54 protein-coding genes, 1 tRNA gene, 3 rRNA genes and 2 pseudogenes (2 of these 60 only partly in view) are annotated in these 57,671 nt (G+C 46.0%); 9 read left to right on the top strand and 51 right to left on the bottom strand.

Annotation, left to right across the window (positions count from 1 at the left end; all coding sequences use genetic code 11):
- Positions 1-576, top strand: the 3' portion of a protein-coding gene (gene yidA / locus M8332_RS01350; protein ID WP_252780398.1) for a sugar-phosphatase. It extends 243 nt beyond the left edge of the window; the window shows 576 of its 819 coding nt (coding positions 244-819); its start codon lies off the left edge, out of view; it ends in the stop codon at positions 574-576.
- A 47-nt stretch (positions 577-623) separates the two neighbouring features.
- On the opposite strand, the gene M8332_RS01345 is transcribed toward yidA, so the two are convergent.
- From M8332_RS01345 to purR, 3 genes are all read right to left on the bottom strand, one after another.
- Positions 624-1,619, bottom strand: coding sequence for a ribose-phosphate diphosphokinase (locus M8332_RS01345; protein WP_252780396.1), 996 nt, complete (start codon positions 1,617-1,619; stop codon positions 624-626).
- 67 nt (positions 1,620-1,686) lie between these two features.
- Positions 1,687-3,066 carry a bifunctional UDP-N-acetylglucosamine diphosphorylase/glucosamine-1-phosphate N-acetyltransferase GlmU gene (glmU, locus tag M8332_RS01340; RefSeq protein ID WP_252780394.1) on the bottom strand — a complete coding sequence of 460 codons (1,380 nt, stop codon included), beginning with the start codon at positions 3,064-3,066 and terminating at the stop codon, positions 1,687-1,689.
- Positions 3,067-3,078: 12 nt separating this feature from the next.
- Positions 3,079-3,909 carry a pur operon repressor gene (gene purR / locus M8332_RS01335; RefSeq protein WP_252780393.1) on the bottom strand — a complete coding sequence of 277 codons (831 nt, stop codon included), beginning with the start codon at positions 3,907-3,909 and terminating at the stop codon, positions 3,079-3,081.
- Positions 3,910-4,073: 164 nt separating this feature from the next.
- Here purR and M8332_RS01330 point away from each other — a divergent pair, with 164 nt between their 5' ends.
- Positions 4,074-4,325 (top strand): DUF3923 family protein, encoded by a 252-nt coding sequence (locus M8332_RS01330; RefSeq protein ID WP_252780392.1) that lies wholly within the window; start codon positions 4,074-4,076, stop codon positions 4,323-4,325.
- 47 nt (positions 4,326-4,372) lie between these two features.
- Here the strand turns inward: M8332_RS01330 and M8332_RS01325 are convergent, their stop codons facing one another.
- The 13 genes from M8332_RS01325 to trpS all read right to left on the bottom strand — a co-directional run bounded on the left by M8332_RS01325 (position 4,373) and on the right by trpS (position 16,417).
- Complete coding sequence (locus tag M8332_RS01325; protein ID WP_252780390.1) at positions 4,373-5,167, bottom strand: metal ABC transporter permease; 795 nt, start codon at positions 5,165-5,167, stop codon at positions 4,373-4,375.
- Positions 5,160-5,858 (bottom strand): metal ABC transporter ATP-binding protein, encoded by a 699-nt coding sequence (locus M8332_RS01320; protein ID WP_252780389.1) that lies wholly within the window; start codon positions 5,856-5,858, stop codon positions 5,160-5,162. Before M8332_RS01320 ends, M8332_RS01325 begins: the two co-directional genes overlap by 8 nt.
- 101 nt (positions 5,859-5,959) lie before the next feature.
- On the bottom strand, positions 5,960-6,190 hold the full coding sequence (locus M8332_RS01315) for a Veg family protein (protein WP_252749765.1): 231 nt from the start codon (positions 6,188-6,190) through the stop codon (positions 5,960-5,962).
- 60 nt (positions 6,191-6,250) lie between these two features.
- Positions 6,251-7,138 (bottom strand): 16S rRNA (adenine(1518)-N(6)/adenine(1519)-N(6))-dimethyltransferase RsmA, encoded by an 888-nt coding sequence (rsmA, locus tag M8332_RS01310; protein WP_252780387.1) that lies wholly within the window; start codon positions 7,136-7,138, stop codon positions 6,251-6,253.
- On the bottom strand, positions 7,113-7,697 hold the full coding sequence (gene rnmV / locus M8332_RS01305; RefSeq protein ID WP_252780385.1) for a ribonuclease M5: 585 nt from the start codon (positions 7,695-7,697) through the stop codon (positions 7,113-7,115). The genes rsmA and rnmV overlap by 26 nt, the downstream gene beginning before the upstream one ends.
- Positions 7,698-8,471 carry a TatD family hydrolase gene (locus M8332_RS01300; RefSeq protein WP_252780384.1) on the bottom strand — a complete coding sequence of 258 codons (774 nt, stop codon included), beginning with the start codon at positions 8,469-8,471 and terminating at the stop codon, positions 7,698-7,700.
- Between the two features lie 72 nt (positions 8,472-8,543).
- Positions 8,544-10,580, bottom strand: a complete 2,037-nt coding sequence (gene metG / locus M8332_RS01295) for a methionine--tRNA ligase (RefSeq protein ID WP_252780382.1) — start codon at positions 10,578-10,580, stop codon at positions 8,544-8,546.
- A 48-nt stretch (positions 10,581-10,628) separates the two neighbouring features.
- Positions 10,629-11,465, bottom strand: coding sequence for a DUF72 domain-containing protein (locus tag M8332_RS01290; protein WP_252780381.1), 837 nt, complete (start codon positions 11,463-11,465; stop codon positions 10,629-10,631).
- A complete protein-coding gene (locus tag M8332_RS01285) occupies positions 11,458-12,186 on the bottom strand; it encodes an NAD-dependent protein deacylase (RefSeq protein WP_289847023.1) in 729 nt (242 codons plus the stop codon). The genes M8332_RS01290 and M8332_RS01285 overlap by 8 nt, the downstream gene beginning before the upstream one ends.
- A gap of 17 nt (positions 12,187-12,203) precedes the next feature.
- Positions 12,204-13,166 (bottom strand): IpaB/EvcA family protein, encoded by a 963-nt coding sequence (locus M8332_RS01280; RefSeq protein WP_252780379.1) that lies wholly within the window; start codon positions 13,164-13,166, stop codon positions 12,204-12,206.
- Positions 13,156-14,424 carry a hydroxymethylglutaryl-CoA reductase, degradative gene (locus M8332_RS01275; RefSeq protein WP_252780378.1) on the bottom strand — a complete coding sequence of 423 codons (1,269 nt, stop codon included), beginning with the start codon at positions 14,422-14,424 and terminating at the stop codon, positions 13,156-13,158. Before M8332_RS01275 ends, M8332_RS01280 begins: the two co-directional genes overlap by 11 nt.
- Before the next feature lie 19 nt (positions 14,425-14,443).
- Positions 14,444-15,373, bottom strand: coding sequence for a Ppx/GppA family phosphatase (locus M8332_RS01270; protein WP_252780376.1), 930 nt, complete (start codon positions 15,371-15,373; stop codon positions 14,444-14,446).
- 27 nt (positions 15,374-15,400) lie between these two features.
- On the bottom strand, positions 15,401-16,417 hold the full coding sequence (trpS, locus tag M8332_RS01265) for a tryptophan--tRNA ligase (protein WP_252780375.1): 1,017 nt from the start codon (positions 16,415-16,417) through the stop codon (positions 15,401-15,403).
- Between the two features lie 293 nt (positions 16,418-16,710).
- Between trpS and helD the strand changes: the two genes are divergently transcribed.
- Positions 16,711-19,002, top strand: a complete 2,292-nt coding sequence (gene helD / locus M8332_RS01260) for an RNA polymerase recycling motor HelD (RefSeq protein ID WP_252780373.1) — start codon at positions 16,711-16,713, stop codon at positions 19,000-19,002.
- Between the two features lie 19 nt (positions 19,003-19,021).
- On the opposite strand, the gene M8332_RS01255 is transcribed toward helD, so the two are convergent.
- The 5 genes and pseudogenes from M8332_RS01255 to M8332_RS01235 all read right to left on the bottom strand — a co-directional run bounded on the left by M8332_RS01255 (position 19,022) and on the right by M8332_RS01235 (position 22,205).
- Positions 19,022-19,798 (bottom strand): ABC-2 family transporter protein, encoded by a 777-nt coding sequence (locus M8332_RS01255; protein ID WP_252780372.1) that lies wholly within the window; start codon positions 19,796-19,798, stop codon positions 19,022-19,024.
- Complete coding sequence (locus M8332_RS01250; protein WP_252780370.1) at positions 19,795-20,568, bottom strand: ABC-2 family transporter protein; 774 nt, start codon at positions 20,566-20,568, stop codon at positions 19,795-19,797. Before M8332_RS01250 ends, M8332_RS01255 begins: the two co-directional genes overlap by 4 nt.
- Positions 20,565-21,539 (bottom strand): annotated as a pseudogene (locus M8332_RS01245) (ABC transporter ATP-binding protein). The gene M8332_RS01250 and the pseudogene M8332_RS01245 overlap by 4 nt, the downstream one beginning before the upstream one ends.
- Positions 21,540-21,696: 157 nt before the next feature.
- Entirely contained in the window at positions 21,697-22,104 is a 408-nt protein-coding gene (gene mscL / locus M8332_RS01240; protein ID WP_252780368.1) for a large-conductance mechanosensitive channel protein MscL, read from the bottom strand.
- A 28-nt stretch (positions 22,105-22,132) separates the two neighbouring features.
- A tRNA-Thr gene (locus tag M8332_RS01235) sits at positions 22,133-22,205 on the bottom strand.
- 99 nt (positions 22,206-22,304) lie between these two features.
- Here M8332_RS01235 and M8332_RS01230 point away from each other — a divergent pair.
- Positions 22,305-22,445: a hypothetical protein gene (locus M8332_RS01230; RefSeq protein ID WP_252780367.1), complete on the top strand. Its 141-nt coding sequence runs from the start codon at positions 22,305-22,307 to the stop codon at positions 22,443-22,445.
- Positions 22,446-22,535: 90 nt separating this feature from the next.
- Here M8332_RS01230 and rrf read toward each other — a convergent pair.
- The 8 genes from rrf to M8332_RS01190 all read right to left on the bottom strand — a co-directional run bounded on the left by rrf (position 22,536) and on the right by M8332_RS01190 (position 32,881).
- Positions 22,536-22,652 (bottom strand): 5S ribosomal RNA (gene rrf / locus M8332_RS01225).
- A gap of 69 nt (positions 22,653-22,721) precedes the next feature.
- Positions 22,722-25,637 (bottom strand): 23S ribosomal RNA (locus M8332_RS01220).
- A gap of 213 nt (positions 25,638-25,850) precedes the next feature.
- Positions 25,851-27,426: ribosomal RNA gene (locus M8332_RS01215) — 16S ribosomal RNA — on the bottom strand.
- Together the 16S, 23S and 5S rRNA genes form the textbook arrangement of a ribosomal RNA operon.
- A gap of 278 nt (positions 27,427-27,704) precedes the next feature.
- Positions 27,705-28,475, bottom strand: a complete 771-nt coding sequence (locus M8332_RS01210) for a DUF4811 domain-containing protein (protein WP_252780366.1) — start codon at positions 28,473-28,475, stop codon at positions 27,705-27,707.
- Positions 28,472-29,938: an MDR family MFS transporter gene (locus tag M8332_RS01205; protein WP_252780365.1), complete on the bottom strand. Its 1,467-nt coding sequence runs from the start codon at positions 29,936-29,938 to the stop codon at positions 28,472-28,474. Before M8332_RS01205 ends, M8332_RS01210 begins: the two co-directional genes overlap by 4 nt.
- Before the next feature lie 146 nt (positions 29,939-30,084).
- On the bottom strand, positions 30,085-30,777 hold the full coding sequence (locus M8332_RS01200; protein WP_252749750.1) for a 2,3-diphosphoglycerate-dependent phosphoglycerate mutase: 693 nt from the start codon (positions 30,775-30,777) through the stop codon (positions 30,085-30,087).
- A gap of 43 nt (positions 30,778-30,820) precedes the next feature.
- The gene (locus M8332_RS01195) at positions 30,821-31,891 is read right to left on the bottom strand and encodes an AI-2E family transporter (RefSeq protein ID WP_252780364.1); all 1,071 of its coding nucleotides are present in this window, start codon (positions 31,889-31,891) and stop codon (positions 30,821-30,823) included.
- Between the two features lie 24 nt (positions 31,892-31,915).
- Positions 31,916-32,881 (bottom strand): hypothetical protein, encoded by a 966-nt coding sequence (locus M8332_RS01190; RefSeq protein WP_252780363.1) that lies wholly within the window; start codon positions 32,879-32,881, stop codon positions 31,916-31,918.
- Positions 32,882-33,028: 147 nt separating this feature from the next.
- Here M8332_RS01190 and M8332_RS01185 point away from each other — a divergent pair, with 147 nt between their 5' ends.
- Complete coding sequence (locus M8332_RS01185; protein ID WP_252780362.1) at positions 33,029-34,216, top strand: SAM-dependent methyltransferase; 1,188 nt, start codon at positions 33,029-33,031, stop codon at positions 34,214-34,216.
- A 67-nt stretch (positions 34,217-34,283) separates the two neighbouring features.
- Here the strand turns inward: M8332_RS01185 and M8332_RS01180 are convergent, their stop codons facing one another.
- From M8332_RS01180 to M8332_RS01125, 12 genes and pseudogenes are all read right to left on the bottom strand, one after another.
- A complete protein-coding gene (locus tag M8332_RS01180; protein ID WP_252780361.1) occupies positions 34,284-34,616 on the bottom strand; it encodes an AzlD domain-containing protein in 333 nt (110 codons plus the stop codon).
- A 17-nt stretch (positions 34,617-34,633) separates the two neighbouring features.
- On the bottom strand, positions 34,634-35,398 hold the full coding sequence (locus M8332_RS01175) for an AzlC family ABC transporter permease (protein WP_435370795.1): 765 nt from the start codon (positions 35,396-35,398) through the stop codon (positions 34,634-34,636).
- A gap of 151 nt (positions 35,399-35,549) precedes the next feature.
- Entirely contained in the window at positions 35,550-36,707 is a 1,158-nt protein-coding gene (locus tag M8332_RS01170; RefSeq protein ID WP_252780360.1) for a sensor histidine kinase, read from the bottom strand.
- Between the two features lie 4 nt (positions 36,708-36,711).
- Positions 36,712-37,398, bottom strand: a complete 687-nt coding sequence (locus M8332_RS01165; protein WP_252780359.1) for a response regulator transcription factor — start codon at positions 37,396-37,398, stop codon at positions 36,712-36,714.
- Between the two features lie 129 nt (positions 37,399-37,527).
- Positions 37,528-38,259, bottom strand: coding sequence for a DUF1129 family protein (locus M8332_RS01160; protein WP_252780358.1), 732 nt, complete (start codon positions 38,257-38,259; stop codon positions 37,528-37,530).
- An 8-nt stretch (positions 38,260-38,267) separates the two neighbouring features.
- Positions 38,268-39,365, bottom strand: coding sequence for a redox-regulated ATPase YchF (gene ychF, locus M8332_RS01155; RefSeq protein WP_252780357.1), 1,098 nt, complete (start codon positions 39,363-39,365; stop codon positions 38,268-38,270).
- A gap of 16 nt (positions 39,366-39,381) precedes the next feature.
- Positions 39,382-39,570, bottom strand: coding sequence for a DUF951 domain-containing protein (locus tag M8332_RS01150; RefSeq protein ID WP_252749741.1), 189 nt, complete (start codon positions 39,568-39,570; stop codon positions 39,382-39,384).
- An 11-nt stretch (positions 39,571-39,581) separates the two neighbouring features.
- A complete protein-coding gene (locus M8332_RS01145) occupies positions 39,582-40,469 on the bottom strand; it encodes a ParB/RepB/Spo0J family partition protein (RefSeq protein ID WP_252780355.1) in 888 nt (295 codons plus the stop codon).
- Positions 40,459-41,226, bottom strand: a complete 768-nt coding sequence (locus tag M8332_RS01140; RefSeq protein ID WP_252780354.1) for a ParA family protein — start codon at positions 41,224-41,226, stop codon at positions 40,459-40,461. The genes M8332_RS01145 and M8332_RS01140 overlap by 11 nt, the downstream gene beginning before the upstream one ends.
- Before the next feature lie 19 nt (positions 41,227-41,245).
- A complete protein-coding gene (gene rsmG / locus M8332_RS01135) occupies positions 41,246-41,968 on the bottom strand; it encodes a 16S rRNA (guanine(527)-N(7))-methyltransferase RsmG (protein ID WP_252780353.1) in 723 nt (240 codons plus the stop codon).
- Positions 41,969-42,887: 919 nt separating this feature from the next.
- Positions 42,888-43,556 carry a Fic family protein gene (locus M8332_RS01130; RefSeq protein ID WP_353937855.1) on the bottom strand — a complete coding sequence of 223 codons (669 nt, stop codon included), beginning with the start codon at positions 43,554-43,556 and terminating at the stop codon, positions 42,888-42,890.
- Positions 43,557-43,640: 84 nt separating this feature from the next.
- Positions 43,641-44,235 (bottom strand): annotated as a pseudogene (locus M8332_RS01125) (recombinase family protein).
- Positions 44,236-44,967: 732 nt separating this feature from the next.
- Here M8332_RS01125 and M8332_RS01120 point away from each other — a divergent pair.
- Entirely contained in the window at positions 44,968-45,465 is a 498-nt protein-coding gene (locus M8332_RS01120) for a hypothetical protein (protein WP_252780351.1), read from the top strand.
- Between the two features lie 51 nt (positions 45,466-45,516).
- Here the strand turns inward: M8332_RS01120 and M8332_RS01115 are convergent, their stop codons facing one another.
- On the bottom strand, positions 45,517-47,637 hold the full coding sequence (locus M8332_RS01115) for a glycoside hydrolase domain-containing protein (protein WP_252780350.1): 2,121 nt from the start codon (positions 47,635-47,637) through the stop codon (positions 45,517-45,519).
- Positions 47,638-47,736: 99 nt separating this feature from the next.
- Here M8332_RS01115 and M8332_RS01110 point away from each other — a divergent pair, with 99 nt between their 5' ends.
- Positions 47,737-48,204 carry a helix-turn-helix domain-containing protein gene (locus M8332_RS01110; protein WP_252780349.1) on the top strand — a complete coding sequence of 156 codons (468 nt, stop codon included), beginning with the start codon at positions 47,737-47,739 and terminating at the stop codon, positions 48,202-48,204.
- Positions 48,185-48,493, top strand: coding sequence for an ImmA/IrrE family metallo-endopeptidase (locus tag M8332_RS01105; RefSeq protein ID WP_252780348.1), 309 nt, complete (start codon positions 48,185-48,187; stop codon positions 48,491-48,493). Before M8332_RS01110 ends, M8332_RS01105 begins: the two co-directional genes overlap by 20 nt.
- Before the next feature lie 298 nt (positions 48,494-48,791).
- Here the strand turns inward: M8332_RS01105 and M8332_RS01100 are convergent, their stop codons facing one another.
- From M8332_RS01100 to M8332_RS01080, 5 genes are all read right to left on the bottom strand, one after another.
- Positions 48,792-49,526 (bottom strand): LPXTG cell wall anchor domain-containing protein, encoded by a 735-nt coding sequence (locus M8332_RS01100; RefSeq protein WP_289847037.1) that lies wholly within the window; start codon positions 49,524-49,526, stop codon positions 48,792-48,794.
- A gap of 46 nt (positions 49,527-49,572) precedes the next feature.
- A complete protein-coding gene (gene rihC / locus M8332_RS01095) occupies positions 49,573-50,487 on the bottom strand; it encodes a ribonucleoside hydrolase RihC (protein WP_252780346.1) in 915 nt (304 codons plus the stop codon).
- Complete coding sequence (locus M8332_RS01090) at positions 50,487-50,882, bottom strand: tautomerase family protein (protein WP_252780345.1); 396 nt, start codon at positions 50,880-50,882, stop codon at positions 50,487-50,489. The genes rihC and M8332_RS01090 overlap by 1 nt, the downstream gene beginning before the upstream one ends.
- A gap of 141 nt (positions 50,883-51,023) precedes the next feature.
- A complete protein-coding gene (locus M8332_RS01085; protein ID WP_252780344.1) occupies positions 51,024-52,283 on the bottom strand; it encodes a NupC/NupG family nucleoside CNT transporter in 1,260 nt (419 codons plus the stop codon).
- 29 nt (positions 52,284-52,312) lie between these two features.
- Positions 52,313-53,137 (bottom strand): phosphopentomutase, encoded by an 825-nt coding sequence (locus M8332_RS01080; protein ID WP_252780342.1) that lies wholly within the window; start codon positions 53,135-53,137, stop codon positions 52,313-52,315.
- 116 nt (positions 53,138-53,253) lie between these two features.
- On the opposite strand from M8332_RS01080, the gene M8332_RS01075 reads away from it, so the two are divergent.
- The gene (locus M8332_RS01075; RefSeq protein ID WP_252780341.1) at positions 53,254-53,874 is read left to right on the top strand and encodes an SGNH/GDSL hydrolase family protein; all 621 of its coding nucleotides are present in this window, start codon (positions 53,254-53,256) and stop codon (positions 53,872-53,874) included.
- Between the two features lie 32 nt (positions 53,875-53,906).
- On the opposite strand, the gene M8332_RS01070 is transcribed toward M8332_RS01075, so the two are convergent.
- The 4 genes from M8332_RS01070 to pstB all read right to left on the bottom strand — a co-directional run.
- Positions 53,907-55,124, bottom strand: a complete 1,218-nt coding sequence (locus tag M8332_RS01070) for a PEGA domain-containing protein (protein ID WP_252780340.1) — start codon at positions 55,122-55,124, stop codon at positions 53,907-53,909.
- Positions 55,125-55,252: 128 nt separating this feature from the next.
- Positions 55,253-56,329: a glycoside hydrolase family 73 protein gene (locus M8332_RS01065; protein ID WP_252780338.1), complete on the bottom strand. Its 1,077-nt coding sequence runs from the start codon at positions 56,327-56,329 to the stop codon at positions 55,253-55,255.
- Positions 56,330-56,945: 616 nt separating this feature from the next.
- Complete coding sequence (phoU, locus tag M8332_RS01060) at positions 56,946-57,611, bottom strand: phosphate signaling complex protein PhoU (protein WP_252780337.1); 666 nt, start codon at positions 57,609-57,611, stop codon at positions 56,946-56,948.
- A 20-nt stretch (positions 57,612-57,631) separates the two neighbouring features.
- Positions 57,632-57,671, bottom strand: the final stretch of a protein-coding gene (pstB, locus tag M8332_RS01055) for a phosphate ABC transporter ATP-binding protein PstB (protein WP_252780335.1). 728 nt of this gene lie beyond the right edge of the window; 40 of the gene's 768 nt are visible here — the last part of the coding sequence; its start codon lies off the right edge, out of view — the gene reads right to left on this strand; it ends in the stop codon at positions 57,632-57,634.

Raw genomic sequence — 57,671 nt, 5'->3', positions numbered from 1 at the left:
ATTATCTTTGCCACCAACGTCCACTACCAAGACTACTTGGAAGTAGAAATGATGGCGCGCGAAATGGGCGTTCATTTTCAGATTGAAACGAACGACGGCATTTATACCACTAATCGTGACATCAGCAAGTACAGTGTCTATGAAAGTCAGTTAGTTAACCTGACCCTTCACTATCGCACTCCCGAAGAGATTACCCCGGACTTTCAGATTGCCAAGCTGATGTTTATCGACGAACCCGAACAGATTGACCTTGCTAACCATAACCTGCCCGACTCGCTGAAACAGCGAATGAGCGTGGTGAAGAGTACGCCGGTCTTTTTGGAATTCATGAACGCAAGGGCGGGGAAAGGGCCAGCGGTCAAACAGCTCGCGGAAAAATTAGGCTTGACGGCTGCCAACGTGATGGCCATCGGCGATCAAGAAAACGACCTCAGTATGATTAAGTACGCGCACACGGGCGTGGCGATGGGAAATGCCATCGCCGACGTAAAGGAGCAGGCGCAGTTTGTTACGAAACCCAATAGTCAGGATGGGGTCGCCTACGCGATTAACCAGTTCGTTTTAAATGCCAATTAATTAGCGGTTAAAAAGAGTGGTTTAGCACGATGCTAAACCACTCTTTTTTAATTATGTTTCATTTCATCGGTTTCATAGTTAAACCGGGAATTAAACAAGGGACTAACTGGTCGATTCTGGTCAATCCGCAGGATGGCATCGCCCACCAGCGGAGCTACCGAAATCTGCTTAATCTTAGCAATTTTCTTTGCTTCTGGAAGTTGAATCGAATCCGTTACCACCACTTGCTTGATCGGTGCGGCGGCTAACCGCTCCGTAGCGGGGCCGGACAAGACCGGATGCGTACAGCACACGTACACTTCGCACGCTCCTGCATCAATTAACGCTTGTGCGCCTTGCGTAATCGTACCGCCGGTATCAATCATGTCATCAATCATGATGGCCCGTTTGCCCTGCACGTCACCAATGATGTTCATAATCTTTGCAACGTTCGCTTTGGGCCGGCGTTTATCAATGATTGCAATTGGGGCGCCCAAGAATTCCGCCAAGGCCCGGGCCCGCGAAACTCCCCCGTGATCGGGTGACACGACGACCGCATCCTCAGCCAGGTGTGTTTGAATGAAATAGTCCGCGAGTAACGGCGCTCCCATCAGGTGATCAACCGGAACATCAAAAAAGCCTTGAATCTGGGCCGCATGTAAATCTAAAGCCACCACCCGGGTAATCCCGGCCGTTTGCAACATGTCAGCCACTAATTTAGCTGTAATCGGTTCCCGCGAACGGGCCTTGCGATCCTGGCGGGCATAGCCGTAATACGGAATTACCACGTTAATCGTGGCCGCACTGGCCCGGCGTAAAGCGTCAACCATGATCAGGAGCTCCATTAGGTTATCGTTCACCGGATCAGACGTTGATTGAATGATGTAGACGTCATCCCCACGGACACTTTCATCAATTGTGATTTTAATCTCCCCATCACTAAAATGGGAGACTGATGCCTTTCCAAGCGGGATTCCGATGTGAGCAGCCACCTTTTCGGCGAGCGGCCGATTGGAATCAAGCGCAAAAATTTTCATATTGGATTCAGTTGTTTTGGTGTCCATAAGTAGCCCCCGTTTGTAGTTTATCATCTCAACTAAATTATATTATGCTTCGCTTGTTTCAGCAAACTTAGTCGGCTCCGTTAAACGGTAAGCGTTGGTAATAATCTGGCTTATTCGTTTGCCGGTTCCGGGCAATTGCCATGTCGTACTGGTTAATGTCATCCGTAATCGTTGATCCGGCTGCGATAAAACTGTGATCCGCAATCGTAAGCGGGGCAATTAAGTTTGCATTACTACCAATGAAGACGTCATCCCCCACCGTGGTTTCGTGTTTGTGCTTGCCATCGTAGTTTGCAAAAATCACTCCACAACCAATGTTGATGTTTTTCCCTAACTTAGCGTTCCCAACGTACGTTAGGTGCCCCAACTTCGTGCCGGCGCCAATCTCTGCCTGTTTAACCTCACAAAAGTTTCCGATGTGCACGTGTTCGCCAATGTGCGCCCCCGGCCGGAGATGACTGTTTGGGCCAATGTCTGAGTGGGATTGCATTTCGGCCCCTTCAAGGGTGGACGAGGTAACCGTTACGTCATCATGAATCACGGAATTAACTAGTTTCGAGTGGGCCCCAATCACGCAATCGCGACCAATCTTCGTTCCCTTTTGTAACTGTACTCCCGGTTCAATAATGGTATCAGGGCCAATCTCAATGTCTGCATCAATGTAGGTAGCAGCTGGGTCAATAATCGTCACCCCGTTACGCATGTGGGTTTCGTTAATGCGTTGTTGCATGACCTTGGTGGCGGCGGCCTGAGCAACCCGGTTGTTAACCCCCATTGATTCGGAAAAATCAGCCATCTTGTAGGCAGCAATCGTAGCGCCCTGCTGTTTAAGCACTTCAATTGCATCCGTCAGGTAGTATTCCCCTTGCGCATTATCATTATTCGTGCGGTGTAGCGCTTCAAATAACTTTTGGTTGTCAAAGACGTACACCCCGGTGTTAATTTCACGAATTGCCTTTTCTTCCACGTCCGCGTCTTTTTCTTCCACGATCTTTTCAACGATGCCCAAGTCATTGCGCACAATCCGACCATAGCCAGTTGGATCCGGTGCCATTGAGGTTAAAATCGTGGCCGTCGCCTTTTTATCTTCGTGATAAGCAAACAGGTTCTTCAAAGTCGTGGCTGTAAAGAGTGGCGTATCCCCGCTAATTACGAGGGTGGTTCCCTCAGCGTTTTTTAGTAACGGTTCCGCCCGTAACACGGCGTCCCCCGTCCCTAGTTGTTGATCTTGAACGACGTATTCCGTTCGCTTGCCTAGTTCTGCTTCCACGGCTTCGGCCCCAAAGCCGACAACCGTCACAATCTGATCCATGTTTAATTGGCTTACTTGGGTTAAGACGTGATCCACCATCGACTTCCCGCAGATTTGGTGTAACACCTTGTATAATTTTGATTTCATTCTAGTTCCCTTACCAGCTGCTAGAATGATCGTATTTCTCGTCGCCATGCGTTTGTACTCCTACTTACTTCCAAAAATTTTTTCGTCATAATTACCCTTGGTAATGCGCATCTCACCGTTAGCCTCATTTTCCATTTTAACCAACGACGTATAGTTTCCGACCGTTTGGGTCCCACTCTTGGAGGCTCCTTCGGCAAAGAAGGTACTCCCCACTAAATTACAGTCAAATTCTTCGATTAGGGAAGTAAGCCCGTTAATCGTGCCCCCACCGTGAATGAAGTCGTCTACGATCAACACGTTCGCGCCCTCATCTAAACTCCGTTTGGAAATCGTCATCCGTTTGATTTTCTTACTGGAGCCCGAAACGTAGTTAACGCTGACGGTGGAGCCTTCCGTAATATTCGTATCGTGTCTCGCAATTACTAAGGGCACGTTTAAATAAGCCGAGGCGGCTTGCGCAATCGGAATTCCCCGGGTAGCAACGGTTAAAACCGCGTCCACGCGCTGGTTCAGATACTGCGTAGCAATCATCCGGCCTAGGTACCGCAACTTTTCGGGATCGCCCAGAATATCTGACATATAGACGTAGCCACCGGGCAGTAACCGGTGGGAATTATTCAAAATGGCAATCACGTCATCCATAAAGTGGTCGGCGGCTTCCTTTAAAATGTAAGGAATGTACTTGGCCCCACCGGCTGCGCCTGGAACGGTTTCCACTAATCCAATCCCCCGGGCTTGAAACGTCCGTTTTAAAATGGTCAGGTCTTCACTAATGGAGGACTTGGCTGAGTCATAACGCTGTGCAAAAAACGTTAACGGAATTAACGCGTGCGGGCGATTTAACAAGTAATCAGTCATGTCTACCAATCGTTCACTTCGCTTAATTTTCATAATTTCACCTCATTGTAGTTTGGCCATACTGAAATTTTAGCATAATTGTTCGGTTTTTACGTTAAAATCCCGAAATTCTTAAAATAAAATCACTTAAACATCAAAATTGCTAACGTTCGTTAAAAATTCGCACTGGAATTAAGTTTGGGTCTGGTCAAAGCACCATGTTACGATATAACAAACGGTCACAAGGTGGTGAAGTTACAATGAAACTCTGGAAAGCGACCCTCGTTTTGGAAATTCTCAGCTTCTTGGTGTTAGCAACGGCTCTGTTCATGCGCCACAAAGCCGGGGCAGGCGTGGTCCAAACCCTTTCTACGCGCCTCATTGCGCTGGCCGTCCTCATTATTTTTTATTTAATCATCTTCGGACTTCAAGCCTGCTGGTACGCCTGGTTACACAAAAAAAACCACTAAACAACACAAAAGAGCTCCATTAGCTGTAATCGCTAATGGAGCTCTTTTTACCGTTCCCGTAGATAATTATATCCAAGCGCCGTAAAGTAAAGTCCACACTCGATGGTGGCAATGAAAAAGCTAACCGGCAGGTTCGTAACGTAGCCGAGGTATAAACCACCCCAAACTCCGATTAACCCGCACAAAATCGCCACACCGATCATACCACTTACCGAGTGGGCAAAGTACTTTGCGCTGGCGGCTGGTAATGTTAACAGGATAAAGATCAATAACGACCCTACAATCTGGGCGGCCACCGAAACACTAAGCGCTAACAGCAGTAAAAAGACAACTGAAATCAATCCACTCTTCACGTGCTGGGCCTTGGCCCCGACCGGATCAAACGAATCAAACTTTAAACTCCGATAGATTAAAAACAAAATGATTAAGACGATGGCGGCTAAGACCACCATTTGGTACACGTCCCCTTGACTAATGCCCACGACGCTCCCAAATAAAATGTTGGTAGCATAGCTGGCACTCTTATTGGACAGAGCTAAAAACAAAACCCCTAGTCCAATAAACAACCCAGAAATCGCACTAATCGAATCCTCTCGCCGGGCCGCCTTCGTACTCATCCTTCCGACCAGCACGGAACTAACCATGGTAAAGAGCAACATTCCGTTTAACGGCGTTAGCCCCACAAACATCCCAAAGGCCGCGCCCGCAAAGCCAATTTCTGACAGGGTATGGGTCAAAAACGACATGTTCCGGGCAACCACAAAGACCCCAATAAAGCCACAAACAATTGCAATCATCGTACTAGCAAGGTAAGCATTCCGCATGAAATCAAAACTAAACATGGTGTTCTCCTCCTTGGTATTCACTGACCTGCAGTTGGTCAATTGGGCCAAATTGGTAGCCATCGGGTCGCAACAAGAGGTAGTCATCTGAAAACTGCTTGGCTAACGGCACATCATGGGTCACGGAGATCACCGTAATTCCCGTGGTCTGATTCAGGTGCCGGACGAGGCGGAGAAGTTGTTCCTTCGCAATCGGATCCAAACTGGCCGTGGATTCATCCAAAATTAACAGGTCTGGCTTAATTACGAGCGCCTGTGCTAGATACGTTCGTTGCTTTTCGCCCCCCGAAGTCCGACCGAGGGGCTCAGTTTTAAGGTCCAGCAACTTGGTTGCTTGCAACACCGCCGTTAACCGGGCTCGTTCCGCACGAGTTAGCCACGGCCAGTGGTGTTGCGTAAAGTTCAAAGCGACAAAATTTTGGACCGCTAACGGATATTCATCATCAATGTTACGAAACTGGGGCACATAGCCAATCTTCACGGCCTTGCGATTCGGATAGAACGTCACACTCCCGTGGGTCGGTTTTAACTGCCCAAGGATAATCCGGAGGAGCGTCGTCTTCCCCACCCCATTTTCACCAACAATGCTTAAAAACCGTCCCCGTCGGAGTTGAAACGTTAGGTTATTTAAAACGCGTTTTTCGGTAAATTGTTCTTGCAAATCTTTCGTTGCCAAAATTAGGTCGTCCATACATCCTCCATGGCCAAATCAGTGCACTCAACGTCATTTCATTATAAGCTACCTAAAAATGAAAATAAAAAAAAGACCCTTGCAGTCCTTTAGTTGGTTATTTACATAAATGTCACTTGAATATCCTTCGTTAAGATCTTGGTGTAGGTAAATGAAGCGTGTGCAGGTTGCTCACTTGAATCAAGATCAACAATAAATACGGCAGGAAAGACCTCTACGAGGACGCCATCGTATTCGTTCGTACGTTTTCGCCCAGCTTGTTCAACAACTTTAATGTCACTGCCAAGGTGGTCTTGAATCCAACTTCTGATATCCGGCAAATTCATTTGCATTACAAATCACCTCACAGAGGTAATTTTAGCACAAAAACGCCGAAATGTAAAGATTCTAGCCTACTGGAGCAGTCCGACTTTGTGAAATTCATTGGTCAGAGTGATGAATTGCTCCACACTTAACGCTTGAGGCCGCACGCTTGGGGCAATCCCCATTGTTGCTAGAACCTGCTGCATGGTCGTCTTCGTCGCTGGTTGCTTGTCAAAGATGGACTGTAGGTTATTCCAAAGGGTCTTGCGACGGTGCATGAAGCAGCCGTGCACAAACGAGAAGAAGGCCGTCTGACTGTACGCCACTTCCGGACGCTCATCCTGTGGGGTTAATTTAACCACCGCTGAATCCACCTTAGGCGCTGGAATAAAGGAGTGCTTATTCACCTCTAGGGCAATTTCCACTCGATAAAGGTAATGTGTCATCACGCTGAGGGCCCCATAGTCGTGGGAGTGGGGTTGCGCCACCAGTCGGTTTGCGACCTCCTTTTGCATCATCAAAACGATCGTTTCAAAGTGCACCGCACCCTTTAAAAAGTTCATTAAAATTGGTTTGGTAATGTAGTACGGGAGATTAGCAACGGCTTTTAACCGGTGCTGGCGGTCTAACTCATGCTGTAAGATTGCTGGCACGTTCGCCTGTAAAAAGTCCTGGTTAATGATTGTCACGTTCTGATAATCAGCGAGGGTCTCGGCCAACACCGGAATCAGATTTTGGTCAATCTCAAACGCAAGGACCTGGTGTGCTCGTTGGGCAAGCTGTTCGGTCAGTGCTCCGATTCCCGGTCCAATTTCGACCACGTCGTCCTGATCCGTCACGTCCGCAGCGCTGACAATCCCTTCTAAAACTTGGAGATCATCCAAAAAGTTTTGCCCCAGGCTTTTTTTGGCACTCAAGTGATACTGATTTAAAATCCCGAGCGTCCGATTTCTAGTTCCGATGGCTGGTTGCTGCATGTGTTGTTCCTCCTTCTAGGTGGTTCAGCGCTTCGTGAAATTGCTCCTTGGTAATCCCAAACATCCGCAACCGCCGCTGGAGCTGCTTGGCATTCACGTACCCCAAGTGCAGGTACTCCCCGAGTTCTAAGCGCCGTTGTTTGGCAGCGTGATTGCCCATTAAATTTGCAGCCATTAGTTCCTCCCGAGTAATCACCTCGGGGTTACGATCACTTTCCGTGTATACCTGCGCCAACGCCTGACGAATCGCCGCTGGGGAAGCGTGCTCAACTCCTAACGAACCATGCGCTTTCTCCGGAGTGGCGGCCCGCTTATCTAAAAACGCATGCTTTGCTTCCGGGATTTCGTCGGCGATGATCCGCCGAATCTTTTCACCCGAAAAATCCGGATCGGTAAATACAATCACACCCCGAGTTTGCGCCAACCGATCAATTAAGGCGAGGGTTTCGTCACTGAGGGCCGAACCCCGGGTTTCAATCGTATCGGCATCCACGGCCTGTTGAATCCGTTCGGTATCTGATTTTCCCTCGACAATCAACACTTCTTTAATTCGTTTCATTTAACCTTCCAATCCAAAAATCCGGTTCGTGTTGGCATAGGTTGCCTGTGCAATTTGATCCGGGTCCACGTCTTTGTACCGAGCCACTGCTTCTAACGTATAGAGAGTATTGCCTGGTTCGTTTTCATGACCCCGCAGTGGTTCGGGCGCTAAGTACGGCGCATCCGTTTCAACTAACAACCGGTCCAGCGGCGTCTGTCGCACCGCTTCGTGAACCTCTTTCGTCTTCTTAAAACTTGCCACTCCACTGTATGACAACATCATTCCCAGGTCTAAAAAGCGTTGCATCCACTCCACATCCCCATTAAAGCTGTGGATGATGCCGCCAATCCTTTCGACGTGTTCTTCGCGCAAAATTTGATAGGTATCCGCAAAGGCCTCCCGGTTGTGAACCGAGATTGGCAGTCCCAGATCCTGCGCCAATCGAATTTGCTGGCGAAAGACGGCCTGCTGGGTCTTACGATCCACCCGGGTCTGGTGGTAGTCTAAGCCAATTTCTCCCAGCGCAACGACCTGTTCATCCTGCAGTTGCGCGCGCAACGTCGCCCCTGCGGCTTCATCGTAGCCATCCGCATCCTCTGGGTGCCAACCGACAATCGCCACTAGGCCTGGATACTGATGGGCCAATTCCAGCGCCCGCTGGTTTAAGGCCGCATTCGAGCCCACGTTTGCCATTCGGACAACTCCTAGTCGCTGCGCATGCTCAATTAGAGCAGCTTCCCGCCCCGCGAAGGCCGGATCATTTAAATGGGTATGAGAATCAAAAATTTGCATTGCCAACCTCCTGTGCATCATGATTTGATGAAACGCAAAAAAGTTTCACGCATTCGTGAAACTAATCGCAATTTATGCCAATGGACTTCCATTTGGCAGGGAGTCATCAACCGTTACCAGTTGGACGTTGCCATCTGCTTTTTCCACGGACAACAGCATGCCCTGGCTCAATTCTCCCCGCAGTTTAATTGGTTTTAAGTTGGCCACGATAATGACCTTTTTCCCAACGAGGGACGTAAAATCGGGATACCATTTCGCAATTCCCGACACAATCTGGCGGTCACCGTCGTCACCGGCAGCGAGTTGAAATTGGAGTAGCTTGTCTGCCTTGGGAACCTTGGTAACCGCTTTGATCTCTGCCACCCGCAGTTCGACCGCATCAAACTGGTCGATGGAAATCTGTTCCTTAATCTGCTTGAGCGTAGTTACGCCAGCCGGTTCGTCGGCCGGGCGTTGTTTCATCGCGGACCGACCCTTGGTCTTCTCACTGGCCGTCATCTGGTCCTTGATGTAGGCAATTTCTGCATCTCGATCTACCCGCGGAAAAATTGGTTCCCCACTCGCAATGACCTTTTGACCCTGTGGCAGGGCACTTAATTGGGCGGTCTGTAAGTCAAACACCCCGTCATTTTCTAAGCCCAGTTGGTTTTGAATCAGGTTCGCTGCATTGGGCATTGCTGGACTAATCAGTAACGAAATCAAGCGTAAACTAGCCGCTAAGTGCGCCATCACGTTGGCTAATTGGGCTTTAGCAGCGTCATCATCGTCTTTGGCTAGCACCCATGGTTCTGTTTGGTCAATGTACTTGTTGGTTTGACTGATTAACTTCCAAACCGCGGATAGCGCATCGGAAAGGTGCACCGTCTGCATTAACTCGTGATATTCAGTAGTAACGGCCTGAGCGGTGTCCTGCAGTTCTTGACTCGGTGCATCGTCCGTCGCGTGATACTCCGGTGTCACCCCGTCTTCATACTTGTTAATCATAGCCACGGTCCGATTTAAGAGGTTCCCGAGGTCGTTTGCAAGGTCATAGTTAACCCGGTCCACGAAGTCTTCTGGAGTAAAGACGCCGTCGCCCGCAAACGGCACGGCCTTCAGTAGGTAGTAGCGGGTCGCATCCAGCCCGTACCGGTCAATCAAGTCCTCCGGATAAATGGCGTTCCCCTTCGACTTCGACATCTTGCCGTCTTTCATCGTAATCCAGCCGTGACCATAAATTTCTTTGGGCAGGGGTAAGCCTAATGCGTGCAGAATAATCGGCCAGTAGATGCAGTGGAACCGGACGATTTCTTTTCCAATCATTTGCAGGTTGGCGGGCCAGAACTTCTTAAATAGAGCATCCTGATCGCTCCCATAACCCAACGCCGTGATGTAGTTGGTCAACGCATCAATCCACACGTACACCACGTGCTTCGGATTAGCCGTTACTGGGATTCCCCAGGAAAAGGTCGTTCTGGAAACGGCCAGGTCTTCAAGTCCCGGTTCCAAGAAGTTTTTCACCATTTCGTGCCTCCGCGAGCTGGGTTGAATGAAGTCGGGATGATCCTGGTAGTACTGCATTAACCAGTCAGCGTACTTACTCATCTTAAAGAAGTACGATTCTTCGTTAACGAGTTGCACTTCGTTGCCAGTCGGTGCCTTCCCACCAATCACGTTACCATCTGCATCCCGATAAACCTCGGCGAGTTGTGATTCCGTAAAGTACTCTTCGTCAGAGACTGAGTACCAACCGGTGTATTGGCCGAGGTAAATGTCACCTTGATCAAGCAGGCGTCGGAAAATCCGTTGCACCGCTTGCACGTGCCGGTCGTCGGTGGTGCGGATAAAATCGTCGTTTGCAACGTCAAGATTCATCCAGAGGTCCTTAATCTGTTGGGCCATCTTATCAACGTACGCCTGCGGTTCTAACCCGAGTTTCTCCGCCTTCTGTTCAATTTTTAGCCCGTGTTCATCGGTGCCCGTGAGGTAAAACACGTCTTCTCCCAAAGACCGGTGGTACCGAGCTACCATGTCGGCCGCTACCGTCGTGTAAGAGTTCCCGATGTGCAGCCGTCCCGACGGATAGTAAATCGGCGTCGTTACGTAAAATGTCCCTTGTTGGTCAGCCATGAAACTTCTCCTTTATCGTGTCGTTTACACTTATTATACATATCCTCGTTAAAATAAATCTAGTTGTTGCGCCGGTAATTCCGTCCCCGGCTGGTGGAGCATGCGCTGTAAGCTTAGGGCATTGGGCGCGGCGGCGTGACCCGTATTGTTATTAAAAATTACTACGACGGTCTGCGCCTGCTCCGCTAACGTCGTCGCCGTCGCGGCAAAGTGTGCTAGTTCAGTGTCTGAATAGTGATACCGGTAGCGTTCCCGGGTTCCTTTCGCCCATTCCATGGCATTTTGTCCGTGCAAGCGCAAAAACGCCAGCTTCGGATTAGTAACCACCGGTTGAAAGGGAATCCCGTTGGCCGTCGCGTGGGGTTCATCCACCACCACTTCACTCATCTGCAAGCTCTGTAAAAAGGCGGCGGTGTCGCGACTCAGTTCTGCCCCGTCCAGCCACGAGCGGTTGCGAAATTCCACTGCGAGGGGCAGCTTACCCATGTGCTGGCGCACTGCATGCAAATATTGTAAACTCTCTGGATTACACCGAAAGGACGGCGGAAATTGAAAGAGAATCGTTGCCAATTTATGGGCCGCAAGCAGTGGTTGCACCGCCACGCGCAGTTCATTAAAACGGGCCTTCCGAGCCTCCGCCGTAACCGGTCCCAACTGGGGCATGGGCGTTTTCGTCATCATGTAGTTTGCTTTCACCACAAATTGAAAGTTCGCTGGCGTCTCTCGCACCCATTTTTCCACCCACTCCACCTTTGGGATACTGTAAAAGGTACTATCGACCTCTACAATCGGAAAATTGGCCACGTAGTCGGGTAAGGTCGCTTGTTTTTTACCATTACTCAAATCCGGGTGATCGGTCCAGGTCGTTAAGCCGACTTTAATCATGACGAGCACCCACCTGTAAGCGGTCAAAGACTTCCGTAGCATCCAGTTGATACTGTGCTGTAACGCCCGAAAGCTCCAAGCGTTCCTGGTTAATAACCACAACGGGAACGTGGGGCTGGCGATAATCTAACAACCCGGCAAAGGGATACACGCGCATCGAAGTTCCGACAATCAAAATTAGGTCAGCAGTGTGGACCGCGTTGACGCTCGCCTGCGCCACCGCCGGGTCAATGCCTTCGCCGTACAAAACGACATCGGGGCGTAAAATCCCCCCGTCGGGTTCGTGGTACATGCTGTGGGCGTAGGTGGAATAATCAACCCCGGCCCCACATTTTTGACAGTAAATCCGGTAGAGGTTCCCGTGAAATTCGTGCAGGTGCCGCGCACCTGCTTGTTCGTACAAATTATCGATGTTTTGGGTTACAATTGCCGCCCGGTCTGCCCGCGTGAAGGCGGCTTGCTTGGTCTGAATGACGTTTGGTTGCGCCGCTGGATAGTACAGATTCTTCATTACAAACTGGTAAAATACCGCTGGTTCATTAACCAGACAGTCATGACTAAGATAGTACTCCGTGGGACGCTTGGTTTGCCCGGTGGTGTACAAACCCGTTTTCGACCGATAGTCCGGAATCCCAGAGGGGGTTGACACCCCTGCACCAGTTAAAAAGACCATCCGCTGGGCCTGGTCAACCTGAGCTTGTAATGCTGCAAAGTTTGGCACGTTTCCTTCCTCCTCGCCTACCGTTCCAAGTATGGAATGTGGAGTTCGTTAAATAGTTCCTGAACCGTTTTTTGGTAAAGTGCTTGCATGTAATCGGCACTCACTTTTTCGCCGACCGGTCCATCCAGTACCAACGAGTTTTGGTCATCACTAATGGTAAACCCAACGTAAGCGCGCTGGCCGGTTTCTCGGTTGCGCAGTTCTGAATAGTAAAGTTTAAAGACCTGTTTGACCTGTAATCCTAATTGGCGCTTCGAAAAGACCGAGGTCAGCATTGCAAAGTCGTTGAGGTGCAAAGCCGGTAATTTCCAGTCTTCCAATTGGCGATCAAAGGCCCGAAACAGCTTCACCACGTTTCGCCGTAGCGCAAACGGACTGTTCGTTGGTTTGGCCGTCAGCAGCTGGTAAAGCTGGTCAGCGGCCTGCGTTGCCAGCGGAAAATCATGCTCAAACAGGTAGCGATAATGATCAAAGTGCTCTCCCAAAAAGACCCGGGCGTCTAGCACCGTCACTAACCGGGTGATCATCTCCGGATCCGCCTGACCCTGTTCGGGGGCAATGGTCTGCCGAACCCCCTTCACGACTTCTGCTTCGACCGTTTCGTCAATTAAGCCGTGCTTACGTTGTTCTGGGTACACCACGAAGTGACTCACCGTATCAAAGAGATCGGTCCCCACGTAACGGAGTTGTTCGTCGAGCTGGTCGTCACCAGTCGTCAGGGGAAAGTAAACCTGGGGAAAACCGCGCAGGGTCATCAGAATGTGCACTAATTCGTGGCTGGCCAAAAAGTCCGGGTCGGTCACGTCACTTAACTGCACAAACAGATGCTGACCATCTTGCATGGTTTGCACCTGATCGTGCCGTAGGTACCCCGCCTTTAAATCCCCAATGATTTGCACCTGAACGTCCCCGTCAAAAAACCGGGCAACCGTGTTTAACAGGTCCTGAACCGCCGGCTTTAATGCGACGTCATTTGCCATCGGTGTCATCCTCCTTCATGTTGGCCACCAACTGGTGGGCGTGCGCTAAATCTTGTTCGTGCTTGGGTAACCGTTGCAGGGCGCTAACCACCTGATTCACCTGAGCGGGCGTTGCTCCAGCGGTCAAAGCCAGTGACTTCAACTGCAAGCGCATGTGACCCTGTTGAATCCCATCGGTCACTAAGGCCTTTAGGGCGGCTAGGTTTTGTGCTAATCCAACTCCGGCAAGCACGTTCATCATCTCTAAGGCGGACTGAATTCCTAGAATCTGGTAGTTAACCTTACTCATCTCGAGCACGTGGGTCGCCCCGCCCACAATTCCCGTGGGAATGGGAAGCCGAATCCGACCCTCTAGGCCGCCATCCGTCACGCGCCACTTGCTCAAGCCCTTGTAGGTACCCTTGCGAGCTGCAAACGAGTGTGCCGCACTTTCCACGGCCCGCCAGTCGTTGCCAGTCGCCACCACGACGGCATCAATGCCGTTCATGATGCCCTTGTTATGGGTGGCAGCTCGTTTCGGGTAGATGTTAGCCACGTCTGCGGCTTCCGCAATGCGAGTGGCCACGGTTTCTCCTGATAATTCGCCCCGTTGTAAGGCCGCAAACGGGACCATTCCGGTCGCAATGACCACATTATGGTCCCCAAAGTTTGACAAAATGCTCATCAGCACCGGTTGGCCCAGTTCCGCTTCAATTTGTTCGGCCACTGCTTCTAACATCGAGTTCAACGTGTTGGCCCCCATGGCATCGCCCACGTCCACGAAGAGTTCTAACGACACGTGCGCTTCGTCAATGATGTTAAATTCAACATCTTGAACGCCCCCATACTTGGTGATACTGGGATGCGCCCGTAAGGCCGTTTCCATGATGGCAGCTTTCTGGTTGGTAAACCAGTCCTGAATGGCTAACACGTTATCAGCCTTAATAATTACTTCCCCGGTCAGCACCCGGCTCTCCGCGTGCGCGGTAATTCCGCCCCCGCGTTTTAGCATGGCGGCGCCGTTACTAGCTGCGGCAATCACGGAAGGTTCCTCAACGACCATTGGTACTAAATACTCCCGGCCGTTTACCACTAGGTTCGTGGCAATCCCCTCTGGTAACCCATAATCAGTCAGGTAGTTTTCAATTAAATCCCCACTAACTGCATTATAGTGGCGATTGATCACGTCAAGGTCCGCTGGTGATAGCGGGACAACCTCCGTTAAGGTTGCCAACCGGTCAGCATATGATTTGCGGTGAAACCCGTGCAGTTTCTCCATTGCGCGTTCCTCCTCTCCTTTAAGCTTTGGTTCGTTGTTCTAAGTATTCGTTAATTACTCCTTCCCGGACTCCACCATCCGAAAAAATGACCCGTTTGGAATCAATGAAATCCATCACGGCCGTTAGGTTGAGTAACCCCCCAATGATCACATCCGCCCGGTCACTCTCAAGGCCGTTAATCAGTTGGCGCTTTTTCAGGGGTTTGCTCAGGAGTTCGCGCATGGTTTGATCCACCTGTTTCCGCGTTAGTTGGTAGTTTTGAATTTCATCGACCTGCCGAAAGTGCTGGCGGCGCCGGTTAATTCGCGCCAGGGTCCGCGCTGCCCCGCCAATTAGGACAATCGGGTAGTGCGCTGGATGCCCTAGCCACCCAATCTTACTGAACTGTTCAATAATGTGCTGTTGGGCCGCAAATAAGTCTGCCGCTTGCACCTGATTTTGCAGGTGAAATTGTTCCGTAAGTTTAACGGCGCCGGTCGGGATGCTCACGTAGTTGATTGCTTGGCGGTTACGCACGTGGACAATTTCCACACTAGCGCCACCGATGTCCATCAACACAAAGTCACGGGCCTTAATCCGGTTAACGACACCTTGGTAATCAAAATAAGCCTCTTGTTGCCCGGTCAAAACCCGGACGTCGATTCCGAGCTCCGCTTTAATGCTCTGCAAAAAATCGGTTTGGTTTTGTGCCTGACGCACGGCCGCGGTGGCAATGGCGCGGACCACCACGTTCGGTAGTTTTTCGTATTCACTTTGAAACCGACGCAGGGCCGCAATCGTCCGTTTCATTGCCGAAAATTGGAGAATATTGTGTGGCCCCATTCCCTCTGATAGACGGGCAGCACTTTTCATTCGTTTGATTTCTTGGTAATGACCTGCCTCGTCAATGGCGTAAATGGCCATGCGAACCGAATTGGACCCAATATCAATAATTACAAAGTTTTCCATGGGACGCTCCTTTGTCACCTGGACCTGTTAGGCAAAATAGTTAATCCCCATGGCATTGCGAACCTCATCCAGGGTTTGTTCTGCCACTTGGTTAGCTGTCTGACTCCCCGTTTGTAAGATCTTTGCGACCTGAGCTGGATCCTGAGCGTACTGTTCCCGCCGGGTCCGAATTGGCTCTAAAACCGCTTGGAGGACTTCATTTAAGTATTGCTTAATTTTAACATCTCCCAAACCACCGTGGGCATATTGTTCCTTTAATTCAGCGACGTGTTGTTGATCAGGAGCAAAGATATCTAAGTAGGTAAAGACCGGATTCCCCGCAACCTGGCCCGGATCCTCAACGTGAATGTGGTTGGGATCCGTGTACATAGACATCACCTTTTTTTGAATCTCATCGGCGTTGTCCGACAGGTAAATGGCATTATTTAGCGACTTACTCATCTTCGCGTTCCCGTCTAAGCCTGGAATCCGCCCCGCTCCTTTGGGAGGGAAATACCCCTCGGGCTCTACTAAGACATCCGTGTGGTAGGCCCGGTTAAAGCTCCGCACAATTTCTCGAGTTTGTTCCAGCATCGGTTCCTGATCGTCACCAACCGGCACCACCGTTGCCTTAAAGGCCGTAATGTCTGCCGCTTGACTCACCGGATACGTTAAAAAGCCCACGGGAACGCTCTCCTTGAAACTCTTTTGCTGAATTTCATGTTTTACCGTTGGATTCCGTTCCAAGCGCGCCACGCTTACGAGGTTCATGTAAATCATGGTCAGTTCGTTTAAAGCGGGAATTTGGGACTGCACAAAGATTGTTGACTTTTTCGGGTCTAAGCCCACGGCTAGGTAGTCTAAAGCAACCTGAAAGAGGCTCTGGCGAATCTTTTCGGGATCTCTGGCGTTATCAGTCAACGCCTGCATGTCAGCAATCATAATGTAGGGATCATACGCCCCCGTGTTCTGTAGTTTAACCCGGTTCTCTAACGACCCAACGTAATGGCCGATATGGAGCTTTCCCGTCGGGCGATCACCCGTTAAAATAATTGGTTTGGTCATGTTAAGCTTCCTTTCTAAAAAAGCGCCTATTGATTCAAAATCAATAGGACGCCTCAACGTGGTACCACCTATATTGCAACTTAATGCCACTCAGATTATCAAAAATTAGAGTTTCCAGTTCGTTTTGTCTGGTTAGTTTCAGCGAGTCTAACCTCTCTGTTTTAGTGACGCCACTACTCAACTTCATTGTTATTTTAGGTTTTTTTGGCCCCCATGTCAAAGGCACAGAAATTGACACCATCGGGTTTTCCCCTTAGAATGATGAGCGATTGTTAAACGAAGGAGCATCAACCATGAATCCACAAGAAGAACAGGCCGAACGCCGACGGGTTACCCACGTGACGGACCTCCTTCACCACAAAATTAAACAGAGCCAAGCAGAGGTGGAAAAGGCCCGGGCGGAATCCGAACGGGTCCAGAAAAACTACGGCATCAACACGTCCGTTAACTACCTGGAAGCCGATGACCGGATTGAAACGAAGGCCGACTTGCAACAGCAACGAAACCTCGTGAACCGAACGGTCGAAAACGAAGCCATTGTCAAAAAGCAACTGGCCACCTACCAACAGCTGGCCCATTCGCCCTACTTCGGACGCATCGACGTTCAGGATCCGGGTGAACCCAGTTCTGAACCACTCTACATCGGCACGGCTTCTTTCATGGACGACCAGGGTGAGTTTTTGATTCACGACTGGCGGGCACCGATTTCCAGTGTGTACTATAACGGAACCCTGGGGACGGTGTCCTACCAAACCCCAAATGGGGAGCGCACCACCACGTTAACCCACAAGCGCCAGTTTAAAATTAAAGATGGTCAGATTTTGCACATGTTTGATACCAACGAAACCGTGGGTGATGAAATGTTGCAGGAAACGCTGGGAGGCAAAAGTTCCGAGCAACTGCAAAACATCGTGGCCACGATTCAGCGCGAACAAAATGACATCATCAGAGACGTCCGTAGTGATTTGTTGGTCGTTCAAGGGGTTGCCGGCTCGGGAAAAACCTCGGCCCTGCTCCAGCGCATCGCCTTTTTGCTGTACCACAGTCGCGATGACCTCAACGCCAACCAAATCCTGCTCTTTTCTCCCAACCTGTTATTTTCAAACTACATTAAGGAAGTTCTCCCGAGCCTTGGGGAACGTAACATGCGCCAAGTTACCTTACAGATTTTCTTTGCCCAACGACTAGAAGGTTTGCAAGTCCAGACGCGGTTTGAACGTTATGAACACGACCGCCACGTTTCCCCTGTGGCTGCCTTTAAAGCCAGTCAACCGTTTATGGACGCAATTAGTAGCTACCTCAAGCAGCTTTCGACCGACCAACTGCAGGTAGCCCCGTTGTACTTTCAAGGGGAGCTTTTCTTTGAACCAAGTGAAATTCGAACCATCTATGGTCACCTGAATCCCCGACTTCCGCTAGCTGATAAATTTTTGCGGACCAAGAATACCCTCATCAAACGGCTCAAAGCCCGCATTAAGGATGAACTGGGCGCAGAGTGGGTGTTAGATGCACTGGACGAACTATCTGAAGCGCAGTACCAGGCTTATCTCGGTGACACGGATCCCAGTCAATTTGCCGACTTTGAAGCAGAACAAACCTATGTTGCGCAAAAACTGGTCAAGGACCGTCTCCGAGTGGTGTATGATGCCATTTATAACGATCAATTTTGGGATGCCACCGCTCAGTACCTGGACTTTTTGCGACAGGTCGACCTCCCACCGGAAGTTACTGCCACTGACTGGAACCAGACCGTTCAGACCTTTCAAACCAACTTAGAGTATCACCGCCTGCAACTGGTGGATGCGGCTCCCCTGCTCTTTTTACGGGATCAATTTACCGGGGAAAATCACAACCACCGGATTAAATACCTCTTTGTTGATGAGGTCCAGGACTACTCCGTTGCAGAACTGATGTATCTAAAGCTTACTTTCCCACGGGCCAAGTTCAACTTGATTGGGGATAGCGAGCAAGCGCTGTTTAAGGACGTTGAAACGGCGGATGCCTTGTTAAAACGACTCCAAGCAGCCCTTCCCGTGCGTCATCCCCGGTTGATCAACTTAAACCGGTCCTATCGGTCTACCTATCCAATTACGACCCTGGCTAGTTGCATCCTTCCGGCGGGGGACCACATCGAGGCCTTTAACCGAGCGGGTGCCCTGCCAACCTACACGGAGGCTGGCGATGAACAACGCCTGTTAGCGACGGCTCAGCATATCATTACCAGTGAGTTAAGCCAGCATGAAACGGTCGCCATCATTACCAAAACCCAGGCAGAGGCCGAGCACGTCTACCAAGCTCTGCGGCATCAGTTTGACTGTTTGCTAGTCACTGACAAGGCCCGAACGCTCAATCAAGCGGTGGTAATTGTGCCCGTTTACCTGGCCAAGGGATTAGAATTTGACTCTGTCATCGCCTGGGACGTTTCTAACCATAACTTTCCAACCTCCCATGACCTTGGAATTTTATACACCATGATGACAAGAGCCATGCACCACTTAGCGTTATTGAGCGTGGGGCCCATCACGAATTTGATTCCAGACTCAGCTTTTGAACAATCATTACTAACAAAAAGAAGCACTTCATAATGAAGTGCTTCTTTACTAACTAATTTGCAGAAACGTAGTGAGCTGTTCCGCGGTGCCACAAACGACCAGAAATCAAAAGGAGCACCGCCGTCACAATTGCTAGCGCCATTAACATCTCGCTAGCAGTCCTCTGCTTCACGGTCGTAGTCACAATCCCGTTGGAAAGAGCTAGAACCGGGATCACCGTGAGCAAGATCAGTTGTAACCAGCGGGGATAAATCCGCAACGGACGACCAGCGGCTGCAATTAGATCCTCCGGCACGCCATTTAAAGCGGTCAGCTGATCATACCAAAAAGCCAATTCCACCACAATTTGGTTCAATGCAAATACAAACCAGACCCCGACAACGTAAATGGCAAAAACCAACCCCCACGCAGTCGGGGACAAATGGAAGGAAGCTAGGAGTCCTAACGTCACCGGTAGATAGACTAAGAGGTTTACGCCACTGGAAAAGTCTAACTGGCGTAGCGCATAGTACCAGTAGCTTGCGACTGGTCGAAAGAATAAGTAATCCAAATTCCCTGCCACTAAATCAGTTGCTAAGGATTCATGGGCACCAATAAACAAAAATTGATAGGTTGTCGTAATCGATGTCAAACTCATGATTAAAATTTCATATTGCAGAAAGGTTAGACCCCCAATTCGGTTTGCAAAGGAATAGTACACTAGGCCAGCGGCAACTTCAATGGTAGTGAACAGAAACCCAAATAACACCACTAAACTGGACGTCAGCCGGTAGGTTAAAAAAATTTTAAAGCTTTGCTGAACTAAGACCCAATATAACCGTAGACTCATACGCCGGCTCCTTCAAATCGGTGCAGTCCGCTGCGAAATAACCACCGACTCAGACCTAATAAGAACCCTAGCCAGACTAGCGTCATTCCTAGATAGCCGACAATTAACTGTGGCTGCCGGGGGCCTTGCAAAATGGACTGCACTAAATCACTGGAAACGAGGGCTAGTGGCGAACAGCGCAATCCCTGATAGGCCCAGTGTGGCAAGACATCGAGTGGAAATAAAATCCCGCCGGAAAACAAATATAGTGCACTAAGCAGCGGACGCAAGGGCCACATGTGGACTAGCCAAAAGGCTAAGGTGCCCAACAAAAACATGATTTGATGCCACAGCCCGATGCTAACCAGTGCGTACAGACAGAGGATTAGCATGCTGCCTTTATTGCCCGCAGTCAAACTCATGATAAGAACCAATAACAAACCAATCAGCAATAGTTTCACCCCAACAAAATTACTCAAGCTCTCTAAATTTAAGTTGATGGGGCGTAGCAATAACGTACTAATTTTCCCGGTTTTAATCAATCGCGCTAAGCGAAACAGGGGTTCAAAGGTTAACAATATCGCTAATAACCCCGTCAGGATTAAGTACTGCATCATGTGGAGTTGCGAATAACCGTGAATCGTCGTTTTTTCCGTAGCTGCGTACAGGGACCGCCACATCAGCAACGACAATCCCACCTGCAATAACCGAGCTAGCAGCGCGATGAGGAAATTGGAGCGATAGACAAGCGTCGTCTGAAACCCCAAGCTGATGTTACTGACGTACTTCATTGGTTATCATCCCCCTGTCTTTTGAACATGGCGTACACCGCGTCCTCTAATGACGGTTGTTCCACCTGCAACTGTACTAATGACTTAGTCTTAAAGGTAATGGTACTGGCATCCGTTTCTGCATGAACCACGGTGTGATCAGGTGCTGACGTTACCCCGGTTTGATGTGTCGCTACAATCGCATGCTCTGGAACGTTTTTCAAAATGAGTGCGGGTTGTGGCGCTTGCACCGTGCGCATTAAGTTTTCCATGGACCCATCAAACTGAATTTGGCCGTCTAGCAATACCAAAATTCGGTTAGCCACGGCTTCAATGTCGTTAAGTTGATGACTAATTAACAAAATAGTAACATGGTTTTCCTGATTAAGTTGATTTAAAAAGGCATAAAATTCCCGCTGACTGAGAATATCCATCCCTAATGTTGGTTCATCTAAAATCAGTAGTTCCGGGCCGTGCAGCAACGTCGCAATTAACTCTAATTTGGTGCGTTCTCCTAACGATAATTTACGCACTGGAACCTGCAAAACGGCCTGCAGGTGAAACATTTGCACGTACTTTTTCAATCGCGTTTGATAGCTCGTAGAATCGACCCGATAAATCGTTTTTAACAGTTTAAAGGTATCTAACGCCGGTAAATCCCAGTTTAGTTGACTCTTTTGTCACATCATGACGCCGATTCGCTGTAAAAAGTCGTTATCATTGGGGGTCGGTCGCGTTCCTGCAACCCATAACTGGTTCGTATCCGCTTGCAAAATACCGGTGAGTAACTTAATTAATGTCGATTTACCGGCCCCGTTCGGCCCTAGTAATCCCACTTTTTCTCCCTGTTTAATCGAAAAAGTAACGTCAGTCAGAACCCGTTTTGATCGATAGTGACGGTTAAAGAAATCTTTCAGGTTATTTTTAAAGCCTAACTGCTTTTCAAACAAGCGGTATTCGTAGGTAAGGTGCTTGGTTTCAATGTATGTCATCAAAAATTCCTCTCGAAGTAATTTACAGACCAGTGGATTCAGTGTGGTGCTGGTTGTTCTGCAAAATAACTTGTAAGGATTATAAAGCTAAAATTAACTAAAAACAACAATAAAAAAGTGACCGGACTCATTCAAGCTGAATCCGGTCACTTCTTGCTTATTTAGAATTTTTCGTTGCTGTATCGGTCGAACTAGATTGACCTTGTTCCTGTTTCAATAGGGTCACAATCTCTGCCAAATACTGTTCGCTCTTTGGCGTGGACTTCTTTTGCTCTTGCCGTAAGCGCATTTTCCCTAAAATTTTCACAATCATGAAAACCACAAAGGCAATAATAAAGAAGTTAATGACCGCGTTTAAGAATACTCCGTAGCGAAAGGTCGCGCCCCCAATTTTAAACGAGAGGGAGGACAAATCGATGTTTCCAATGAACAAACCAATTAGCGGATTTAAAATATTTTTGACTAACGAACTGACGATTCCCGTAAAAGCCGAGCCGATGATAACCCCGACGGCCATGTCAATCACGTTCCCCTTAGAAATGAAGGCTTTGAATTCCTTTAGCATGGTCATGTACTCCTTTCACCTAATTATAAGCCGCATCCGGGATTCGAACCCGGAGTCTTTTCCTTACCATGGAAGTGCTCTACCTATTGAGCTAAAGCGGCATTCATATTTTAACATATTCAGCACTGAATGCGATTTTAGATTGCAATTAGCGCCATTAATGCTTAAAATGATACCAAACTAATAAAGGAGTGATAACCATGGCTGATTTTGACAAATTAAAACAAAGTGCTTCCGAAGCTTTTAACAAAGTAAAAGACGGCGCTAAAGATGTTGTTGATGACACAAAGAAGGCTTCGAAAGAAGCTATCGATAAAGTAAAAGACAAAATCGATAAATAAATACCATCAATGAGGATTTGTATGTACAGATCCTCTTTTTTTGTTTAAAAAAAGACGCCTTCGAATTACTTCGAAAGCGCCTGTTAGTTGGCGTGGCAACGTCCTATCCTCGCAGGAGGCGATCCCCCAACTACTTTTGGCGTGCTAAAGCTTAACTACTGTGTTCGGCATGGGAACAGGTGTATCCTTTAGGCTATCGCCACCACACGACTGAGTGAACTTCGTTCCCTCAAAACTAGCTAATATTATTTCCTGCTGAGTCACCATTGCACTTCCTTGGTTAAGTCCTCGACTGATTAGTATTAGTCCGCTTCACGTATCACTACGCTTCCACTTCTAACCTATCGACCTGATCATCTTTCAGGAGTCTTACTTCCATATAGGAATGGGAAATCTCATCTTGAGGCGAGTTTCACACTTAGATGCTTTCAGCGTTTATCTCATCCATACATAGCTACTCAGCAATGCGCCGGGCGGCGCAACTGATACACCAGCGGTATGTCCATCCCGGTCCTCTCGTACTAGGGACAGCTCCTCGCAAATTTCCTGCGCCCGCGACGGATAGGGACCGAACTGTCTCACGACGTTCTGAACCCAGCTCGCGTACCGCTTTAATGGGCGAACAGCCCAACCCTTGGGACCAACTACAGCCCCAGGATGCGATGAGCCGACATCGAGGTGCCAAACCTCCCCGTCGATGTGAACTCTTGGGGGAGATAAGCCTGTTATCCCCAGGGTAGCTTTTATCCGTTGAGCGATGGCCCTTCCATACGGTACCACCGGATCACTAAGTCCGACTTTCGTCCCTGCTCGACTAGTCAGTCTCGCAGTCAAGCTTGCTTCTGCCTTTACACTTACAGAATGATTTCCAACCATTCTAAGCAAACCTTTGAGCGCCTCCGTTACTATTTAGGAGGCGACCGCCCCAGTCAAACTGCCAACCAGACACTGTCTCCGAGCACGCTAAGTGCTCAGGGTTAGAGTGTTCACATAGCCAGGGTAGTATCCCACGGGTGCCTCCACCGAGACTAGCGTCCCGGTTTCAATGGCTCCTACCTATCCTGTACAAGCTATGTAAACACCCAATATCAAGCTACAGTAAAGCTCCATGGGGTCTTTCCGTCCTGTCGCGGGTAACCTGCTTCTTCACAGGTATCTTAATTTCACCGAGTCTCTCGTTGAGACAGTACTCAAATCGTTACGCCTTTCGTGCGGGTCGGAACTTACCCGACAAGGAATTTCGCTACCTTAGGACCGTTATAGTTACGGCCGCCGTTTACTGGGGCTTCATTTCGAGGCGTCGCCGAAGCTAACCTTTCCACTTAACCTTCCAGCACCGGGCAGGCGTCAGCCCATATACTTCATCTTACGATTTTGCATAAACCTGTGTTTTTGATAAACAGTCGTTTGAGTCTCTTCACTGCGGCTGACCTGACGGTCAGCACCCCTTCTTCCGAAGTTACGGGGTCATTTTGCCGAGTTCCTTAACGAGAGTTCTCTCGCTCACCTGAGGATACTCTCCTCGACTACCTGTGTCGGTTTGCGGTACGGGTAGTTAATTACTAACTAGAAGCTTTTCTCGGCAGCGTGACATCGGTTCCTTCTCTACTTTAATTTCGATCCTCATCATCGCTTGTCAACCCGGTCAGAAGCATTTCACTCCTCACCTGACTTACGATTTGAACATACCTTTCCAATCGTATGCTAAACCTAGCCTTCTGCGTCCCTCCATCGTTCCAACATAATTAACTAGTACAGGAATCTCAACCTGTTATCCATCGCCTACGCTTCTCAGCCTCGGCTTAGGTCCCGACTAACCCTGGGAGGACGAGCCTTCCCCAGGAAACCTTAGTCATTCGGTGGATCAGATTCTCACTGATCTTTCGCTACTCATACCGGCATTCTCACTTCTAAGCGCTCCAACAGTCCTTCCGGTCTGCCTTCATCGCCCTTAGAACGCTCTCCTATCACGCAACGTAGTTGCGTCCGCAGTCTCGGTAAGATGCTTAGCCCCGGTAAATTTTCGGCGCAGAATCACTCGACTAGTGAGCTATTACGCACTCTTTAAATGGTGGCTGCTTCTGAGCCAACATCCTAGTTGTCTAAGCAACTCCACTTCCTTTTCCACTTAGCATCTATTTAGGGACCTTAACTGGCGGTCTGGGCTGTCCCCCTTTCGACGATGGATCTTATCACTCATCGTCTGACTCCCGGACATAAATCAATGGTATTCGGAGTTTATCTGAACTCAGTAATCCAAGACGGACCCCTCGCTCAAACAGTGGCTCTACCTCCATGATTCTAATTCCGAGGCTAGCCCTAAAGCTATTTCGGAGAGAACCAGCTATCTCCAAGTTCGTTTGGAATTTCACCGCTATCCACACCTCATCCCAGCACTTTTCAACGTACACGGGTTCGGACCTCCGGTGCGTATTACCGCACTTTCATCCTGGACATGGATAGATCACCTGGTTTCGGGTCTACGGCAACATACTAATTCGCCCGCTTAAGACTCGCTTTCGCTACGGCTCCGCTTCTTCGGCTTAACCTTGCATGCAACTGTAACTCGCCGGTTCATTCTACAAGAGGCACGCTATCACCCATAAACGGGCTCTAACTGCTTGTAGGCACATGGTTGCAGGAACTATTTCACTCCCCTTCCGGGGTGCTTTTCACCTTTCCCTCACGGTACTGGTTCACTATCGGTCACTAGGGAGTATTTAGCCTTGGGAGATGGTCCTCCCGGATTCCGACGCCGTTTCACGTGTGGCGCCGTACTCAGGATCCTGAACTGAGGGAATTCAATTTCGCTTACGAGACTATCACTCTCTTTGGTGCAGCTTCCCAACTGCTTCAGCTATCAAATTCTTTTGTAACTCAAATGTTCAGTCCTACAACCCCGAACCACGAAGGTTCGGTTTGGGCTATTCCCAGTTCGCTCGCCGCTACTATGGGAATCGAAATTTCTTTATCTTCCTGTGGGTACTTAGATGTTTCAGTTCCCCACGTCTACCTCTCCGCAGCTATGAATTCACTACGCAGTGATTAGTCATGACACTAATCGAGTTTCCTCATTCGGAAATCTCCGGATCACAGCTTACTTACAGCTCCCCGAAGCATATCGGTGTTAGTTCCGTCCTTCATCGGCTCCTAGTACCAAGGCATTCACCATGCGCCCTTCTTAACTTAACCTATAATCCTACGGATTATAAATCATTGAGTTTAGCGATCAAACACATTAAAAAACTCAAATTACACAATGGTTGTTCTCGGTTGAAATTATATTAACAATATAATTCTTACAGAAAATAATATTATCTAGTTTTCAAAGAACGAAAGTTGAGAGTAATCCTCTCAAAACTAAACAAGACTTTGATCGGTGTAAGGTTCCGTATTATTCCTTAGAAAGGAGGTGATCCAGCCGCAGGTTCTCCTACGGCTACCTTGTTACGACTTCACCCTAATCATCTGTCCCACCTTAGGCGGCGGACTCCTAACGGTTATCCAACCGACTTTGGGTGTTACAAACTCTCATGGTGTGACGGGCGGTGTGTACAAGACCCGGGAACGTATTCACCGTGGCATGCTGATCCACGATTACTAGCGATTCCAACTTCATGCAGGCGAGTTGCAGCCTGCAATCCGAACTGAGAACGGCTTTAAGAGATTAGCTTGACCTCGCGGTTTCGCAACTCGTTGTACCGTCCATTGTAGCACGTGTGTAGCCCAGGTCATAAGGGGCATGATGATTTGACGTCATCCCCACCTTCCTCCGGTTTATCACCGGCAGTCTCTCTAGAGTGCCCAACTGAATGCTGGCAACTAAAGACAAGGGTTGCGCTCGTTGCGGGACTTAACCCAACATCTCACGACACGAGCTGACGACAACCATGCACCACCTGTCATTCTGCCCCCGAAGGGGACACCTAATCTCTTAGGCTAACAGAAGATGTCAAGACCTGGTAAGGTTCTTCGCGTAGCATCGAATTAAACCACATGCTCCACCGCTTGTGCGGGTCCCCGTCAATTCCTTTGAGTTTCAACCTTGCGGTCGTACTCCCCAGGCGGAATGCTTAATGCGTTAGCTCCGGCACTGAGAGGCGGAAACCTCCCAACACCTAGCATTCATCGTTTACGGCATGGACTACCAGGGTATCTAATCCTGTTTGCTACCCATGCTTTCGAGCCTCAGCGTCAGATGCAGACTAGACAGCCGCCTTCGCCACTGGTGTTCCTTCATATATCTACGCATTTCACCGCTACACATGAAGTTCCACTGTCCTCTTCTGCACTCAAGTTTCCCAGTTTCCGATGCACTTCTTCGGTTAAGCCGAAGGCTTTCACATCAGACTTAAAAAACCGCCTGCGCTCGCTTTACGCCCAATAAATCCGGACAACGTTTGCCACCTACGTATTACCGCGGCTGCTGGCACGTAGTTAGCCGTGACTTTCTGGTTAGATACCGTCACGCCGTGAGCAGTTGCTCTCACAGTCGTTCTTCTCTAACAACAGAGTTTTACGAGCCGAAACCCTTCTTCACTCACGCGGCGTTGCTCCATCAGACTTGCGTCCATTGTGGAAGATTCCCTACTGCTGCCTCCCGTAGGAGTATGGGCCGTGTCTCAGTCCCATTGTGGCAGATTACCCTCTCAGGTCTGCTACGTATCATCGCCTTGGTGAGCTATTATCTCACCAACTAGCTAATACGCCGCGGGTCCATCCAAAAGCACTAGCACCAAGGCCAGCTTTCAAACTAAAACCATGTGGTTTTAGTTGTTATACGGTATTAGCATCTGTTTCCAGGTGTTATCCCCTACTTCTGGGCAGGTTACCCACGTGTTACTCACCAGTTCGCCACTCGGTCCGATCTAAAATCCAACCCGTGCAAGCACGGTTTGTCAATTAGGAGACCGCGTTCGACTTGCATGTATTAGGCACGCCGCCAACGTTCGTCCTGAGCCAGGATCAAACTCTCATTTTAAATGAGAACTTTACTAGCTCTCCTTGATTTGTTGCTTTAAGCGAATTGACTTCGCAATTGTTTAATTTTTAAACTCACGTTTAAAAATTCCTTACACTTTTGTAATCAAAATCTTGTTCAGTTTTCAAAGAACTACTTTTGCACTACTCTTGAGTGCATAAATAATCATATCTCGATCTAAGCCCAAAGTCAACCATAATTTTAAATTTTAATAATGAAAAGCACCACCTTCGTTGCCCAAACAAAAAAGCCCTCAATTCCTTGAGAACTTTTGTCAGTTATTTTAAATGCATGGATTGTGCAACTTGTTCAGCCAGTTGGCGTTGGGCCTGTTGTTTTAACTGTTGCTTAAACTCAGTTTGCCACTTCTTCATTAGTTGTTGACGTTGCTGGTCTGAAAGTTGCGGGTGTTTTTGCAACTCAGCCGCTAATTTACCCTGCACATATTGTTGGGCTTGTTGCTGAACTGCCCTTTGCGTCGCGGGATTTTGTTGTTGCTTTTGTAAGCCAGCGGCTGCCTGTTGCATCCGCTGACCAAATTCTTTCGCCTGTTTGGGCGTCATGACAAGGTAATCTTGCGCCACGTAAAAGGTATTGGTCCGTTTAATAAAGGTTTCCTTTTGCGCCAACCCAAATAAAAGCCGGTAAAAATCATTCTTATAGACCCACTCTTGCTTTTGGATTACTAAGCGATTCTCGGTCCCTTGATGATGAATCACGTTGTGCGTCTGCACCGCGGGAGTCGTTGTCGGTTTCTTTTGACTAGCAGTTCGCTTGTAAATCACAACCTGTTCGTTCCCCTGCTTACCTAGCTTTTGGTATAACACCATGTTAAGTTGCCGGTTAACCGAGGTAAACGATTGCGTCGTTGTAACCGTCGCTTTTTTCATTCCCCAGTGGTAGTGAAAATTCCCGATGATACTCAAAACGGTCACAACTACTAAGAATCCAGCTACACAACCCGTCAAGTTGGCAACCTTATGATTCGGAATTAAATTAAAACACAGGAAAAACGCAAGAACCGTTCCAATTAAAATCACAAAAATCATTCTTCGTCTCCCCCTTTCTTCACCGGACCCTTTTTCAACACAAAGGCCACGATGAAGGCAATCACAGAAATCAGAAAGGCAATTCCAAAGGCGGCGGTATACCCCTTCAAGGTTGCCGAAATAGCTAAATCACGAAAATGAATCGGATCATTGACCTTTAAGGTGCCACTAGGCATGTTATTTTTAGTAACGTTCGATAAAATCGAAACCATGACCGCCGTCGCAATTGAACCACAAATTTGCCGAATCGTGTTGTTAACGGCCGTTCCGTGTCCCATCATTTGAACTGGCAAAGCGTTCATTCCGGAAGTGGTAACCGGCATCATCACCATGGCAATCCCAAACATTCGAACTCCATAAAGGACCGTAATGTAAGCATTGGAAGTGTCTTCGGTTAAAAATATAAACGGAAAAGTGCCTACGGAAAGTAAGAACAGTCCACAAATAGCTAAGCGCCGGGCCCCAAATTTATCAAACAAAATTCCCGTAATGGGGCTCATTAGTCCCATCATCAGGGCTCCTCCTAACAGCGTTAGTCCGGAATGAAAAGCCGTCATTCCCTTAACAATCTGCAAGTAAAGGGGCAGTACCATTTCGACCCCGATCATTGCCATGAAGGCAATGGAGGCCAGGGAAGTTGAGACACTAAATTCAAATGATTTTAAGACCCGTAAATCCAGGAACGGATTCTTCAGGTGTAGTTGCCGCCAAACGAAGATGGCAATAAAAAATGCCCCGATCAATAGCGACCAAATTACCATAGGACTTCCCCAGCCGTCGTTTCCAACGCTGGAGAACCCATACAGGGCGAAACCAAATCCAATGGTTGAGAGAATTAACGAAATGTAATCCAACTTCGATTTGTGCGTTGGTAACACGGGTTTAATGAAGAATAATCCCGCGATTAACACAAACGCTGCAATTGGAATTAATAATTCAAAAATCAGTCGCCAGGAGTAATTGTCAATGATCCAACCGGACAAGGTCGGACCAATCGCCGGAGCCAATCCAATGACAATTCCTCCCATTCCGAGCGCCGCTCCCCGTTCGTTGGCCGGGAAAATGGAGAGGAGAATCGTTTGCATCAACGGCATAATGACTCCCACCCCCACGGCTTGAATGAGTCGAGCAATGAATAACACGCTAAAGGTTGGCGCAAAGGCCGCTAAAATGGTCCCAATTTCAAAAATTAGCATCGCACCTAAATACAACCACTTAGTGTTCATTCTTCCCGTCAGCCACGCACTCACTGGAATTAAAATTCCGTTTACCATCATAAATCCGGTGGTTAACCATTGAACGGTCGAAGTGCTAACGTGAAACGCCTGCATCAACGTTGGAAAGGCCGTTCCCAAAATGGTTTGGTTTAAAACGGCGACAAACGCACCCACCAATAAGATGAGCACAAAGATTGTTCGATTATACGGGCGTCCGTTCGCATCAACGGTTTGTTTTTCGCTCATTGAAATCCCTCCAGTTTTTTAAAGTCTACCAGTTACTATACGAGCATCAATTTTGCTTGTCAAGTAATCTAACAATTAAGCTGGCCACAAAAAAAGATCGCTAAGTCCAATAGCGATCTTTTGCAATTTCAAAAGGCAAGAATGCTTTATTCCCCTAATTTTTGCTTGCTAACCACGTTCAAGTTGGAATCAATGTCATACACAATTGGTTCCCCAGTAGCAATTTCAACATCCATAATATCTGCATCAGAGATGTTTTCAATGTACTTAGTTAAAGCCCGGAGTGAGTTCCCGTGCGCTGCAATAATTACGTTTTTATTATCTAATAACTTCGGCGCAATGTGATCCTGCCAGAAGGGAATGACCCGTTCCAAGGTCGTCTTCAAGTTTTCCCCAGCTGGAATGGACCGTGGATCCAAATCAGCGTAGCGACGATCTTTCGTAGCAGAGCCTTCGTCATCAGCACTCAACAAGGGAGGCAAGACGTCGTAAGACCGGCGCCAGATGTGAACTTGTTCGTCTCCATACTTTTCGGCAGCCTTAGCCTTATTTTTCCCCTGTAAATCACCATAGTGCCGTTCGTTTAAGCGCCAGGTTTTCATTTCGGGGATCCAAAGTTGGTCGCTTTCATCTAAAGCGTAGTGTAAGGTCTTAATGGCCCGCTTCAAAACAGAAGTATATGCTTGGTCAAATTCTAACCCAGCTGCCGCAATCAATTTTCCGGCGTTTTGTGCTTGCTTGACTCCCTCTTCACTTAGGTCAACGTCTACCCAACCAGTAAACTTGTTTGCTAAGTTCCATTCACTTTGTCCGTGTCGAATTAAACATAATTTAGCCATTAGCTTAAACCTCTTTCATTAATTAGTTCGCTTTCATCATACATCACTTTGTTGCGTTTTTTAAGTCCTTTTTCTTTAGCTTGGGCTTCCGCAACCGGGGCCGATCGACCTTTTGCACTCCAAATACATCTAAGAAGAAGGTAAAGACCGGGACCGCGACGATTAAGCCCCAGGTTCCCCAGAAGTGTTCACCAATTAACAAGACCACAAAGGTATAGAAAATTGGCAGTTCGGTCTTTGATGACATAAACTTCGGGTTCAGGACGTAGGCTTCCAACATGTGTACCACCGCGATGATGATAATCACGTAAATCACGTACCGGATGCCACCGACCGTATAGGCCGAAATCGACAGCGGGATTAACGATAAAATAACCCCCGCCACTGGGACCAAACTTAATAGGAAAATCATGATGGCAAAAATCACCAGTTGTGGCATGCCCAAGATGGCCAGACAGCTAGTCGTTAGCACCGTGTTACAGATGGCAATGAAAAACTGGGCTTCCAATACCACCCCAAAGGTTTTAACGAAGATGTTACCAAAGTAGGCCACGTCTTGGAAAAACCAGCCGAAGGTGCTACTTAAAAACTTCTTGGAAAATTCCTTGGTCTGCTTGAGTTCTAGGGTAAAGAAGAAGCTCAACAGTAAGGAGATAAACATCGAAAACCCAATGTTACCTGCACTCGTCACGTAATCTAAGATGACACCCATACTATCCTTCAACTGTTTAGGAACGTTGACTGTCTTGATTAAATTAACGACCGCATCGCGCACTTGCGGATTTTCAATTGTATGGGGGCGCTGGTAAAACTTGTACAGCACCTTCGAATATTCGATCCCCTGCTCCACAATCGTAGGCAGATACAGGACCGCAATCACAACAATCGAACCAACAATTAACAAGTACAACCCAATCACCAGCAGTGGCGTGGGAATTCGCACGCGGTTTCGAACCCACAACACCGCTTTCGTGACTAGCAAGGTAAAAATGAAGGTTAACAAAATGGTGGTGATCATTTCCCGGCAAACGTAAATCAACCCAATTAACAGCATTAAGACGACGGCGCGCCGTAACTGCACGTTTTTTAAAAAATTTTGCCAATGAGTCTCCATCTTAATTTATCTCCATCTGTTTAATTAGTTAAACCGGTTGCTGTACTCGCCGGGGTTCGTGTAAACATTGTACGGATCGTTGTTAGGCGTGTAATTGTTGGGATCAGTTGTTCCAGCATTGTTAGCATTCCCATTGTTATTCGAGTTGTCTCCAGCCGTTGCGTTTGAACTGTTGCTCGTGTTCATATTTTGCCCCGTCGTTGGATCTACAAACCGGTTGGCGTATTCACCGGGGTTTTCATACACGTTAAAGTTGCTGGTGTTCGCAGTTGGGTTCGCTTTCTTCGTTGCGGCAACTGCGGAAGTGGCACTTTGGGCGTTGGCTTTCACTGCTGCCTGAGTTGAACTAACTTCATTAACCGCGTTGGTAACGCTCGTGCTTTGGTTTGGATCGATTGCCGAAGCTTGTTTAGCCTTTGTCGACATCTTCTTCAGTTCTTTGTCGTTCGACTTCTTCAGGTCCATAGCCTTGCGCTTAATGTCACGGTAGTAAGCTTGGTTGATCACCCGAGCTGTCAAAATGCCTTGGAGGGTTTGGTTCGAAGCATCGTACTTCTTATCATTGTGTTGCCGAACCGCTTCTTTGTAAATTTGTTTGAATAAGCCATCATTTTTAATGACTTCGTTCACAGTTTTAACCTTACTGTTCGCCCGTTTTACCATCAAATCCGAACCGTTTTTTTCGTTCTTAACGGCCATATAGGACTTCTTGGCGCTGGTAAATTCCTTATCCTTCATCTGGGTGTTTCCATCGATAAAGTGTTGGGTCTGGTTCAAGAGCGCGTTGGCTTCCTTAGAACCCGGTTTTTTATCGACTGCCATTTGAAAGTCATTCTTGGCTTCCGTATAGCTAGCGTCTTTTAGGGCCGTTTTCCCATTGCTAACGCTACTTGCGTATGCTTGAGTACTGTTCGTGTGCGCTGCGTAATACCAGCCTCCACCAACGGCAATAATCACAACCGCGATAAGCGCCCAAATCCATTTCTTCATTCTAATTACCTCCATAAACTTCCTTTACATTCGAGGTTCATTATATCATAGATATGAATTTGATTTCCGATTGCCACATTGGTTCCGGAAAAAAAGAAAAAAGCATATAATGGGAATGTATTTCACACGGAAAAGCGAGGTTAAACCATGTTAGAAAAAATGTTTTACAACGAATTTTTGAAACGCAGTTTTGCCGAACCAATTGAAGTTACTTTTTGGGACGGTAAAACAAAGAAGTACGGGAATGGGACCCCCAAAGCGCACATTACGATTCATAAGCCAATTCCAATTCGCGAGTTAAAGAAGAATGCATCGATTGCGCTCGGTGAGGCCTACATGAACGGCACGGTGGAAATCGACGGGAACCTAGAGGATCTCATTACCTCAGCTTATGCGGCAGCTGACAGCTTTTTCCGCAATAAAAAGTTTATCAAGTTCCTGCCCCATGCTTCCCACTCCGAAGCGGAAAGTAAAAAAGACGTTCAGGATCACTATGACATTGGTAACGACTTCTACCGACTCTGGCTAGATAAGACGATGACGTACTCCTGTGCCTACTTTGAAAAACCGACTGATTCACTGTACCAAGCCCAGGAAAACAAAATTCACCATATTATTAAAAAGCTGAACCCGCAACCGGGGCACACCCTACTGGACATTGGTTGTGGCTGGGGAACCTTGATGCTGACAGCTGCTAAGGAATACAACCTACGGGTAACTGGAGTAACGTTAAGTCAGGAACAATATGACTACGTAAAAGCCCAAATCAAAAAATACGGCTTGGAAAATCTTGCCGACGTCCGGCTTCAGGATTACCGCGAACTGCCAAAGGATGAACAATTCGATTACATCACTTCCGTGGGGATGTTTGAACACGTTGGAAAGGAAAATCTCGATGAGTACTTCAAAACGGTTAGCACTCACCTTAAAGACAACGGAAGTGCTCTAATCCATGGGATTACGCGGCAACAAGGCGGGGCAGTCAACGGGTGGATTAACAAGTGGATCTTCCCCGGTGGCTACATTCCTGGGTTAACCGAAAACATCCAACACATTGTCGATAACCGGATGCAAATCTATGACTTAGAATCGCTGCGGAGACACTACCAACGGACTTTGGAAGAATGGGATAAGAACTTCAACCGCGTTCGCTCTGAAGTAACCGAAATGTTTGATGAACAATTTGTCCGCATGTGGGATCTCTACCTGCAAGCCTGTGCAGCTTCCTTTAAATCTGGAAACATCGATGTCATGCAATACCTCATCACGAAGGGCCCATCCGGAGCATCGCTCCCAATGACTCGCGATTACATGGCTGACCATCACGACCACTAAGCCAAATCAAAAAGAGCTGAATTACATTCAGCTCTTTTTTGTTTGCTTTCGGTTGTTACTGACTAATCTAGAGTACAAACGTTAACGCAAAGACCAGCCCCAACCCGATAATGACCGAGAGGGCCATCGACCGGGTCCAAAACGCCACCGCGATCACCACAACGCTCGCAATCAACTCTGGTAACGAACCGGCCACGGAAAACGTATAGTTCTTAGTAATAAAGAGGTCTTTCACAACTAACGAGGTAAACAAACAAATGGGCACAAACTCCATCCACTCGTTAAACCACTTGGGAATTTGCCGTTTTCGAAAGAAAAACAAGGGGACAAACCGCGGGACTAATGCCACAAAGAAACATAGTATCACTAACAGAAAGTGTTGCATTCCGTTCCATTCCATAATCTGCGTCCTTCCGCTTACTCTTTGGGGGTTCCGGCTGGGTTCTTAAACATTTTAACCAGCCGACTCTTCTTCTGTTGCTTCGTGAGGTAATTGTCTGCTAAAAAGCCGACGAACGAAGCCACCAGCGTTGCAAATACTAGTCCTAAAGTGGACTTCGTTGTCACCAAGAAGAAGATTGCTAGTACGGCAGCTAAGCCCGCAATGATAATCTTCAAAAAGCTTTTAATCTGCATCACAATCATGAAGAGGAAGAGCGCCGTGAGGGCAAAGTGGACCACGGTCAAATCAATCGTAATCGCCGTCCCCACCAAACTACCGATTAAATTGCTGACGGTCCAAAACAGGAGGGACCAGTGCTCAATTTGTAAGGCATCTCGTTGGGTAAAATGCTTATCGGTCGAAAACTTTAGGTAGTTCACCGCGTAGTTTTCATCATTCATTGACCCGGAAAACAAAAGCAGGAACCATGTACTTTGCCCACGCAGATACTTCGATAAACTGGATCCGAGTAATGCATACCGTAATTCCAGGAAAAAAAGCATCAGCACAATAGTTAATAAGGGGGAATTGATGGTCAACATGGAGGCAATCAAAAATTGGGCTCCTCCAGAAAAAACCAATAACGAAACTAAAATTGTGTTAAACGTATTAAAGCCCGCGGCATGCAATAAAATCCCGCAGGCAATTCCGATTGGAATATAACTCACGTCTAATGGAAACGACGTGCGAAAGTTTTTCCGCCAAGCTGGTTCATTTGGATTTGGTACCACTTTAGTCAATTGAAATCCTCCAATAATGATTTCATGAAATCCTCGGTTTGTTGCACCGTACACTTAATTATATTGGATTTAGAATGAATAAAAAACCATTTTTGCACATTTTTTTCAATTAATTGTGAGAGATTAAGTAGTAAAAAAACCAGTTAACTTCCTAACTGGTTGTTGGGCTGGGTTGAATTGGTAACGTCACCGTAAATGTCGTCCACTGATTGTTAGAAGCAACCGTCACCTGCCCGCCCTGCCGACTGATAATCTCGCGGACAATCGCCAAGCCCAGTCCACTTCCACCCGTTTCCAGGTTTCTCGAACTTTCTTCGCGATAAAACCGGTTAAAGATCTTGCGCAGAACCTTTTTGGGAATGGCTTTACCATCATTTGCGACCTGAAACGTCACCGTCTCCGCTGGATCTTTACGGGCCGTAAGTACGATTTGCGTCCCATCGTTACCATACTTCAAAGCGTTTGTAATCAAGTTATTAAAAACCCGCCCCAGTAATTCGGCGTTCGCCACCATCGTGAGGTCTGGATTCAGGGGGTGCACCTTGATCTGCATCCCCTGTTTGTGCGCCTCTAACGCAAACGAAGTCTCTAACTGGGTCAACAACTGGTTGACGTCAATCTGATTCAGTTCCACCTGCTGGTCGCCTAGGTTGTTGGCCTGCGTGTACTCAAACAACCGGTCAACCAGTTTCTTCATCTGTTGGGCCTTTTCATAGGCAATGTGACAATACTTCCGTAGCTCGGCTTCAGTTTGGTACTGATGAGCTTCAATTAGTCCGAGATATCCGATGATGGACGTGAGCGGAGTCCGTAAATCATGGCTCACACTTGTCACCAGCTCATCCTTTGATTTTTCGATTCGGCGTTCGTCTTCGAGCGACTGAATCACATTTTCTACCAGCGTGTTAACACTATTTACCACCCGTTCGTTATCCCCCGTTAGGTGAAAGGGAATTTGGTGATCAAAGTGTCCGTTGGAAATGTAGTGCAGTTCGTCAATAATCCGACTAATCTGAATCCGGCGGTAAACCCGAATAATCCGCCACCAGACAATTACCGTATCTAAAAACACCATCAAAATCCAAAAGAGCCCTTCCCAACTAAGAAAATGTTGGTGCAGTGGCCCAACGGTGATCGATTGTTTAATGATGAAGATTCCGTCGTTGACCCCTTGGTTCGTACGAATGAAGTTCGTCAAAATGTTGCCGACTGCAACGTTAGCTAATAACAACAACACAATCGTCATGATGGTTTCAAACCACAGTTCGTTCTTTTCCCGATTAGTCAGTTTGAAATTCTCATTTGCCATTGCTTTAACCTTCAACCTTGTAACCCACTCCCCAAACCGTCTTAATTACATCCTGACCATTCGTAGCGGCCTCAATCTTGTCCCGCAGGTGACTCATGTGCACCATCACAGTTTTCGCTGAGATCACGCTTTCCTGCTTCCACACCCGTTCAAAGATTTCATCGGCCGAAAAAACGCGGTTGGGATGACTGGCTAATAGGTATAAAATCCCAAACTCAATCGCCGTTAATTGAATCTTGGTTCCATCTTCCGTAACCACTTCGTGTGAATCACGATTAATCGTCAACATGTCAGCATGAATTGCTTCTGGCTCAGCGTTCTTCATCGCATTTTCACTTCGGCGTAACAACGAGTGGACCCGCGCCATGACTTCTAACGGATTGAAGGGTTTCGTGACATAGTCATCCGCACCGGTGGTCAAACCCTGGATCTTATCGAGGTCTTCCGTTTTCGCAGATAGCACGATGATTGGAATCTGGGAATCCTTGCGAACCTGGTTAATCACTTCCATCCCGTTAATGCCCGGCATCATGATGTCCAAAATGACTAACCCAATGTCTGATTCAGTATGCAGCTTGGAGAGGGCTGCTTCGCCGTCGTAAGCGGCGACCGGCTCAAACCCTTCGTTTTTAATGTAAATTTCTAATAACTGGGCAATTTCTTGATCGTCATCAACTACTAATATTTTCATCTGCTGAACCTCTTTTTCGTTGTTTTTGTTTAGTTTACCAAATCCAACTCCAAAAGAAAGAAATTTGGCTAAAGATAAGAAAAACTTAGCAAACAAAAAACGGTCCTCGCAAGAAAACCGTTTTCATGATTAGCGGCGACCCGCAAAGATCCCGCTCGTGATTTTGAAGCGTGACCGCATGTATAAAATTGCAACAACCCCGATTACACCAATCACAATGTTGACAATCGGGTTCACCACCGGGTTGATGATCCGAGGCAGGAGGTTAGAGCCATAAAAGACCAACATCCAGACCAAAAACATTACCGCCATCATTCCGGCCCGGACCAGCCAATGGTGCTTGTGCTGAACGTCTGGAGCAGAGAGCTGGGTTACAAAGGGCATTCCCAATCCTGCTACGATTGACGAAATCACAATACACGTAATCCCGGCTGCGCCGGCTCGATTAGTGGAAGCCGGCGCCATGAATGCTATTGCCCCATACATAAAATTAAAGAGAATCAGGAACCAGAGGAAGTTATACGTGGCATCCGTCAGGTACCGTTTCTTTGTCATCGGTCCAGCTGGTTCCTTAGGCGGATTCAACGTTACCTTCAGTTTTTCTGTGACCGTCCCATACAGATTTTTAGCAGTGGTGCCCCGTTTTTGGGCTGCTAAAATTTCCTGCAACATGGTCTGAATCAACTCAGCTCGTTGTTCTGCCGGATAGTTAGTATCAGCTAACGCTGCACTAAATTTCACCATGTACTCTTCGTTACGTTTGGTTAGCCCCCGGTTTGCAAATTCCGCGTACCGTTCCTTCTGACTCGATGGTCGTTGTTGTTGGACGTGGGCATTCCGTTTTTCCTTTTCAGTCGCCATAGTTCCTCCTACACGTTAAAGCGGAAGTTTACGATATCGCCATCCTGCATTACGTAGTCTTTTCCTTCAATTCTCAGTTTCCCAGCTTCCTTCACAGCTGCTTCACTTTCGTACTGGTCCAGATCAGCAAAGGACATGACCTCAGCCCGAATGAACCCCCGCTCAAAGTCGGAGTGAATGATCCCAGCGGCTTGGGGGGCTTTAGTGCCACGTAAAAAGGTCCACGCCTTGGTTTCCTTGCCCCCAGCGGTAAAGAAGGTTTCTAAGTCCAGCAGTTGGTAAGCTGCCCGAATCAACTTGTCGAGCCACGGTTCCGTTACCCCGGCGGCGGCTAAAAACTCCGCTTTATCATCGTCATCAAGTTCTGCAATTTCCTCTTCACTTTCAGCAGCGATCCCAATTGCTTCAGCCCCATGCGCAGCAGCGTATTGCTCCACTGCTTGAAAATAGGGATCCTGTTCGGGATGAGCCATCGATGCTTCACTCACGTTCGCTACGTATAGCACCGGTTTCGAAGTTAACAGGAACAAGCCCTTTACAAGCTTGGCCGCTTCTTCATCAAAATCAAGATCCCGCACGGCACCTCCGTTTTCTAACACTGGTTTGAGCTGATTGAGCACGTCCAGCTCTGCCTGGGCTTCTGCACTCCCCTTGGCAGCTCTCGTTACCTTACCAATTCGTTTGTTAACGGCTTCTAGATCCGCCAGGGTTAATTCTAAGTTGATGGTTTCAATGTCTGCAACGGGATCAACCTTGTCAGAAACGTGGGTGATGTTGTCATCATCAAACGCCCGAACCACGTGCACAATTGCGTCCACCTGCCGAATGTTTTCCAAGAATTGGTTTCCGAGGCCTTCCCCCCGGCTCGCTCCCTTAACAATCCCGGCAATATCGGTAAATTCAAAGGTGGTTGGCACCACCTTTTTCGCTGGAATTAGTTCCTGAATCCGATCCAACCGGTGGTCTGGGACTTCCACCATTCCGACGTTCGGATCAATGGTGGCAAACGGGTAGTTCGCCATCTCCGCCCCGGCCTTGGTAATGGCGTTAAATAGGGTCGACTTGCCGACGTTTGGCAACCCCACAATTCCCGCTGTTAATGACATCTCGATTCCTTCTTTCCTACTCTTCAGTGTGTTTGCTTAAAACTTTTTTCATCCGCTTTTCGAACTGTCTGCGTGGCATCATCACGATGTGACCACATCCCTGGCATTCCAGTTTAATGTCAGCCCCAACCCGAATGATTTCCCACCGGTTGGCACCACATGGATGGGCTTTTTTCATTTCAACCACATCATGTAAGTCATACATCCCAATTCCTCCTAATCTAGATGAACATCTAATAGGTCTAAAATCCGGTTTAAGTCGTCGTTTGACAGGTAATCAATTTCAATCTTGCCCCGCCCTGATTTCGGCCGACTTTCACTAATTGCCACCCGGGTCCCGAACTTATCTTGGAGCTGTTCCTCACCCGCGCGCAGGTAGGGCGACTTCCGGTTCCGTTTTGTTGCTTTGGGTTGCTGGGGATTCTTTTGGTTTAACCGTTCAATTTCTTTTTCGAGTTGCCGAACCGTGAGCGTCTTGGCAACGGCCTGCTGCGCTAACTGCACGAGTTCTTGCTTATTTTTCACGGCAAGCAAGGTCCGCGCTTGACCCATCGATAGCTGGCCCTTTTGTAACATTTCCTTTACGGGCAGCGGCAGGTTTAAGAGCCGTAGGTAGTTCGCGATGTACGGACGACTCTTCCCTAACCGTTTTGAAACCTGAGCCTGAGTGATATCTAGATTCGTCATCAGCATCTCGTAGGCCTTAGCTTCATCCAGCGGGTTCAAATCTTCCCGTTGTAAGTTTTCCATGACTGCGATTTCCATCATCTGGGCATCGGTCGCATCCCGAATAATCGCCGGAATGGTCGTCTTACCGGCGGCCTTTGAAGCCCGGAACCGCCGTTCTCCTGCGACAATTTCATAACTCGCCACGTGGGGGTTTGGTTGCCGGACAATGATCGGTTGAAAGACCCCTGAAACCTTAATGGAATTGGTTAAATCCTGCAAGGCCTTCTCATTAAACTTCTTCCGTGGCTGGTAAGGATTCGGTTGCAACTGTTGTAACTCCAGTTGTTGCACCGCTTCATCGTTTACGCTAATGTCGTTGCCATCAAAAAGGGCATCCAACCCCCGGCCGAGGCCCTTGCTGTTTTTACTTATCATTGGCCGCCAATACCTCCTTGGTTAGTTCTAGATAAACCTGTGCACCCTTTGAACTGGGATCATAGTCAATAATCGGCAACCCATGACTAGGCGCTTCCGACAGGCGAACGTTTCTGGGAATGACCGTTGCATATACCTTATCCTTAAAAAATTTTCGGACTTCTGCATTCACCTGTGCACCGAGCTTCGTGCGGGCATCGTACATCGTGAGTAACACGCCCTCAATGTACAAATTCGGATTAAAGTGCTTTTGAACCAGTTGAACGGTATTCAAAAGCTGGCTCAGCCCTTCTAGGGCATAGTATTCGCTTTGCACGGGGATTAAGATTGAATCACTCGCCGTAAAGGCGTTAATGGTAATCAAACCCAGCGATGGTGGACAATCAATCAGTACGAAGTCGTACTGGTCGTCAACTGCGCCAAGGGCATTTTTCAGTCGGGTTTCCCGGGCCATTTGGGGGGTTAATTCAATTTCTGCCCCGGACAACTGAATCGTCGCCGGGACAATATCCAAACCGGGATGTTGACTGTGCATGATGACGGACGTCAACGGTTCCTCATTGACCAAAACATCGTACACGTCGTGTTGGATGGCTTGCTTGCTAATTCCCACCCCACTCGTGGCATTGCCTTGGGCATCGGAATCTATGATCAAAACGCGTTGTCCTTCACTTGCTAAATCTGCTCCCAAATTAACGGCCGTGGTTGTTTTGCCAACCCCACCCTTTTGGTTTGCTAACGCAATAATGTGTGCCATCTGGTAACCTCCTTGTTGGTTATTGAATCGGTTCCTTGTTAGGTGTTCCAGCTTTGCGGGGATACTTGCTCGGAGTCTGCTTTACTTTTTCAATGACAATAATGTGACGTTCTTCGTGGCTCTCCGGCAACGTAAACGAATTGTCTTCAGTGACCTTCCCGCCTAACACGTGGATTGCTTTGGTGGCCGCTGCTAATTCTGCTTCCGCCTTCGCCGCCTTCAGGGCAATTAGTGCGCCCCCGACTTTAACGAGTGGCAGACACAGTTCACTCATCACCTGCAACCGGGCGAGCGCGCGGGCAGTCGCATAATCAAATTGCCCGCGATCAGGCGACCGGCGTCCGCCAAACTCTTCTGCGCGGGCGTGGACCAGCCGCACGTCAGTCAGGCCGAGTCGCTCGACTAACTGCTGTAAAAAGACAATTCGCTTATTTAAAGAATCAACGATGGTTACCCGTAACGCCGGATTCAAAATTTTTAAGGGAATTGAAGGAAACCCCGCTCCCGCACCAACGTCAACTAACGTGGCATCAGTCCGCAACCCCGGCACGTAGAACACGGGGGTCAGTGAATCATAAAAATGTTTCAAATAAACGTCTGCTTCCGCCGTAATCGTCGTTAAATTAACCCGTTGGTTATATGCAACGAGTAACTGGAAGTAGTCGCGAAACTGGTCCAGTTGGTGGTCACTCAATTTAAATCCCTGCTCAGCCACGGCCTGTTGAAACTCTTCTGGCGTCATTAATAACTCCTAACTCCCACGCGGACGGGCACCCTGCTCCCGCCACCATTCAGCACTTGTGTAACTCTTATCATACTATACATTATAACGAAAAATTACCCATTTCGTTACAAAGAATAAAATTTTGCTACAGAAAACCAGGATTTGCTGTGCAGGATTCAGTTCCAAAAATATTCATGAATTTAGACAATGATTATTATGTAAATGTTATTCGTCTGTTTTTTAAAGATAAAAAACTATACATATTAAAATCAATAATTAGTTATTGGACTGCTTGAAATAACGAAAAATATTCTATTGTAAAATTCCACAAAAACAGATATTCAGGTGCATACATCTTTGGGACAAAGAAACTTAAAACATGATCATACAATCTAACAAGTGCTGTAACATGTTGAATAAATCCAGGTAAATTATTCAACTTTTCTTGATCATTTTGTATGTTATCAACTCGATTTTCATTGTCAAAAGCTTCCAATAAACCTATCTAGATATAAGTAACAATGAGGATAACAATAAAAGAAGAGATTATTTGTATTCCCTTATCCTTAGGAATTATAAGTAATATAAAATCTGAAAATTCGGTACCAAACTACACTTAGACCGATTGAAACAAATACGATCCAAAATATAACCAATTAATGTAATAGCAACAAGAATTGTAATTAACAATAACCTAATCAACAATTTTTTAGACTGAGACCACCATGGCCCCTAGGCTTGGGTTCGCATATTTTTTCCTTTAACCAAAGATTTTCCAAACAAAAAAAGCACGTCAATTTTTTAGTTATCATTAAAATAACAACTGAACAAAAATGAGGTACTTAATGAACAAAAACTATCTTTTCTTTCCCTTATTATGGCTTAAATCATCTTGAAGAGATTTAGGTTGCTTAACTAAAGTCTTATTTTCTTTTACTCAAACTCCTTGCACTCCATGATTATAAGTCCATTTTTTTAATTTGTTTATCTTGCCGGTTCGATAATAATTACTGATGAGCGTAGTCCATTTACCCCATTTGGTTAATGGAACATTAATTAAACCGGCTCCCCCATCAATCATGATTTTGTTAGCTGCTAAAACTGCAGACCGCTTATTTCCGTCCCAAAAAATTTGATTTCGCATGTTGTGGTACATAATCGTGAGCGCCCGATCAGTAGTACTTAAGCTAGTATCTTGTAAAGTTTTATTTAAAAAAACCTGTTCTTGCTTTTCATTAACTAGCGGAGGTTCGAATGACTTTCCTAAGCCTAAATCAACATTCCCAGCTCCCGATCGAAAACTACCCGGATCCAGTGAATCTTCAGCGGCCACAATACGATTAATTTCTTTTTCGACCTGTAAATCTAGGGGATGACTTAAATTAGTAATATATTGCCAGCCCCGTTTTAAATTAACAATCGTTAAAATATCTGCAACCGGGACGCCCTGGACACTCATACCATCAATGATCATTTTGGTTTGCGTTAACGTCGTTTTGACTCCTTCAAAACGAGAAATAGTGTGTACTAGCTGGATCAAGGTGTCCTGGGCGTAACGTCTGTTTTCTGCTAGATTAAATTCATATTTATCGGGTAAATTTGCCAAGCTGGCCACCTCGTGTTTCTTAAAGATAACGCGCTGAATATTAATTTGTTAACCCAATAAAATAGTTATGCGGATCTGACTAGGTTAAATGATTCCTTTAGCTTCAAATTTTTTCCGTTTATTGTAGACAGTTTTCCGACTGACTCCTAATTTTCTAGCAATTTGACTGTTCCCTAAACCAGCATTAAACATGTTGATCATACCTTGAGCAATTAATCGACCCTGTGGGTCCTTTGAATTGAGTGAGTATTTATTATCCCTGCCTCGATATGAGCCATTTTGTTTTGCAAGCTCAATTCCTTGTCGCTGCCGTTCTTTGATTTTTTGGCGTTCTGCTTCTGCCTGGTATTTATAAATTTCAATGATGAGGTTATTTAAAAGTGCTTTTAGATTTGGATCCGTTACCCCCTCAAACGATGGTAATGATAATGGCCTGCTTTTCTCTAATCTGATTCATAACGCTCATAATATCCTGGTTATTTCTCCCTAATCGATCCAAAGCCACGACTTCATCGCCAACATGAATTATTTGCAAAAGCTTTTGCAATTCGGGGCGCTCTAAATTCTTTCCGGATCTTTTCTCCTGGTAAATTTGTTCGCAGCCAGCTTCTTTTAAAGCCTTAAGTTATCGGTCCAAATTTTGACTAACTGAGCTTACTCTTGCATAGCCAAATTTCATAGCGGAAGCCCCTTACCCCAAAATTAAAATACACAGTATAATTAACCATTGATTTTATCATACCCAAAACCCACCAAAACGTACATAAAATATAGCGTTGCAAGGTAAAGAAAAAGTGTACTCTAATTTGGGTAATTAGGGTACACCCAAAAGACACATAAATATTTTATCTTATCCATTAAACAATCTGGAATTCTCTTTTTTTCGGCTCAAATAATTTCCCTATCATTAATGTTATACTTTTAAAACTAAGGGATTTAATTATTAAAAATAGGACTATTATGGAATATAGAAACATTTAATTGCAGAAATTCTGAAATTTGATGAAGACATTAGCTGTAATTTATCAAATACAGCTTATCTTCAAAAAGCACCAGTTAATTCAATGGACGGAACATAAGTTATCAATTGGTTTTGTATCACATAAAATTTGTCAATTTGGTAATTCGGGTGAATCAAATTTGGAAAAAAATTAAAAATTAAGTTGCAAAAGGAATTCGATGAAATTTGAACAAACAAAAAATTCCTAATCAACAAAAGAATTATAATTTTTTTATTTGTTAGTAGATAATTTAATATATTTTTTATCTTTGTTTTTGAAGTGTATCTAAAATTTGCAATTATTAGTTCAGTAAATATTATGGAAGTAGATTATAGTGAAAAATGTATATTATATCTTATTTGAAGACTTATTGATTAACCCGTATTAGATTTATAAATGGAGAATAACTAATGAAAAAACATAAAACTATGATTACTTACTATAGATATAAAAAAGTCATCAAATCAAGTTTAATTATTTTAAGCATATTAGAAATAATATTAACTATTATTAACTTGGGATTAATTCTTACAAACAATGTTACAATTAATTTTTTCCTTTTTTTTATTTTGGGATTTGAATTATATTTGCTTATGTTGTTTTTATTGACATCATTGGGGAAAAAAAGAAGAAAACGAAATCTTAGGAAAATGGATCTAATTGTTAAGGACTATATTTATTTAATTTTAATGAAAAGAAAAAAAGTATACTATATTTTATTTATAACATCTATAATTTTATTTATACTTATTGTTTTTCAATATAATGAATTTAAGCCTAAAATATTTACTTATGTTCTTCTTTTTCTTTTATATGGTTTTATATCTAGTGAATTTTGTTTATTTATATTTTTATCGTCTTTTCTTAAAAAAAGAGAATCACATATAAAAAAATTAAAAAATATTTAAACTAAAAACGGTAATGAGGATATTAATTAATATCTTCATTACCATTTTAAATTATGACATAATACCATAAATATCAACACAGATAGAAGCAAAACCGCTAGCTACTGTTGCTAAAGTAAGTGGGGAACTAGCAATAAGAATAGCCCCTCCAATTACTACAAATGCAATAATAACAGCAATAACAATTTTTGACCATTTTGCTTTTACAAAATCTATAGCCTCAGCATATTGTTTTACTACCGGAATATTATATGGCTTAATTTTTAAATCAATTTGTAAATTCCCTTCTGTAGTATAGTCATCATTATTAATTTTAACCTTGTAAATATTAATACTAAAAGATACGGTATAAAATCCGTCATCATCAACAGAATAAGAAATAGTTAATTCTCCATCCATGATATCTTTGGCTACAGAAAATTTTTTTAGACCACCAACAATAACATCTGATACTGGATTAGGTAAATTAAATTTATAAGCGATCCATTTTGAAACATCTGCTGTAGGCATTGACCCATTTGTAATGTTAAAAATATTACTACTATTTAAATTATAAATTTGATTTGTGGCAGTTAATACTACTTTTAAGGAATCAGAAAAATTAACTGTTGTAATCGGAGTATCTATTTCTAATTCAGTATTGTTAGTAATTGTTTGCACAACATCAAGAATAGGCTTGTAATTTGTCTTTTTAACAAATTGATTGGTTCCTGTATTTCTTCCTGATGATGCATCTTGGTCAGTGGCAATCCCAGCAAAATTATACTCAGTAAACTGGTCAATTGCCCAATTTTTTGGCATTTTATAACCCAAGTTACCACTGTATCCAGTTGACATGTCAGAAACAAAAGCATTTACGGCATAACCATGGTCTAAGGCTTTTGCACAAACATTTCGAGTTCCATAAGCACCTACTTTGTAATTATTACCCAAATGGCGTTTAACAGCTGCCAAATAAGGAAGAACGGTCCCAGGAATATCTCCATCCAGAATATCAGTATCCACAGCAAAATAAATGGTAGTTCCTTCAGGGAATCCCAATCTAGCTGCAGCTGAAGTTGCAATATTGGCATCATGACTTCCTTGAGATGAGGTAAAGTACGATTGATCGCCATCATTATCTTGGTAAATGGGGAAAATTTTTAATCCAGCATTGACCAAACCTTCAATTTCACCAGTAGTTAAGTTTTTACGTCGTCTATCTGCACCAGGACCCACCGTTCCAGTTAAATAACGACCAATTAAATTAAACCCATAACTTTTGAGTTTTTTAGCTGTTGAACTGGAGACTTGGAATGAGGTATCACAAGCGTCGGAGTCACGGTTAATATCACCATTGGAGGTTAATAATCCTTTAATTACAGCTAAGTTAGCGGAGCCATTGTAAGGCGGAAGCTTCATGAAATTCCGAAAGTTCAATACGGCATTAGCTACGTTACTTTCGTAAATCCCGTCAAAGGGTCCATCGTAAAATCCGTTTACCATTAAACCATATTGAATCACTTTAACAATCGGTCCACTAGTCCCTTGATAAATCGTTGGCGTTAATCTCACTGTACCAGGACCATAAACTCCATTTGCCTGATTAGTAGACATACCTTCGGCTGCTTGTAGAGCATAAATTAAGGCGGTGTTAGTGTTTCGTTGATAAAGGCCATCGGTAGGAACTAGGCCTAAATCATCACCAAAGTAACTAAGATAGTTATGATTCAGGTATTGTTGCATTTTTCGAATAGCAGTAGTTCCATCACCTAATAATTTAAAGGCACTCATATCAAACAAAGCGGCCATTAAGGACACCGTTAAATTACCATTGGGTAAACCGGCATCTTGGCGTAGTTTGTCCACGGCAATTTGAGTATCCTTAGAAAATTTAGTGTTAAAGGCAGCTGGACTATAACCTTTACACCAAAAAGCACCTTGAATTAATTTAGCGATGTTGCCTTTATAACCTACCCGATATTTAGCTACTTGGCCTGCTAAGGCTGACTTAGTATGGTCCCCAAAGCCACTGGATACAGGATTAATGCCTAATTCGTGCTGTAATCCTTCACGTAAAGCATAAATGGTTTTCCAACCAGTTTGTCCATTTTCATTAACCTTGGTGTAGCCACTTACCTTTCCATACTCTGAATTTAACCATTTTTGTACTTTTAAAACTTGTTGATCCATGTTCATTTCCTCCATTTGTAGAATTTGATTTGAGTAATTAGTACTAATTAAGCTATGTAATCTATAATTACGTCGCTTATTGTAGACGAATGGTCTACAATGGTGACAAATAAAAAGCCAACACGTCTGTTGGAGTTATTTGTTCTTAGTAATCAATTAGATTACAGGGAACATTGTATATACTTATTTTCTAAATTTCAACAAATAAATAGAAAAATATTCTATATAACTGAAAGGAAAGTGCTGAAAATGTCGATTTATCAACGGATTAAGGAATTAGCAAAAAACAAAAATATTTCCATTCGCGAATTAGAACATCAACTGGGGTTTCCTAATGGAACTTTACAGAAGTGGGTTGATAATGCTAATTCACAAAAATTAAAGAAAGTAGCCAATTACTTTAACGTTTCCACTGATTATCTCTTGGGGAACGGGGAACGACCGACCGCTGATTTAGACGATTTAGAAACCATTATGATGTTTGGAGGAAAGCCAGTTCCAGAAGAAGATAAGCAAACTGTTCTGGAAATTTTAAGGAGGCTCAGAGATGCAAGAGATCATAAATAACCTGTTTAACTATGCGTTAAATCATGATATTGGTGTGGTGTACACTGATAAGTTGATGCCAGAAACAAAGTCATTTGCTGACATTCCTACACGATCGATTGTGATTAATGCAAACGAGCCTAATCAGCAACAATTGCCCCTCATTATTGCTCATGAAATTAGTCATGTAGTCCAGTGTGATACGAATGATGCTCAGTTAAACTTCTCTACGGCGCTTAAACCGCATTATGAGCAAAAAGCTAACATTGGGGCCATTGACTTATTAATTCCATTTTATCATAGAAGATAAAGAACTCTATCAAATTAACGTGGACGAGTTTATGCAGCTATTTGCAATTCCCAGTTCTTTACGGGATATTTGTATTACAGAAATGAAAAAGAACATTAACTAAATAAAAGAAACCAGGATTACTAATTATTTTAGTAGGGCTGGTTTCTTTAAATTTTATAAGTAATTGAATAAATTGATTACTATTTTTACTAGCTAGAGGTCCCGTAGGTTAATCGAATAAAGTTAATTAACTAAATTTTAATAATATTCTGGCAGTTTAAATACACTCAAAATTCACAAAAAAGGAGAATGTAAATTAGTTCACTTCTTTTTTACGATGGCCAACCAAACCAAGACTACCTAAAATCCCAGTAATTAATAGCAAAATCCCAATGGATTTATCACTATTATTTTCATTTTGTCCCGTTTGTGGAAGAAGCCCGCTTTTAACTTCTTGTTTCTTATCCATAGTTGAAACTACCTGTTGTACAGTAATTTTGACACTCGGAGCATCCGGTTGTGACAAATTACGTTGAACAGCTTCCTTAACTGCTTTTTTTACACTAGGTTGTACTCGTCCAGGGGTAGTCTGCTTAACAGGAATAGGTGTAGGACAATTTGGTAATACAGGAGTAATCGTAGTAGGACAGTTAGGAGCAGGAGTTACCGGTTTTGGAGTATTCGTAAATACTTTATTTGTTTTAACAATCTGGTCATTGTAACTTTCCTCAGCGATGTTTGTAATATTTTCGCCAGTTGCAATCCGCTTAACTTGAAAATATGCATTCCATTTAATTTCATTTTTTCGGTTAACATCGTCATTGATAATATTTAAAAAATCTTTATTAGCGCTAATGACAACTTTTCCATTATTCCGATCTAAATTAAATGTAAAGTATTTATTAATATCAGTTCCCGCATGGATAACGGTCCCATCACTCAAAGTAATGTCAGAAATAGCATAAACTTGCCATTGGCCAGTAACATGATCTTGACTTGGTACAGAACAAAAATTTAAATAAAAAAGAACCCTTAAATTGTAATTTCCAATTCAAAGGTTCTTTAAAATTCAATTTGAGCTAACACATCACCACAGCCTACTTCATCCCACGCACCTGCGCAATAAACCACTGGTTAAAGGCGGCTGCATCAATGGCCGTGCCGACGAGGGCATTGGTCCGGCCCTGGTGATAAGCCCCACGCACATCCGCAACCGTTTCGCCAATCGCTGGACCGGTGGTCTGAATGTCAATCCAGTACGGCGCTGTGGTCACCGCTTCCGGATGTCGCAGGTAAAAGATCGTATTCACATCGTGCATGGCCACTCCGGCCGTACTCTGATCCCCATCGCTACTGATGATATCATGGAGCATTTCCCCCGCGCGGTTCAGGGTCTTGATTGTTGCCAACGTTGCCGGTGTCAACAAGGCCTGCAGGGTCACATCTAAGCCAATCATTACAATGGGAATGCCCGCTTGATACATGATTTTCGCCGCATCCGGATCGGTAAACACGTTAAATTCGGCAGCGCTGGTCATGTTTCCCTTGCCCAGGGTGCCACCCATCGCCACAATCTTTTTAATTTTCGGTTTAACCGCTGGATACTGGGCCAGTAACAAGCCAATGTTCGTATACGAACCCGTGGGCACGAGGGTAATTGGTTCGGGACTAGCCATGATCGTATCATAGAGCGCCGTGACCGCCGTCTTAGCAATGGGCGCCATCTTCGGGGTCGGAAAATCATAGCCCCGCATCCCAGATTCCCCATGAATCCTGGCGGCATCCTCAAACGGTTTAATCAGTGGTTGGGCCGCTCCCGCGGCGACCGGAATTTGCTCGGCCTTGCCAAAAAATTCCAAGATTTTCAGGGCGTTTTGGGTCGTTTTATCCACCGTGACGTTCCCAGCCACCGTGGTCACCAACTGCACGTCTAACGCTGGATGGTTAATGGCCACCGCCAGGGCCGCTGCATCATCAATTCCGGGATCCGCATCAATGATCATTTTTTCCATTACGATAGTTCTCCGTTGAGAAATTGTTGCTTTCCGTTTCCGAAACTAAAGTCTTCCGCGTGGTTCGTGGCAAACACAATCATAACGTCTGCTGGATCCATGCCCAGTTCCTCGTGAAAAGCCTGGGCCATGTCCTGGCAGTATTGCTTCTTTTGCCCCATGGTCCGTGGCGTTGATAAAATCTCAAATAACAAAATGTCATCACTCCGTTTGATGCCTAAACCGGCATCCATCAGTTTCATTTCGTATGCTTCGTGTTGCGTCACCACTTGGAACCGGTCATCTTCTGGCACCCCGAGGTCTTTACGCGTTAGGTCATACGATAACTGCATCACCCGTTTAATTTCGTCCGGTGTCCGCCGGCCCTTTACCATGTCAATCCGCATTAATGGCATTTCCTTCACATCCAATCTCTTAGTTTGCCTCTATTTTAGCATAGCTAACCCATTTTACCGGTCCAAACGCGTTGGCCACTAAAAAAACGCCCTTGCTTTCGAAAGTGGCGTTTTAATTTATTCTATAAATGTAAGGTTCGTTTACCAAACGAAGAGGCCCACAATTCCAGCGGACATCAATGAGACTAAGATTCCCGACAGGAAGAGGTACACGATGTTTTTGGAAATAAAGTCGTTCTTTTCCCGACTTACAATTCCCTTCAAGCAACCAACGATCATTCCCACCGTACTGAAGTTCGCAAAGGAAGTTAAAAAGACCGTGAGCTGAGCTTGGTAGTGGGGACTAAAGAAGTGGTGGTTATTAATGTGGGGCGCAATCTCACCCATTACCACGAATTCGTTCGTCACTAACTTTGTTCCCATGTATTGAGCAAACTGGAAGGCATGGTTGACATCTAAGCCCATGAGCCATGCAAATGGGAACATGATGGTGCCCAGGATGTGTTCGAGTGACAACCAGGGATTGATTAACCCTAATAGTTTACTGATCAAAGCTGCCAGTGCTACGAACGCAATTACGTTGGCTACGATGATTAAGATCAACTTCCCCGCTCCCAAGATGGAATCCCCTAAGAACGAGAAAAACGGTTCTTTGTGGGGTTTTTCGGGACGATCCGCAACGGTCTCTTCTGCAATTTGTTCGTCCGCAGCCGAGCTTCCCCCAAACTGATAAATGACGTCTTCATCGGGACTAACCCGAACCGGGTTTAGCAGGTTCGTAATGATGATGGCATTCAAAATGTTCAAAGGAATGGCCGTCAAGACGTACTGACCGGGAACCATTTGGGCATACGCTCCCACCATGGCGGCCGTGATACATGACATGGACATCATGGAAATCGTTAGGACCCGTTTAGCTGAGATGTTCTTTAACTGTAAACTGGAAACCGCCATGGCTTCTGTATTACCCAAAAACATCATTTCAACGGCATAGAATGATTCGAACTTCGGTTGGCCAGTCACAAAGGCCATGCCCCGGCCAATCCACTTGATACAAAAGGGCATGATCCCAAAGTAGGTTAGGATATCAAACAACGGCACAATCATTAAGATTGGCATCAAAGCCGCGGTAAAGAAGTTCATTTGCTTTACGTGAACCCAATCTGGAAACGCAAAGGCAATCCCAGTGTACGAAACGTTTACTAACCACTGGAATCCCTCGGCCACGCTTTTAACTAAGTCTCGACCCAAACTAAAGTTGGTCAGCAGGTAGGCCACCACTAAGTTTAGGACCAAAACGATTAACACCGAACGCCAGTTGACGTGTTTATGATCCTTCGAAAACAGGAAGGCAATTCCTAAAAAGACTAAAACCCCAATAATATTAACAAGTAGATACATGTTAAAATCCTTTCGTTGTACGGCAGCAGCTAATCGACTATTACTTCTGAGTTGGGTAACAAGTTATGTTTGGGCGAGATTACATCCTGTTGCAGGCCAAGGGCAGCCAAAACGGTCCCTCCGACTTCACACACAAATGGTTTATCCAAGAGATGTTTGGCTTTCAGGTTCTGATTGTAGAGCATAAACGGGAGAATTTTATAAGTCGAAAAACCGTCTTTAGAGCGGTTATCCCCCACGCGACTAGAAACAACCATCAACAAGTCATCGGCATGTAACTGCGCCATCACCTGGTTTAAGGACTGATCCACCTCGTTTAGGGCATCCGTAAAGGCTTCAAACTCATTTTCCTGGGCGTACGTTTGGAGACTAGGAACCTGGAGGTAAAAGAACCCGGCTTGGTTCTTTTCTAACTGGTGCTTTAAAACTGCAAAGGCATCCTGATCGTTACCGACTTGAATGTGCCGACTGTGTTCCTGCGAGAACAAGTAGCTCACAAACCGAGAAATCGTAATGGAATTAGTCCGTTTGCCGACCTCTTCAAACACACTAGACACCCGGTAACTCAAGGAACAATCAAACATCTCGCGCAGACCCGAACACGCCTTATTTACAATCGAGCGGGTTCTGGTGAGGCCGTACGTCGCAATCGGCGGATGCTCGGATTCCTCATCGCTATCAAAATAAACGTTAAACAACCCTAACTTATGAAAGGTTGGTAACGCCGATTCCGCTGATTGGTTTAAAACGTGAGTCAACAACGTATCATTATCTGAATTATGTTGAGCAGACTCATTGTCAGATCGCAGTCCCAAGGCGGCCAAATCAACTAATATAACTCGTTTATAACTCACTTGTTTGCCCTCCATAGAGTAATCATCTTACGCTTAATAATAACTTAATCTTTCTCTCCTAGCAATAAGGAAACCTTCGGATTATGTTAAGATAAACAAAAACACCGGAGGACCTTATGACTACTACCAAGCACTTAATCATGTTAGGTGATTCCATCACCAATGGGTTTGATGGAACGCGGGATCTGACCAACAACCTTTCATACTACTTACACCAATTTCTGACCGACTGGGACATCACCAATGCCGGTGTCAATGCGGGATCAATCACCGGGACTACCGAACGTGATTTGACCTTTCAGGTTGAAACGCATTCCTTTCAAGACTATCAATTAGCCACCCTGTTCTTTGGCACGAATGACTTTGCCCATGCGGACGCCCCGCTTTCCCAAGTTAGCCAAACATTAGCGACAAACATCACCCGGATCAAGGAGGAGAATCCGAACATTACCTTAGTCGGGATTTTGCCCCTTAAACGGTTCGATGGCGGGGTCGATAATCAAACCATCACGGGTCTTGGTCAGTACACCCTGGATGAGCTAGACGAGGCCCTCACCACCGTTTATCACCACTTTAACATTCCCGTGCTCGACTGGCGGACCGTTGCCCCAGACCTGTTAACCACTGACAACTACCAAACCACTCTAGCTGATCAGCGGTTACATCCCACTGCAACCACCTATCACAAGCTGGCCTTCATTCTTGCTGACTTTTTGCATCAACACCACCTCAACTAACTAAAACAGCATTCGCAACCGCGAATGCTGTTTTACTGCACAATTTGATTAGTTTGAATTACTAATGGTTGCCCGGCTCCCGCACCTACCCGAGCCTGATAACGATTATCGAGAGTTCCCGTCGTGTCGTTAACCTTCACGTCACTTTGAACGCGATACGTTACAAGACTCGCATTGTCATTCAGGGGCTGCACTGTTTCAATTTGAAGGTGAATGGTGCCAAACTGGAAATGACTCTGTTGGTTTTGCTTCACCACGTCGTTCAGCGCTTGGTAATAGGGATTATTCGTACCGTCCTGAAAACTTCCCGCCACGTTCTGGTCATCCAAACTCTGGTTTAAATTGGTAGCGTTTCCAATTCCGGTCCATAAATTTTTGAACAACTGAAAACTGTCGTCCTTACTAACCACACTCGGAAAGGTGTAACTAAGCAACTTCCCGTTATCCCGTTTCGTTAACGTCCGGTTCTCGCTTCTAACCGTTTGCCCATCCACGTTAACTTGTAGCCAGGTCGTGTTCTGCTGGTTCATTGGGACATCGGTGACGGCCCCGGTCCCATCGTTTGCAATCGTGCCCCGCCGTTGATCGTTCACATAAATTTCAGCTCCAGCTGGTCCCTTCACCCGAAACGATAACATCGCTAACGGGACGGTTACCTTTTGGTGTTCATTGGCAAAAAAACTGGTCTGTTTAAAGGCCGACAGGTGCTGACCATCAACCTCAGCGGTCACTTTGACGCTGTGAAAACCGGGAATGAGGTCCGGGGCTTGAAGTTGTTGCTCTGCATCTGTTTGCCCGATTGAATGGCCGTCAACTTTAATCGTGGCGCCAGGGGCGTTGGTCTGAATAATTGGTCGAATGGGCGTGATGGCGAGCCGATAGTGCGGAAAAATCCCAAAGTAGGTGCCCTTTTTCACCAAGCGGAACCCATTCGGAGCAGCATTATTTTGCGTTAACTGATCCTTTAGGACCGCTAATTCGTGGGGATGTTGCTGGTAGTAGTTCACCACTGGTTTCATGGTATCAGAGGTGACGGTCCCCGTTCGCCCGGTGATTTGTACATTATCCGCAAACGTCTTTTCCTGTTCGTTTAAAATACCACTGGTAATCCGTTCGACCTGCTGATCCTTCGCATAGTAGCGGGAGCCGGTAAACAATAATCCCGCTGCTACTAAAACCAGTACGAGGATTAGCAAAATCCGTTTCCAGGGCCAGGGGCGCGTGGGTTGCTCGTGTTTCGGTTTTGTCATTCATTAACTCCACTTTCAGTTTAATTCGGTTATCACGTTGCTGATTCTATCATACTATCCCTGATTAGTAGTCATTACGCTACGAAAAAAAGCATCTGATCAGACGCTTTTCTAAGTGCTATGGACAACTAATTATCACTCGAGGTCGATGGGTTCGCGTTCGGAGAGCTCGCCGCATTCGTCACCGTTGGCTTATTAACGACCGCCGGTGTGTTAACCGGTTGGACTTGCTTCGTGGGCGCCTGATTAAGTGGCGACTCCGGCAGCTTCGTTTGAATTGGCGTGGCCGCCTTTAATTCCACCTGCTTAGTTTGGGGTTGGTATGGATCACCCGTTACCGTAACTGGATCACCGAGCGTAGCCTCATTTGGATCCGCCTTGTCAGTAGGCGTTGTTGACGCCCCATGGGGATCAAAGGCCACCACTTGGGGAGCACGATTCCGATCATCACCAGTATAGTTAGCCACTGCGCTACTGTTATCAACGTTCGGCGTCGGGGTGAAATCAGTCGGGGCGCCTTTTGAGTACGGATCATTCTCATTTTGACCGTTCGGAGTGGTATTAGTGCTCGCTCCTGAACCAACTGGCCCCTTGTAATCATCCGGAGCATTGAACGCCTCTTGGTCCACCCGCTCCAAGTGATTTTGTTGAATACACGTAATCAGAGTTTGGGCATAATCTGGAGCAGTTGCATATCCGTCCTCATGTAGCGCATTGGCCACCGAAACGTAATCACGGACGCCAATTAAATTAGCGTACCGGGGATTGCTATGTAAAAAATCTCCGTAATCTTGGATACTCGTGGACCAATCGGGGTACGCCCGGAAGGCATCAGTGATGGTAACATAACCGCCTCCACTAAATTCCTGGGTTGGTAAAAAGACGGCTTGCCCGTTCCAGGCACCCTTGATTCCAAACAGGTTGTGACTTTGCGCGGCGAGTCCGGAAGTCCCCCAACCACTTTCAATAATTGCTTGGGCAATTGCAATGGAGGGAAGCACCCCATATTGCTTCCACGCCATAATGGCGCCGGGGCGAACCTGATTAATAAAATTGCGTTGCTGGGGGGCTAAATCTGCAAAGTCATTAGTTTGCGCTTGCGGTGCCACTGGTTGCGGGGCGGCATGAACTGTTTGATGGTTCAGACCACTCCCCGCCAATAATAACGATGAGAATAGAACCATGTGTAGTTTTAAAAATTTCATTAGCATGATCTCCTCTATCCAGAGCTGGACAGCACTTAAAAATGTTTCTAGACACGTTTAAATACGACAAAATTAAAAACTTTTGTCGTATTTAAGAAAACTATTATAATTATAGCACAACTAAATCTAGACATGTTTAAATCGCACTAAGATTAATATTTTTTTAAAAAAATGGGGTAATTCATATGAATTACCCCATTTTAGGCTGTACAATTCTTGGTACTAATGAACTCAGACACACACCAACTAATCGATATCATTCAAAGCAGAAATATGAGCTATGGGCGGATTATTTTCTAAGCTATGCAGCTTTAGTTAGCGCCGCCGTTAAAACCACATCAAGATGAAATTGAAAATAGTTTTACTTATGCTTTCAGTAATCGGCCTTTAGAAGGGATTAATAGAACCGCTGATGGTCATCATATTTTCCAGAATTAGAATCCTCATCTCATTTTCGTACAACTATTTCTCCCAAAATTATAAGCAAAAGGCGACAGAATCCGTTAAGGATTCTGTCGCCTAGAGTCAGACGCATTGATTAAATGATTTCATCATTAGTATCAGTTGATAAAGAGCAGTATCAGTTGATAAAGAGCCCATTTTGACACGCTTACTGTTATTCACCGGTCTCACCCAGCTCCACAACTTTACCAGTATCACTATAAATCAGGTACTCGGCAAGATTCACAATGTGATCACCAATTCGCTCTAACAATCGGATCACCATCAAATAACTAGATGCTGCCACTGCCGTTTCCGGATTTGCCAGAATTCCCTCCGTAATCGCCGTCCGGGTGTTTTGATAGTACTCATCAATGCGCCGATCCTCTTGCACAATTACCGGAGCAATCTGGGCGTCAAAGGTGGTATAGGCATCCAGGATTTCCTCGAGCATCTTGCGAATGTGCTTTGTAATCTTAGCAATCACGATTTCAACATCTGGAATCCGGGGATTTCCCTTCGCCTGTAAGGTTTCGCGGGCGATGTTAACCGCATTATCCCCGATTCGTTCCAGATCAGTACTCGATTTCAAGTAGCTAATGATAACCCGAAAATCGCGGGCCACCGGCTGTTGCAACGCAATTAGGTTCATAGCGTCCTTTTCCAGCTTCGTTTCGTTGCCATTGACCTCGCTGTCACCATCAATTACCTGGTTGGCAAGGTCTACATCGTGGTCAATGTAGGACTTCGTGGACTGGTAAATCTGCTCACTAACATCAACGCCCATGTCCGTAAAAATCTGCCGTAACTTTGCTAACCGATCATCAAACGTATTTACCATGTTACTTCCTCCTCTGGTGCTTAACCAAACTTCCCATTTAGGTAGTCACTCGTCTCTTCT

It is taken from the genome of Fructilactobacillus ixorae, from assembly GCF_024029915.1.
Taxonomy (GTDB): Bacteria; Bacillota; Bacilli; order Lactobacillales; family Lactobacillaceae; genus Fructilactobacillus; species Fructilactobacillus ixorae.
The sequence above is the reverse complement of the archived record's forward strand: the minus strand, read 5'-3'. Positions and strand labels throughout refer to the sequence as shown.

What these genes read in the sequence shown, in the direction of transcription:
- M8332_RS01065 (WP_252780338.1), bottom strand. Translation starts at nt 56,329, where the DNA reads ATGAAATTTTTAAAACTACACATGGTTCTATTCTCATCGTTATTATTG.
- M8332_RS01320 (WP_252780389.1), bottom strand. Translation starts at nt 5,858, where the DNA reads ATGGACGACCTAATTTTGGCAACGAAAGATTTGCAAGAACAATTTACC.
- rsmA (WP_252780387.1), bottom strand. Translation starts at nt 7,138, where the DNA reads ATGCAGCAACCAGCCATCGGAACTAGAAATCGGACGCTCGGGATTTTA.
- M8332_RS01110 (WP_252780349.1), top strand. Translation starts at nt 47,737, where the DNA reads ATGGTGACAAATAAAAAGCCAACACGTCTGTTGGAGTTATTTGTTCTT.
- glmU (WP_252780394.1), bottom strand. Translation starts at nt 3,066, where the DNA reads ATGGCGACGAGAAATACGATCATTCTAGCAGCTGGTAAGGGAACTAGA.
- ychF (WP_252780357.1), bottom strand. Translation starts at nt 39,365, where the DNA reads ATGTCATTAACAGCGGGAATTGTGGGGTTGCCAAACGTCGGCAAGTCG.
- metG (WP_252780382.1), bottom strand. Translation starts at nt 10,580, where the DNA reads ATGGCTGACCAACAAGGGACATTTTACGTAACGACGCCGATTTACTAT.
- M8332_RS01090 (WP_252780345.1), bottom strand. Translation starts at nt 50,882, where the DNA reads ATGCCATTAATGCGGATTGACATGGTAAAGGGCCGGCGGACACCGGAC.
- M8332_RS01330 (WP_252780392.1), top strand. Translation starts at nt 4,074, where the DNA reads ATGTTACGATATAACAAACGGTCACAAGGTGGTGAAGTTACAATGAAA.
- M8332_RS01300 (WP_252780384.1), bottom strand. Translation starts at nt 8,471, where the DNA reads ATGCAAATTTTTGATTCTCATACCCATTTAAATGATCCGGCCTTCGCG.
- M8332_RS01160 (WP_252780358.1), bottom strand. Translation starts at nt 38,259, where the DNA reads ATGGCGACTGAAAAGGAAAAACGGAATGCCCACGTCCAACAACAACGA.
- mscL (WP_252780368.1), bottom strand. Translation starts at nt 22,104, where the DNA reads ATGCTAAAGGAATTCAAAGCCTTCATTTCTAAGGGGAACGTGATTGAC.
- M8332_RS01255 (WP_252780372.1), bottom strand. Translation starts at nt 19,798, where the DNA reads ATGAGTCTACGGTTATATTGGGTCTTAGTTCAGCAAAGCTTTAAAATT.
- M8332_RS01180 (WP_252780361.1), bottom strand. Translation starts at nt 34,616, where the DNA reads ATGGAATGGAACGGAATGCAACACTTTCTGTTAGTGATACTATGTTTC.
- purR (WP_252780393.1), bottom strand. Translation starts at nt 3,909, where the DNA reads ATGAAAATTAAGCGAAGTGAACGATTGGTAGACATGACTGATTACTTG.
- M8332_RS01280 (WP_252780379.1), bottom strand. Translation starts at nt 13,166, where the DNA reads ATGGCAAATGACGTCGCATTAAAGCCGGCGGTTCAGGACCTGTTAAAC.
- M8332_RS01275 (WP_252780378.1), bottom strand. Translation starts at nt 14,424, where the DNA reads ATGGAGAAACTGCACGGGTTTCACCGCAAATCATATGCTGACCGGTTG.
- M8332_RS01270 (WP_252780376.1), bottom strand. Translation starts at nt 15,373, where the DNA reads ATGGAAAACTTTGTAATTATTGATATTGGGTCCAATTCGGTTCGCATG.
- M8332_RS01105 (WP_252780348.1), top strand. Translation starts at nt 48,185, where the DNA reads ATGCAAGAGATCATAAATAACCTGTTTAACTATGCGTTAAATCATGAT.
- M8332_RS01070 (WP_252780340.1), bottom strand. Translation starts at nt 55,124, where the DNA reads ATGACAAAACCGAAACACGAGCAACCCACGCGCCCCTGGCCCTGGAAA.
- M8332_RS01315 (WP_252749765.1), bottom strand. Translation starts at nt 6,190, where the DNA reads ATGCAAATGAATTTGCCGGATATCAGAAGTTGGATTCAAGACCACCTT.
- rihC (WP_252780346.1), bottom strand. Translation starts at nt 50,487, where the DNA reads ATGGAAAAAATGATCATTGATGCGGATCCCGGAATTGATGATGCAGCG.
- helD (WP_252780373.1), top strand. Translation starts at nt 16,711, where the DNA reads ATGAATCCACAAGAAGAACAGGCCGAACGCCGACGGGTTACCCACGTG.
- M8332_RS01165 (WP_252780359.1), bottom strand. Translation starts at nt 37,398, where the DNA reads ATGAAAATATTAGTAGTTGATGACGATCAAGAAATTGCCCAGTTATTA.
- M8332_RS01150 (WP_252749741.1), bottom strand. Translation starts at nt 39,570, where the DNA reads ATGTATGACTTACATGATGTGGTTGAAATGAAAAAAGCCCATCCATGT.
- M8332_RS01290 (WP_252780381.1), bottom strand. Translation starts at nt 11,465, where the DNA reads ATGATTAAAGTCGGCTTAACGACCTGGACCGATCACCCGGATTTGAGT.
- M8332_RS01115 (WP_252780350.1), bottom strand. Translation starts at nt 47,637, where the DNA reads ATGGATCAACAAGTTTTAAAAGTACAAAAATGGTTAAATTCAGAGTAT.
- M8332_RS01230 (WP_252780367.1), top strand. Translation starts at nt 22,305, where the DNA reads ATGGCTGATTTTGACAAATTAAAACAAAGTGCTTCCGAAGCTTTTAAC.
- M8332_RS01140 (WP_252780354.1), bottom strand. Translation starts at nt 41,226, where the DNA reads ATGGCACACATTATTGCGTTAGCAAACCAAAAGGGTGGGGTTGGCAAA.
- M8332_RS01195 (WP_252780364.1), bottom strand. Translation starts at nt 31,891, where the DNA reads ATGGAGACTCATTGGCAAAATTTTTTAAAAAACGTGCAGTTACGGCGC.
- M8332_RS01075 (WP_252780341.1), top strand. Translation starts at nt 53,254, where the DNA reads ATGACTACTACCAAGCACTTAATCATGTTAGGTGATTCCATCACCAAT.
- rsmG (WP_252780353.1), bottom strand. Translation starts at nt 41,968, where the DNA reads ATGACGCCAGAAGAGTTTCAACAGGCCGTGGCTGAGCAGGGATTTAAA.
- trpS (WP_252780375.1), bottom strand. Translation starts at nt 16,417, where the DNA reads ATGACCAAACCAATTATTTTAACGGGTGATCGCCCGACGGGAAAGCTC.
- M8332_RS01190 (WP_252780363.1), bottom strand. Translation starts at nt 32,881, where the DNA reads ATGAAGAAATGGATTTGGGCGCTTATCGCGGTTGTGATTATTGCCGTT.
- M8332_RS01120 (WP_252780351.1), top strand. Translation starts at nt 44,968, where the DNA reads ATGAAAAAACATAAAACTATGATTACTTACTATAGATATAAAAAAGTC.
- M8332_RS01325 (WP_252780390.1), bottom strand. Translation starts at nt 5,167, where the DNA reads ATGTTTAGTTTTGATTTCATGCGGAATGCTTACCTTGCTAGTACGATG.
- M8332_RS01250 (WP_252780370.1), bottom strand. Translation starts at nt 20,568, where the DNA reads ATGAAGTACGTCAGTAACATCAGCTTGGGGTTTCAGACGACGCTTGTC.
- phoU (WP_252780337.1), bottom strand. Translation starts at nt 57,611, where the DNA reads ATGGTAAATACGTTTGATGATCGGTTAGCAAAGTTACGGCAGATTTTT.
- M8332_RS01185 (WP_252780362.1), top strand. Translation starts at nt 33,029, where the DNA reads ATGTTAGAAAAAATGTTTTACAACGAATTTTTGAAACGCAGTTTTGCC.
- M8332_RS01085 (WP_252780344.1), bottom strand. Translation starts at nt 52,283, where the DNA reads ATGTATCTACTTGTTAATATTATTGGGGTTTTAGTCTTTTTAGGAATT.
- M8332_RS01170 (WP_252780360.1), bottom strand. Translation starts at nt 36,707, where the DNA reads ATGGCAAATGAGAATTTCAAACTGACTAATCGGGAAAAGAACGAACTG.
- M8332_RS01145 (WP_252780355.1), bottom strand. Translation starts at nt 40,469, where the DNA reads ATGATAAGTAAAAACAGCAAGGGCCTCGGCCGGGGGTTGGATGCCCTT.
- rnmV (WP_252780385.1), bottom strand. Translation starts at nt 7,697, where the DNA reads ATGAAACGAATTAAAGAAGTGTTGATTGTCGAGGGAAAATCAGATACC.
- M8332_RS01345 (WP_252780396.1), bottom strand. Translation starts at nt 1,619, where the DNA reads ATGGACACCAAAACAACTGAATCCAATATGAAAATTTTTGCGCTTGAT.
- M8332_RS01205 (WP_252780365.1), bottom strand. Translation starts at nt 29,938, where the DNA reads ATGAGCGAAAAACAAACCGTTGATGCGAACGGACGCCCGTATAATCGA.
- M8332_RS01200 (WP_252749750.1), bottom strand. Translation starts at nt 30,777, where the DNA reads ATGGCTAAATTATGTTTAATTCGACACGGACAAAGTGAATGGAACTTA.
- M8332_RS01210 (WP_252780366.1), bottom strand. Translation starts at nt 28,475, where the DNA reads ATGATTTTTGTGATTTTAATTGGAACGGTTCTTGCGTTTTTCCTGTGT.